The following is a 54,348-nucleotide window of genomic DNA, read 5'->3' as shown; positions in this document are numbered from 1 at the left end:
TCCTTTAATGTCCGGAGTGAAAGATGCCATTTCTCCACGACCACGAATGGCTGATGCAAGGTTTTTCGCACAAGTTTCACCTTGTTGCATAGCAATTTGCGCTGTTGGAGGATATGGACGATTAATTTCTTCATTAATGATTAACGAACAATCTCCAATAATGAATACATCATCATGTCCCGGTGCACGTAGTTGTGGATCAACTTTTACACGGCCACGCATGTTTTCAAATCCTGCTTCTTCCACAACACTGTTACCACGAACACCCGCTGCCCAAACAACAGTTCCAGCTTTAATTGTCTCTAGTTCTTCACCTTTTGCAACGATGATTCCTTCTTCGATACATTCTTTAATTGCTGTACCGATCATGAATTCTACGCCTTTTTTCTGTAAGTGATTTGTAGCATACTCAACTAACTCAGGATCAAATCCTGGTAATGCTGTTGGTGCTGCTTCCACACAGATAATACGTACTTTTTTAAAGTCAACATCATATTCTTTACAAAGCTCTGGAATTCTGTTTCCAAGCTCTCCTAAGAATTCAATCCCAGTGAAGCCAGCTCCACCGACAACAATTGTTAAACGCTCATCTTTCTTCTCTGCTTCCATGTTATAAGTAGCAAATTGATATTCAATATGCTCACGTAATTGTCTAGCAGAGTCAATGCTTGTGATTCCGAATGCATACTCTTTTAAACCTTGAATACCAAATGTTTCTGGGTGAGCACCTAATGAAATAACTAAATAGTCATATTCAACTTCACCATTTTCTAAAACGATTTTCTTCGCTTCTTTATCGATTGATACAACAGTATCTTGAACAAACTTCACACGATTTGTATCGATAATGTCTTTGATTTGGTAACGAGCACGGTCATGATGTAACGTACCAGCTGAAGCCTCATGTAACCATGTTGTTTCATAGTGATAATCATTTTTGTTCACTAATGTGATATCTGCTTCATCAACACTAATTAATTTTTGTAAACGTGTAACTGTAATTAACCCACCATAACCTGCACCTAATATAACGACTCTTGGTTTCTTCACCGAAATACATCCACCTTTTCTTTTTAAAATTGTTGTAAAGGATCGAATAATGTCTATTACTATATTCGACCTAAAACCACAATTTTATTTTTATTTAAGAGATAAAAACTTTGTGAAAACATTCACTTACCAATGCATACCTTGGTATCTGCTACGTATAATATATATAAATACACCTATAAATCATATTATCCATTCAACAATATTTTTTCAAGTTATTTTTTCTAACAAAAGACTATGTTTTTTTCTTCGTATAATTTACAATACATGGATTTTAGGTACTACATTTATCGAAAGTGTTTTCAAAACGTGAAAAAAGAAGAATTTTGTCTTATGGATTGTCATTCACTTCAAGTGAAAGTTTATGAATTAGCACACAATTAAATTTAGTAAAAGGAGGATGAGATATGAAAGAAGATACTAAAGTTTATGATATTACGATTATTGGTGGAGGTCCTGTTGGATTATTCACTGCATTCTATGGTGGAATGAGACAGGCAAGTGTAAAAATTATTGAGAGCCTTCCACAATTAGGTGGCCAGCTTTCTACATTATATCCTGAAAAATACATCTATGACGTTGCAGGCTTTCCAAAAATAAGAGCTCAAGAGCTTGTAGACAATTTGAAGGAGCAAATGGGTCAGTTTGAGCAAACAGTTGTTTTAGATCAAGCTGTTGAACAAGTTGAGAAACAAGCTGACGGAGTATTCATAATAACCACTAATAATGAAGTTCATTATACAAAGACAATCATTATTACAGCAGGTAATGGTGCTTTTAAGCCTCGCAAACTTGAGCTTGAGGAGTGCGAAAAATATGAGAATCAAAATTTACATTATTTCGTTGATGATTTAAATAAATTTGCAGGAAGAAACGTAGCTATTCTTGGTGGTGGAGACTCTGCTGTTGACTGGGCATTAATGCTCGAGCCTGTTGCAAAAAGTGTAAGTTTAATACATAGACGAGATAAATTCAGAGCACATGAACATAGTGTTGAATTATTGATGAAATCGAAGGTACAAGTTTTAACACCATTTGTTCCTGTCGAGCTAATTGGGGAACAGGCAATTTCTCAAGTAGTATTAGAAGAAGTGAAAGGTGATCGAAAAGAAGTTTTAGAAATTGATGATCATATCGTCAATTATGGATTTGTATCCTCACTTGGACCAATTAAAGATTGGGGTTTAACAATTGAGAAAAATTCAATTGTTGTTAACTCCAAAATGGAAACCAACATTGAAGGAATTTATGCAGCTGGAGATATTTGCACCTATGATGGCAAGGTAAAACTAATTGCAAGTGGATTTGGCGAGGCTCCAACAGCAGTAAACAATGCTAAGGCATTTATGGATCCAAAAGCACGTGTCCAGCCATTACACAGCACGAGTTTATTTAATTAATATAAAAAGCTGTTTACCAAAAAAGTAAACAGCTTTTTCTTATCACTCATGAAAGTCTAGCAATTTTCAGGCGTTCCTGTGTTTGTAGCTGTTCTAAACGAGGATCCGCACCCACAGCTTGCAATGGCATTTGGATTATCAATCGTAAATCCGCCGCCCATCATGGATTGCTTATAATCAATGATGGTTCCCTTTAAAATGGCCGCATCTTCTTTTTTAATAAGAATTGTCATATCGTGTTGTTCAAGGACTTGGTCTTCCTCTGTTATTTCATGCTCAAATCCCATTCCATATGAAAGGCCACTACAGCCTCCACCTTTAACACCAACACGAAGATAGGCATTTTCTTCTTCATGTTCTTTCATCATATCTTTTATCTGATAAGCAGCAGCTTCTGTAATTTTAACAATTTCACTCATTTGAATACCTCCTTGCTTTATGTGAAAGGATCATATTACTAGTATACAACTATTGTATGGACTCACTCAAATAATTGAAACGATGATTATTTTATATAATAGGTTCCAGTACAAATGACTTCTGCAGGACCTGTCATTAACACATTTCCTTCATTTGTCCAATTAATGATAAGATCTCCTCCAGCGAGATGCACAACAGTTTCTTCACCTTGATTAGTATGTTTGTTTAACACGGAAGACACAACTGCTGCACAAGCTCCCGTACCGCATGCCTGTGTAACACCAGAGCCTCTTTCCCAAACTCGAAAATGCAGTTCATTTTCTGACACAACTTCTACAAACTCTACATTAACTCCTTCAGGAAAACGAGGATCTTTCTCAACAATCGGTCCAAATGTTGTAACAGGTGCTTTGTTTATATCATCCACATAGAAAATAATATGAGGATTTCCCATTGAAACAGCTGTTACATCATATTGTTGCCCTGAGAATTCGATTGATTCTGATATGGTTTGTTCAGAACCTTCACCTTCCATTGGTATCTCTGCTTTTGATAAACGCGGTGATCCCATATCAACTGTTATGAGGTTTACTCGGTTTTCCTCAACATGAATAGTTGCTTCAACAAGACCTGACAATGTTTCAATTTTAAATGTTTTCTCTTTTACTAAATTATGCTCAAAGGCGTACTTAGCAACACATCTTAATCCATTTCCGCAATTTTTTCCTTCTGAGCCATCATTATTAAAAATTCTCATTTTAACTTCCGCTTTATCTGAAGGACATATTAAGATAAGACCATCAGAGCCAATCCCTGTATATACATTTGAGACCTGTCTGGCAATGTCTGATAATTGACCTTCTTCAAGTTGTTCCTCAAAAGTATTAACATATATATAGTTGTTTCCTAATCCGTGCATTTTTGTAAATTGAAATGAGTTCATTGTTATCCTCCAAATATCTTCATTTTTATTAGTATAAAATGTTGGAAATCTGAAAACAATATAATTATCCCCCGTTTTATAGAAATATAAGCTTCCTGTTATTCAGGGAGCTTTTATTTTTAACTGCTTCTTAAAATCTAAGCTTACTTTCAAAAAAATATTAGAGGGTATCCCTAAAAAATCCCATAATTTTAATAATAAATAGTCCTTTTTACATAGTTTTCTGATATAATTTAGTTAAATTAGTACTACATGTCCACTCTTGACGAGATAAAGGAGTGATTCTTTGTGAATAATGAACTACATCATTTGTATGATCGTAAAGTTAATTGCTTAATGTGTAAAACCAATTATACTACGAAAAAAGTACTTTCCAGATTTATTCGTTCACACCGGCACGATACAGACTTTTGTTCATATTACACTTCAACAGAAATCAATCCGCTTTTATATTATGTTTCTGTTTGTCCAAACTGCGGCTTTTCTTCCTCTGAGGAATGCTCGACTTATTTTCCTCCAAATGCAAAAGAAATGATTCAACAAAAAATTTGTGACAATTGGAGTGGAAGAAATTATTGTTTTGAGCGTACCGTTGATACAGCGATAGAATCTTACAAGTTAGCCATTTACTGCTCTAGTATAAAAAAAGAAAATCATGTTGCACTAGCTGGTCTTTATTTAAGATTATCGTGGTTATTTCGTACTGAGAAAATTAACCACGAGGAAGAACAACGCTTTTTAAGGCTAGCTCTTGAAGAATATGTTAACTCTTATATGGTTGATGACTATTCAGGAACCCAGCTTTCAGAAATTAAGCTTCTTTATCTGATCGGAGACTTAAGCAGAAGATTAGATCTAGTTAGCCAAGCAACACAGTATTTTTCAAAGGTAATAGAAAAACAAACGGACACTCTTGAAAAAGGTATTGTGCAAATGGCTAAAGATCGTTGGGCAGAAATGCGTGAAGTAAAATCAAGTTAATAAAAAGACTTTAAAAAGCTGACCATTTTTCGGTCAGCTTTTTCAGGTAATCATTCGCTATGTCAAACTCCTTCATGGCCTTTTAATCGCACTTTTCGACAAGTTTTAAAACATAGGATTTTCCTCTAAAAACGTATATATATTTTCAACTAACTCATCTGGGTCATCTCCAGTTACTACTTCTCCATTTACTAAAGCATATAACGAATGTCCACATTTGCCACAATAGCTTAAACATCCGTATTCAATAATATCTAAATTAGGGTCTTTTTCCAGCTTTTCTAACGCTGCCTGAGCCCCTTGTGCTAAATTACTTATACAAAATTCAATAATTGGCTTCATCTTAACACCTCTCTACTGCTTAATCCTAATAGGATTACAAATAAACGTCAAATTTTATTATACTCTATGGTATCTAGCAATAAATACTATATATAACATTTATGTGATGCTTTTTTGTCATTTTTTTAGTTAAAAAAACGAAATAGGATTGTAAACACTAAACAAATAATTCATAATTGTGTTGTACCATAAAGGAAAAAATTTTTAAAATAAAAAGAAAACGTTTTTTTGGAGTAATATTGTTGTAAAATGATTCATTCGTTATCCTTTTAAAATTTCATTTATAAAGATAGGACTAGCCTTAACTATACGTTTCCTTTTTAAAATTTATTTCCTTATTATTCATTTTTATTTGGTTAAAAGAATAGAACATATTGTGTGTATTATTCTTGGCCTTGCAATTATAGTTTATTAAAAACGTGGGGAAAAAGGAGTATCAAAAATGAAGAACCTAGTCATACTTGGCGGAGGATATGGCGGTATGCGCGTACTGCTTCGTTTACTTCCAAATCAATTGCCTGAAGATGTTCAAATTACTCTTATTGATAAAAATCCTTATCATTGTTTAAAAACAGAATACTATGCACTTGCGGCAGGTACTATTTCAGATCATCATATAAGGGTCTCTTTTCCGGAGCATCCTAGACTTCATTCCATTTTTGGAGAAGTAACGTCTGTTGATCTTGAAAACAAACAAGTACTATTAAATGATCACGAGCCTGTTCAATTTGATGACTTAATCATTGGTTTAGGTTGTGTAGATAAATATCATAACGTACCTGGAGCAGATGAATTCACTTATAGTATTCAAAGTATTGATCAGTCTCGTGAAACCTACCAGAAGCTTAATAATTTAAAAGCAGATGCAACTGTAGGAATTGTTGGCGCAGGTTTAAGTGGTGTTGAGCTTGCCAGCGAACTTCGAGAAAGTCGAAAAGATCTTAACATTAAGTTGTTTGATCGTAGCAAGCATATCCTCTCGAGCTTTCCTGAACGTTTAAGTAGTTATGTTGAAAAATGGTTCACAGAGCATGGTGTTGAAATTATTAGTGAAGCTAATATAACGAAGGTAGAACCAAACATTGTCTATAATCATGATCAACCTTTTGAGTGTGATGCGATCGTATGGACAGCTGGAATTCAGCCAAATAAAGTGGTTAGAGATCTTCCTGTTGAAAAGGATAATCAAGGAAGAGTTGTATTAACTGTTCAACATTTTATTCCAAATCACGAAGATGTGTTTGTTGTTGGAGACTGCGCAAGTCTTCCACATGCCCCTAGCGCTCAGCTGGCAGAAGCTCAAGCTGAACAAATTGTCCAAGTACTATTAAAGAAGTGGAACAACGAACCTCTTCCAGAATCATTCCCACCTTTTAAATTGAAAGGTGTACTAGGTTCTTTAGGGAAAAAGCAAGGCTTTGGACTTGTTAATGACAGACCTTTAATGGGCCGTGTACCACGACTATTAAAGTCCGGTGTTCTTTGGATGTATAAATATCATAACGGATAAGAGATCAAAACGGATCATAATACTAGTGAAACATTGATATATTAAGGTTTTTAAAAAACGACTCATTGCAACAAATTGAAATAGATCAAAAAACAGGCGGGGAACGGGCGGGTTTTCTGCCTGTTTTTTTATATGATTACAATCCCACCTAATACCATGACAAATCCTACTCCCCATGTAGCAATCTTACTATTGACCATATTAAGTAAACCCCAAACACCAATACTAACCCCCACCAAGAAAGGTACCGCCATAATATAATCCGCAGCCCAATGTTCAATCCCGCTACCAAGAAGTTTTTCACCTAAATACCCCCATATTGTTGGATAATCATTATTTGCTACTGATCCACGTTCTAAAAACTGACTCCATAAAGATTGATTAACTGTTTGATCAACTACTGGAGTCGGATCTATAAAATCTCCGTTCTCTTTCATTCCAAAATGCAAATGTGGTCCTGTTGAATGTCCAGTATTACCACTTAGGCCTATAACCTCACCTTTATGAATCAATTGACCTTCTTTGACTGAAATATTACTCATGTGACCGTATATCGCTTGCTTTCCATCTTCTAATTGAACGATTACTCCTTTTCCGATATTCTCGTTTCCAAGATCAACAACCCTCTGAACAATGCCATCAGAAACACTTCTAAGTGGTGTTCCTTCATTAAGTGCAATATCTACTCCTTTATGTCCAGTGGGATGTAATTGACTCACTTCACCGTATTTACTGGTGATACGAACAATCATTACTTACACCGCCTTCATAGCATCCACAAGAATGTTTAAGATCATCGGTGTCATATTCACCAGTACATAACCTAATCCAGCACTCATCATAAGAGAATAACCCTTTTCTTTCTGACCGATCATGACCATTATTGCACCACCTAAAACAACAACTGTAGCTATTGGATATGCTAAAGATTGAACTAATACAATTAAAGGATCAAATGCAGTGACCATCTTGTCATACATATCTGCATTGTTTGCCACAACGGTTACAGATTCAGTTCCATGTGCTGATGCAGTTTGTAATTTTGTAAAAGGTGCTATAGCTAATGGAAGAGTGGAAAGTCCAAACGCTAACCCTGCAGGCTTCGCCTTTTCATATGCCTCTAACTCACTTTCGTGAAGTCCTACTGTTTCTCTTCCACGATTCATGAATTCCTTAATGCTTCCTACAGTTTCAATACGTTGTTTAAACATGCTGATCACTCCTGTTAGTTAATGAAAATCTTTAACCGTAAAAACATGAACTTCTAATCCCTCACACAACTCCAGTAGCTGTTTTCTCCTTAATTCTGTTGTAGTTATCCAAATGAATTTAGGTGGACGTTCAAACAGTCCATATTCTATTAATTTTCTGTATTTCTCAACTTTAGTTCTGTTTTTAGTCATCTTTTGAGTGTGATCTACTTCAACAATGTGGAAGACTTTATCTTTCTGGAACAATGCATCACATACAACAGTAGCGTTTTTAATCTCTTTGAACCCCATTTTCACTTCGTTTTTCCAAGTTGAGGGATTACCATATCCGATATAAATTGAATTTCTCATAATGTAATGCCTGGCTTGAATAGTTTTCTTCAGTATTTTATTTGAATTAACTCTTTCTCTTCCTTCTTTATTAAGATAATAAATATTCTCCCCATCTCTAAAACTACTAACATACTGCTCTAAGTTTTTCATAACTTTAGAAGCATTTCTTGCGCTCCCTAAATCATGTAGAATCTGCAATTGTGAACGACTAAGATAACTCAGTTTCTTCAATGATAGGAGTATATTTTCTTCTCTCTGTTGTTTCTTTGCTATCTTCTGCACTTGATTCAACCCTTTCTTTTCGAGGTCTGATATTTATGTGTGGTTGAATGTTTTTTCTGATTTCCTCTTCTTTTATATAAGGCGTCTGTACAATATGCCTTTGATCTGTTATATATAAGGCACGACCTTTAATTCGAGGTAAATCCTCGGCTCCATTTTCATCTAATACAACATTTGACGCTGTAGCATTCCTAACTTTAAAACTTAATTTAGCATCACTATTTTGTTTGCATTGTCTAGGAATAACATCACCAGTAGGATATTGAGTAGCGAGAATCTGTCTAAACCCAAACCCAGCTCCTAACCTTGCAATTTTACTCATATATTGCTGGCACTCTTCTTTTATTGTTTTTTCGCTTTTATGAACAACAACACCATTTTCTCTTATGTCCTTTTTATCAACAGCCTCTTCAGGATTCAACTCTCCTACTTCATCAATGATGACGAAATGTCTTGTTTTTATATTGGTGTCTTGAATTTTCTTTTTCCCTAGCTTTTTAATCTTCTCTTGCATGATTCTCATTTCCTCATAGGCAGTTTTTAGTGTGTTGAGCGCTTCTTCTGGTTCGTATGCAATAGATACAGTCTGTTTGATGTTTTCATAGTCACAAAGCTCAATTCCACCTTTCAGGTCAATTAAATGAAATTTAACATGATCTGGATTGTTAATAATTAACGTTGTAATCATGGAATTAATAAAGTTGGATTTTCCGTATCGAGTAGCACCACCTAATGCTAAGTGAGGATACATTTCAAAATCATGCATTATTAATTCATTACTCCTGTTAACTCCAACTGGTATTTTCCATCCTTTTACTTTTTTTAGTAACTCTTCATCAAATGGGAAATCACTTGTTAACTCTTCATCAAACACTTTAAATTTCAACATGCCATCAAATTTTATTTCCACTTCTTTTTTTAGCTTCTTTTTCTTGTTAAGGATCTTCTTTACTTGCTTAACAACATCACCTTTCCAGTCAATCTCTTCGAAATCACTAAAATAAATATCTGGAACTGTTTTCTTTATATTTAAACCGTCGTTAAAGTTATCAATCTTAGATTGAAATTGATTTACAGATAACCCTTGAGGCATTTGATATACATACTCAGTGTAGTTTTTCTTTCTAGTTTTTCGAAAAATACGAATCTCTTTCCCTTCTTTATTTACCAATCCACAATTCCTTGAAATCCTGACTATTTTTTCGTGATCATTTGAACCCCCTCCTGTTTTTTTATAATAAGAAAAACCAACTAAGCCTCCTGCAAGCATTGATGTAGTTATCTCGAATATCATTAGCCACCACCACCTTTAGGTATACGTAGTATAGTCCCTACTAAAAAGAACTTTTTCTCCTCCACAAACAGTTGCTATAAAAGCCTTTATTAGTTCTAGTTAAAGTTCTAAGGTAGAAAACTAATAAGAACACTCGAAAAGAACACTAATTCGTATAATTAATCGTATTTAATCTAGTAATTTAAAAAGCTTTTTAATTGGTCCATTAATTCGTCTTTCAATTGGTATATTAAATAGTATGGGCAAAGGAAATAAAACTTGCCTGTCCATATACATTTTTGATAACTTTTTTTATCAAAATAGTTAACAGGAGTTATCATAATTGTGTTGAATGGTTATAACTTAAAGGGTGATAGAGTATGATTGTTAATAAAATTGGACGCTTGGCCAACGAAAAAGGAATTAAACATAAGTATTTAGCTAAAGAATGTGGAGTATCTATCCAAACATTTTCAAGGTGGGTTAATAACCATACTCAACCTGATTTGATACAATCGGTAGTGATTGCAAAGATTTTAGGTGTTCAAATCGAAGAATTAGTGGAAATTGAGGGGGAAACACAATGAAAAAGATACTAGTCTTATTGGCCTGCGTCTCTATAGTAGGTTGTAGTAATGATCAAGAAACACAATCTAACCTTGAAGAAACTGAGTTAATTGAAGAAGTGAGTACTGATCAAGTTAATGAGAAACCATCAACTGAAGTTGTTGAAGAAGAGATACCAGAAGAATCATATACTGAAGATGTCTCTATTGAAGAATCCACTTCCACTGAAACTGAAAGTGACATTCTATCAGCAGGAGAAGAAGGTATTATATTAAAAGATGTGTACCTGTCTCTCGGAGAAGATAAAACAAACCTTGATGTCTTTATGGATTACGTAACTGCGAAAGATGTTGAATCAGTTTACCAAATGGAGATAGATGGAAAGATTAAAGTTCTTACTGCAAATACTCCTATAACATTAATCGAGAACGATATACTATCAGTTAAAGTAAAAGTTAACAATACAGGAGACGTAGGTTGGTTGCCATATGAATACGTTGGTAAGAAAAATTAAAAAGGTGATGTTATGAAAGCACCAATACCAAAACACGAAGAAGATCTTATTCATGAGTACATTATGAGAACATATTTACTCGATATATTAGAGAGTGACAGACAAATAATTAAAGCAGCATCGTTTAAATTACATGAACCTTATCTTCATCTTGTTGAAGAAGTTTTAAAGAAAGTTCGCATTGATTTACGTGATATGAAAGCAGAAATGAACAAATTAAAGATTAAAGTAACAGATCAGAAAAGAGTAAACGAAGATTTTGTTCAGTACGATTACTTCGCACATGGTTATAGAGGGTATAACAGATACTGGGACGCTGCATTAAAAATGAAAGGAACAAGGTTATTAGAGAATTATTTCAATGGTTTTAGAACATAACTGTTCTAACTTCAACTTGTTTACATAGCCTTTATTAAAAGGAGGAGGCTTGCAAATGAGGGATGATGAAAAATTAGATGGTTTAATTAAATTGTGTGAGGACCTACAGTATAAAGTTAATTCCAATGATATTAATTGTAGCGAAGAATTTTCTTTAAGATTTTCTTGCGATTTGTTACTTAGAAACATGATAGCACTTTTAGAAATCGAAAAGGGAAACAAAAATTTCTCTCAACATCTTGGTTATTTAGAAAATAATATCCTTGGTACACATGCCCATTTAACTAACGAGGATTTAAAAACTACAAAAAAAAAATACAAAATAAAGATTTAAGCCCCTCCTATGAAGGGCTTTTTATTTTATATTACTTTTTAAATTGTGCAATTGTTATCTCTAATTCTCTAACACGTTTAGCCAATGGAATCATCGCACTCCATAAATAAAAACGGTCTACAGGTTCTAAAGGGTTCTTGCCATCTGTAATACCTAACTCCTTTGCTTCTGCTTGTATCTTTTTCTCCCTATCTGTTAACGGTCTATTTACCACTTGAACCACTCCTTTTGTAGGATTTAATATTTCAAGAATGTATTGCTTCAATTTACCTAAATCAAAGTTTTTACCAGGACATACAGTTGCATCATATTTCTTATGGGGATCAACATCGTTGATAGTTAGAGATTCCTCTTTTATAAGTTGTGCAATTAATTCTGCGCCTTTACGGTATTGCGCTTCAGTAGGATGCTCAATCTCAAAGTTTCCTTGAAAGCTTACTCCTAGAGATTTATCATTCATGCTATTACCTTTGCAATGAGCTCCTACGTTATGACCACGTCCTAATTGAGCCCTTCCATCTTTAGTTACAAAGTAGTTGTACCCAATTCCATTCCAACCCTTACCTTGATGTGATTTGTGAATATCATTAATGTCCCATGTTGGATGTGCTGGATGGTGAACAATAATCTTATTCACACGTTTTAAAGGAGTAAGTGCATATTTGAAATTTAAACCTAAATTTTCTATATACATTACTTTTCACCCCCCTTTTTACTATTAAAAAGAGCCAACCCTTTTTGGATCGGCTCTGGAATACTAATACCTAACTTTATACTGTTTTCTCCAAGTGAAGCAACTTCGTTTATGATAAAAAGAATAGCAACAGCGTTTGGGATAGCTATTCCAATATCTAATCCCTGAAAATCTAAAACAAGATAAATAAGGTTAGCAACTACTATCCATACCCACATCATTCCTTTCTTAACTATTCCCTCATAACCACGCTTACTTGAAATATTACCCCAATTAGCAGCCATTCCTGTAAGAAAATCAAATGTATTCAAAATAAATAATACAGTCAGTAAAATAGACCAACCACCAACTAACCATCCTATTACTCCTCCAACAGCTGCAACACTTTCTTGTAAATATCTCATTTTCTCAACCCTTTCAAGGCATTATAAATAGCCCTCATAAGAGGACTCATTGAACCAAGTATTTTTTGTGTGCTTGTCTTTTTCTCTCTTCTGAAAGTACTGCATATCCTTGGGTAGTTGAAGGGTCAGAATGACCTAGCAAATGTTGTACAGCAACAAGATCAGCACCATTATTAATTGTTAACGTTGCAAAGGTATGCCTCAATGTATGTGGACTTACCATTTTTTCTAGTTTTGCTTCTTTTGCAATGATTCCTATCTCACGTTGTATTCCTCTGTGAGAAAGCCTTCTAAAAGGTTTTCTTTCAGTGACAAACAATGCTTGTTCATCATCTAATCTGTTCATCAAGTATTTTCGTAGATGGTATATAGCCTTGAAAGAAAAATATACTTCACGCTCTTTATCACCTTTCCCGATTACTTTACATGATTGCGTATTAAAATCAATATCTCTTTGATTTAACTGTTGCACCTCGGATAATCGACATCCAGTAGCATACAAAACCTCAATCAATGCACGTTGTCTATTTGTCTTACATGCTTCACGTAACATTTCAAGTTCTTCGATATTAAGAGCTTTAGGTAGCCTCTTTTCCTTTTTTGGTGGTTTTAACTTAGCTGTTGGATCACGATCTAATAACTCTTCAAATGTTAACCATCCAAAGAAACTTTTAAGAACAGATAACTTTCTGCTAACGGAACTCATTTTCAAGTGTTCAAATGATCCCAAAAAGACTCGTATATCTGCTGTACTAATTTCATTTGTTCTTTTCTTGACTTGTTCAGAAAAAATTCTGAGTTCAAGTTTGTAACTATCTAAAGTGTTCTTACTTAACCCTTCAATCTTTTTAGACGAAAGAAATAACTTAATCTTTTCATGTAGATCAGGATGTACTTCATCATTTTCTACTAACTGAACATGGTAAGGAGATATGACTTGAGAAAGTTTGTTCTTGGTCTTTACCACATCAATAGGTACCAATTCAGAAATATAACCTACAATTTCAGAAATTAAATGTTCTCCTGCGTTATTCATATATCTCACTCCTCAAAAGTTATATAACCTATATAACTTAATATACAAACATCTATTCTCATTGTCAACTATAAGTTATATAACTTATAATACTTATAAGGAGTTGAGAAAATGGCAGTCGATAAAACTAAAAACACACAAATATTAGTAACATTTCCTAATGAGTTAGTTGAAGAAATCGAGAAATACTGGCATCTAAACAAATTTAAAAATAGAAATGAAGCTATTCGTAACCTTGTGCAAAAGGGTCTAAAGAAAGAGCAGTCGGAATAATCGAATGCTCTTTTTTATTTATCCTCTTGTTGCGCATAAATTCCCTATTGCTTGGCATTGACACAAATACTGATATATAAGGGTTTATAGCCATTTATAGAGAGTTATAGATAATGATGCGACATAAATTAATTACGTGCAATTGCTGCATTTGCCCACATCATAACTTCTTCTAGTTTAGTCATAGCTAATGATTTCTCGCGGCTATCTGGTAATAATGTGTCTAATGTGTTGGCTAGATGTCTACACTCGTTACGAACTCCCTCGTGTTTTGAAACCGTCTCTTGATCTTTAGGTGGATGATACTTAAAATTATTTTCAATTTGCTTATACATCTAACATTCTCCTTTTTTATCAAAATAAAAAGCACTCAATTATGAGCGCCTTTTTTGTTGCCGATATTCTTCTATCATTTTTTCTTCCTCAATGAATTCATCCATTTTAACTTGTACCCATGTAGAAAACTTGATTCCTTTCTTAGCTGCAAGCCGATAGAACTCATCGAGGGTTTCTGGATCTACTGTGATGTTCACTCTTTTAGTTGCCATCCAACATCACCTCACTTGGTAATTATTGTCTGACAACTTCGAATAAATATCAATACACATTAATACACACTATTGCACATCAATTCCCTGAAGCGCAAAATAAAAAAGCCTACACTGTGTACGCTTCTCCTGTAATTTCTTGATATTGTGTTTCTGTTATCTTGCCACTAGATACAAAGACCTTCACATCACCTTTAGTATAGTAACCTTTGTCATAATAACGTTTTGCAATAGTATAGTAATTCATTATAATACCCCCTTAACAATTAATTCTAATGTTAGATCAGCATTAGCTTGTTCGGCTGAGGCTGCTTGTTGAGTTGCAACGGTCGCTTGCTCTTGTGCTTTTAACATTTCTAGTACAAAGAACGAGTTTTCAGCTTCAAGTTGTGTGATTTTTTCTTCTGGTGATAAAGGACGGTCAATGTATTCATAGTAAAGTTGATTTGCTGAATCTACTTTTAAAATAGGCATTTTTCCTATTTGTTCTTCCATAGTAGGAAGTGACTCAACAAGAAAACCTTCTTTTAATAATTCCTCTTTTGTTTTTCCTAGTCCCTCTGTTTCATCAAACGGCATATGATGAATATAGGATAGTTCTCCATTTTCCACTTTATAAAAAATCATGAATATTCCTCCTTATAGTTTATCAATTCCATAAAACAATGCTTTTGTTCTTGATACTACTTGGTAAGATTCTGGATTCAAGTATGCATAAATCGCAAACGTATCTGTAAATGACGTCTCTGATTTATAAGCTCCCATTACATCATTTATAGGATCATATCGAAAAATGCATTGATACCCAACTAAAACAGGAACCTTTAACAGAGAATCATAATAGATTCCATAAGCTTGACTCGAAGTAGTTGCTAAACTTTTAATCACGACCAAATCACTTATTCTCGCAACTCTCATATGACCATTATCGGCAGCTCCAAGATAAATATATTCCTCGTCGTTACATACTCCTACTGAATAAGTGACGGAGCCTCTCGCTACAAATGGATTTTCTCCTGCGGCATGATTCTTTTTGTATTTGTAAAGCTCTCCTCCAGTATCCCCATTCTTAAATCCGATATAATCCTTTGTCTCCCACTTTTGACCGCTTGCATAAGAGGAAATTGCAGAAGCATCCATTGTGGCTTTTAATGTCTCAATTAAAATATAAGTAGACGGATTAAATGCATATATACATCCTGCGGCATTAATAAGGATTAATTGTCCTCTAGGGTTAATAAACATAACAATTCCCCAATAATTGCTATAAGTCCCGTATGTTCCCTTATTTATCACTTTGGTAAATGAACTGAAGTCACTTGATAATTTATAGATACTTCCTCCATGTGTTAGAAAGTATCCTCCATCTGGTGCAATACAAGGGTGACCCATAGGAGAGCTTTGCGTCATATCCCCGTCTAAATAGATAGTGAGGGTTTTCACGATATCCCCATTTTTATTTACAATCATCATGGAATAGCTTCCAGTTGATCCGTTATTCAAACAAACAAAACCATATCCATTTCCTAAGTATTTACATCCCCATGGGCTTACATTAGAAGTGATTGTTTTTACAACGTGAGGAGTATTAGTAGAAAGAATGGTTTTTGTTACGTGAATAGGGAGTGTTCCTAATCCACTTATCCCTGCTTCCAACTCCGCGAACGTACTCACACCGTCACCATCTCCGTCAAGAACTGTTCCACCTTTGCCAATAATAGCGTTCTTGACTGTAGTTTTCCCATTATTGACAGATGACTTTAAAGTATCTAACTCAGTTTGTACTGTTGTGCCTTGGTCAGTGGTAACGCTAGATGCAGTAAGGTCTATATTATCTAAATCAGTTTTTAATTCATTTAGAGCACCCTCAACATCTGTAGCAGTAAATACGGCATTTAAATCCTCAACAGCGATATTTTTAGCTTTATGTGCTCCCTGCGTTTCATCCGCCTTATGCGCAGTAAGATCACTGTCCTTTGCAGCTCCCGTATCAATCGTATCTAATATTTCATTAAACTTTGTCCGGTTAAAATATTCATTACCTAATGGTTTAGGAATACCTAACCTTGGTGTATTTGTTGGCACTTTACATCACCTCTAATTCATCCCATGTTTTATTTAAAGAATCAAACTCATCCCAAGTGTAATTAAAGGAATCAAAACGATCCCATGTTGTGTACAGGTAAATATAAGTGACACCCAAATGAGCCGGCTTAATTTGATTTATAATATTTTGTAAATCCTTCATATTAGGTGGTATTCCTCGCACACTATTAAACTTTACTTCAAACTCATATGTGGATGGTTTTTCTATAATACTTACATCACCATTTGTATAGGAGTCACAGATTGTTTTAATATGGTCTACATTAACTGTTCCATAACCTCTTAGCTTTGATTTAACCGTTGCTCTACGTTGTTCAATTGGAAGAGAAGACTTTGGAACTCCAACTTCCTTTTCCCATCTATCGATTGTTGCTTTAGCAGTATCTATAAAAAATTCATCAAAAGTATTTTGAATTGATTTTTCAAGATCTTGTATCTCTGTATCCTCAACTTCAAATAACTGAAGCATCATTCCACTTTCACTATAAAAAGAAGGCATTTTATCACGTAACATCGACTGTTCCCACCACCGCGACCTGTTCACTTCCAATTGTTACGTTTGAAGTACCAGTATTTAGTGTTAAATTTCTATAATCGATTACTCCATCCACATTTAAGATGGTTGACCCAACTAATGCATAAGACACGTAATCAGATTTAAAAGCTATGTCTTTAAAATGATTTGTTAAAGCATCTGAAATAGATGTTGTCACCGTTGTTAGGTCATATCCTGAATTCAAATCAACATCAACAGTTATGTTTATTGGTAGCTCTTCAGCACTTATAACAGTGACAGTAGGTCCAATTGGTTTATTATCGTCTATATTTGTAACAACAGCATTAAGTGTTGTTTGATCAACTGCACGTTTATTGCTATTAATTACTACACATTTTACTGTTCCATTTCCATTCCAAAGAGGAATTACTTTGGCATCACCTACACCAACTACCTCTTTACACCAATTAATGTAATCCTGAGGATTACCACTCGTTGCTGGAGTTTGAACCCTCTCAAAATACCTTTCTCTTAATTCTTCATCTGGTTCTTCGTCTGATCCATTAGTAACTGCATTTGGGTTTGTTACAGCATTTATACCGGAAATAGGTTCAAAGTTTACAATTGTGTGTGCTGGTACATTCCCCACTGAACCCTCTTGTTCACACTCGACTAATAAACTAGCCTTTCCACCACTAACGCTTTTACTTTCAATGGATACAAAGTAAATTGTATCTACAAAAAAACGAGCACCTATAGGAATAACTGTTCCTTCTGTACCCGTTGCTTCAATATAGGTTGTTGCCTTTGTTGCAGGCTTTCTAAATACACCAAGCTCAGCTGTAATCTTTTCTAAATACTCACTTGTAGCCGTTTCAGCGAACAAGTTATCAATCATAGAATCCATTTCAATGTATCCATCTTCTAATGCGATGGCCACACCAACAACTGCATCATAGATAATTGATCCTTCTGATTTATCATAGTTGTTAGGTATTGCACTAAACATCTTATTCATTATTTCTTCTTTAGTAGGCATTGGTTACCACCTCCGTACTACCGTATAAAGTGGATAAAGAATATGAAATAGATAAAGTATCATCTTCAAACACTACAGATAAAGAATCAATTCCCTCAATATAAGGATTATCTATTAAACATTCCTCAATCATACGCTTTGCTTCTAACTCTGCTGCTCCTTTTGTAAATCCAGAGCCAACTAAACTATTCAATTCTGATCCGTAATCCCAAGAATAAAAACTGTGTTTAAATCGATTTGTTTTTAGGGATTTGTAAACCCAAATCTTAACTGCATCGATCCCTTCCACAATATACGGCTTTCCATTCTGTAACTTAAAATCACCTTTTTCAATATCCCAAGCCCACTCCCGAGCCATCGGTATTGGTGTTTCTGCATTTGTTTGTTCATCGGAATTGATAAAAGGGAATATGCTCATTAAATCCCCTCCAATTTACAAGTAATAATAAAATACGAACCACTTCTCATTAGAAGTAGCTCGTCGGATATTTCCAAGGTTTCTTTTAACTTTTTACTCTCAATTACACCATCTGAAGAAGTAACCTGTGATAAATACGTCGCCACCTTTAATTGATCTGAATCTAAAATCACCCCATTGGTTTTCACCCTTATCGGATTTACAGATACGACCTCACCAATATATAGTGATTTATCATTAAAATGTTTACCCTCTTCTCTAACCATTTGAGTAAATTCAGCAAAACTCATAACTCATCATCTACCATATTCTTAAAGTTTAATTGAAGAGACATTGTATGCTGCCCTCGATTCCAATAGTGTGTATCTTCATCTATATAAAAAAGACCCTTTAGTTTAGTCGTAGGGTCCAATACAGTAACGGCCTTTCCAGATATACAGTTTATATTTCCAAGTGCTTCAACACTTGCTTCTAGATCCATACCATGCAACAGTGATTTCGCTTCTGTATTAGAGTTTTTTCCTTCTTCTTTTTGATATACACCTTGAAATGTTCCCCACTGAGATAACCCATCACCTTTAACCTCACCTACACGGTTACCCTTATCATCAACAATAAGAATCTTATTTTTCACATTTTCAATACTCTCACCAAATGAACTGTCGAGAAGATTTATTCCATTTTCTAACGAAAAATCACTTACAGTTTCACCTGCTTTTATAATGCTTAATTTCCCGCCATTAATAACAGGCATATAAACAATTTTAGTCTTATTTTTAACCTCACGGTAAGCTTGAAGAATCACTTCATATAGATTCATACTAATCATTGAATCGAGCTTAATTGACGTTTCTGAATCTGCAATACTACCAACAGGAACACCAACATCAGCTGCAACCTTTTTAATGACATTCCCAACTGTAGTTGTCTTGAAATTATAAGAACCTTCACTTTTAAGAAAATATATTAGTCTATCATAGGCTACTACATTCATTTCATGAGACTTATTTGAAATCTGTTTACTAAATACAATTCCCTCAAACAATGTTCGATTACCTTCATGCAGTGTTAAGATGCTACCAGGACTTATTGCATATCCAATCTTACTTGGATAAGTAAAAGAAACTTGTCTTGCAGCATTATATTTAGACCCACTCCAGGTTAGATCAAGAAACCTTATTTCTTGTTTATCAATAACTAACCTCATGGTAACCTTAACACCTTTCCGATTTGAAGCTTCCTAGGATCTTTTACATCGTTTGCCTTTGCGATTTCATCCCATTTATAAGGATCATTATAATAATTTCTTGCTATAGCCCATAAAGTATCACCCTTAACTACAGTATGCGTCTTAGGTTTACTTGGAGTTTTTTCAGATCTAGAGGATGTTGTAGTAGTGCCAGATGAGCTAGATTTCTTTTTAGGTATAGACCTATACTCAATAAGACTCAATTCAAACTCAACGTCTCGACTTCCTGCTCTTTCACCATACGAAAAATCCTCTATAAAAAATAATTTGTTAATGTTGGTTTCAGTAATTAATAATCTCATAGGTAAATCATTATGAACCCACACATTAATTATTTCTACGAATTCGTAAGGTTTCGGGAAATTTTTATATTGGCAGAAAGGATAATATACTGATGGAAAAAATGATTTTAAGGTGGTCCTGTCTAATTTAGCATCACCTTTTGTGGAATGCTCTCCTAGATCATTAATCTCCTGAATATAAACATCTTGTCCAGTTTCGTTTAGATAGTTTGGTGGAGGCACAGGAAGACGGAGTTTTTGTCTTCCATTTCCGTCAATAAGCCAAAATTCCATCACTGATGAACACCTCCTACATTTAAACGTTCCTTTTTCCATTCACGAACAAATTCTTTTGCGATCTTCTGAATATCTGCTTCTTCTCGAACAGTAAAGTAATTACCTGTAATTAAAACAGAAGGCTCTCCACCATTGATTTTATTTTGATTAGTTTCTTGTTTAGTTTTGACGCTTTCCCCTTCATGTAAAATTGTTGGGTAGTTGTCCCTTGGAACACGTTGAATACCAAAAGCATGCTTTTTATGTCCTGTTGCTCTAGGGAGGGTAACAGTAGGAGCATAACTTGGTTTTGGTGTTGAAGAAGATTTATTACTTGAAGATGACTTGTTACCACCTAACAAATTACTAACAACTTTTCCAGTCCATTTAACACCTTGGTCTACTATAAAATCATTTTTTCCGGAACTTGAACCAGAAAGGATCTGTAACATCCAAGAATCTTGGATAGCAGAATTAAATCCCGACAATACACCTTGACCAATTGAAATTCCAATTTTCGTAGCAATTGGAGTGATCAACTCAATTGAATTTTCGATTCCTTTAACAAGAGTCTGAATTAATTTATCTGCAGTTTGTTGTATTTTCTCGTTCCCACCGGAATTTAACCATTCATTAAAGCGTTGTGAGATATCCTCGAAAACAAATCCTACTTTAGCTTCTACACTAGTTAGCTTTTGAAACTTAGGATCATTCATTATGCCGTCTACCCAAGATCCTAAACCACGTGCACCATTTACAAATCCGGTTGCTATTCCTGAAGCCATTTGCTGTCCAAACTCAACATATTTATTCCCTTTACCTGATTGTAAAGCATTATTTATGTCATCTAAGAAAGGCTTAATAATTTTAACAGCTGGTTCCCCTATTTTCCTATTAGCAACATTTACAGTTTCAAGAATTTGATTCCATACCCCTAATGTGGTATCTCCCATTTCATCTACAAGGTGTTTTGTCATGCCCATCTTGTTAAACAACTTATCTAAAGCTTTAATCTGCTTATCTAATGGCATTTTAGCAATATCGTTCAGCTCTTTCTTAGGCATTTCAAAACGTCTAGCCATAGAAATGGCATCCCCAGAAAACAACTCTCTTAGTGCAAAAACAGATCCTTCGATTCCTTGAGTTGGATCAACTGCAAGTAACCTTTCTGATAGATCCCACATCTTTTCAAGTGTCTTTTGTTCCTTTGTTAACGCAATAAAAGATTTTGAATTCTGGAATATATCTTGTGAGTTGAATAATGGTGAATCTATTGCTACCTTTTCCATTGCACTCATATATTCCTGTGATTTCTTTTGATCATTAAACATTGCTTGTATTGTTTTTGCAGACATCTCAAATTTAGCAGCATTTAGAAATGTATTATCAAAAGCCTGTTTACCAAAATATGCGCCTGCAATCGCTCCACCCAATAGGGTTTGCCCACTTGGTACCATATTTGATGTTATATTTCCAACTTTCTCAATAGCCACCCTTGCTTTGCTAGCAGAACTTTGCAACAATTTAAATGCTCTTTCTAATCGGTTTGACTCCGAAACAGCTTTTGTAGTACTAAATTGAAAATCGTTTTTCTTCCTGGACTGTGCTCTTACTTTCTCCATTGAAGCTTTTAGCCTAAGTAACTCATTATTTTGCTTGTTCATGCTTTTTGTAATTTTATCAAACTGTTTACTGGCTTTGTCTTCAACTGAGACTATCGCTTTAAGTAATTCCTCTTTCTTAGCCATATTCTCACCCCCTAGGGAGTTGGTTTATTTCTTCAACTTCTAGTTCAAAAAACGCTCTTATTATAGTCAATTCGTTTTGACTCATCTCAGAAAAGAAAGAGGGACGCAAACGACCGTGCACCCAATAGTGATACATCATAGCTGTCATTCCGTCCCTCTTAACTAGTTTTTTATTTCTTCAATTGCATCATCTGCAAAACCGCTTAGATCTTGAATAGTCCCATAGATATATTGTCTTTCACCTGGTAAAAAGAGCTTATCAACTAAATCATAAGGAGTAGCAACACCAAAGTGTTTTAAATACTCTCCATTTCTTAGGTTAGGTTCAACTATACCGGATAAAATAGTTTCAACTTGAACTTCAGCTGAATTTATTTCTCCCTCTTTATTAGTGGCCATTTCTCTTATTTCTTCAAGTCTAGGATTATTCAAACCTTTAATAGTAAAAACCGCGTCTTCACCTAATCGTTTAATTTTAACTTGCTTAGTTGGAAGGTCGAATTTTTTTGGATCAATGTTTAATAAAAAGTTACTCATTTATTACACTCCAATCGCATCGATTAATACTGGCATATCACTAAAAGTAAATGGCTTTTCTTCTTGTAAAATCGTTTTCGACTCCCAATCAGCAAGTGTAATATCATCAAACGTACAATTAGGAATAGATACACGCTCTGCCCCTAAAGAAGCCGGATCTGCTAACTTTGAAACAATAGTTACCCTTAGCTCTTTACCTTCTTTTAATGCATCTAACTGTCTTTTTAAAATTTTAGAATTTATCTTATTAAACCTAAGGGAACCTTTACCTTCCCATCCCATCAACTTTTTACCTGTGCCGTTATTAGTTCCGCACATTGGCACATCTTCTTTTAATAAATCAATTTTTGCTTGTAGTCCGTATACTTCAGCAAATTTTTCACCATCAACCCAAGCTTCTCCATGAGTACCAGATATAGCATGATCAGGATTAAACATCTAACATTCCCCCTTATAAATAAGCTTTCACAGAGATATCCTCCATTGCGTCTAGAGGTTTAATTCTAGACTCGATAAAGACGTCATCACCTGTATTTGCAGTTTTAATTTCTTCATCAGTCATACTTGTTATATCAACACCGTTATTTGTTAAATACTCGCGATGAGCATCAAGATCTATTCCAACTACATTAACATTCACATCAAGCAGTTGATCAGCTTCTAACTGTCTGTGGTAAGCTTGAATCGCTGTAATTAAAAGAACCTTATTATCATAACTATTTGGATATTTACCAATATAGTTATCTGAAATAGTCTTAGTGATATCGGTATAATACAGATCTAGAATTTCCACTATTTTAATTTTCTTAAAGCTTTCACCCTTCGTTTGAGTAGTAGTAACAAAAGATGTAACACCACGGGCAACCTTTACTTTTTCACCATCGTGATAAATAACAAATTCTCCATTATCTATTGCAGTATCAAGTTGTGTTTTAGTGTAAGATTGGACTGAAGATATTTCAGGTAAAGGTTGAAACGTTGTAGCAATATTTAACGGTGTTCCTGCAATCAATCCAGCAATTCTAGAGCAAAATTGTGCGCTAGTGTATGTGTCTTCTCCTACTACAATTGAATCAGTTGTGAAATTAATAATGTATTCTTTATCAGCTGCATGATCTGGCAAAATAGCCTTAATCATTTTTCTATTGGTGCGCTGACTACCAACCCATGATGCTATTGTTGAAAGTTCTGCTGTTACAATTTCAGGAATAACAAGATAATCAAACTTAACTGTTTCCAACCAAGCTAATCCTAATGACCAATCTGTTTCTGTAACAGGATCACCAACACGTACAATAACTTTTAGTGGGGCATTTACTCCCCCGATTAAAGCTAATTTAATCTGCTTTTTGTTAGCATCAGATAAACCAGTAGGAATATCTGTATCCATAATAATTTCATGAGTGCCTTGTGCTGCTGCATCTTTTAGAAGCAAAGCTACAATTCCACGCTCACCACGCTGAATAGCACTTGCCGCCAATTGTTCAAATAATATATTTACTCGTGGAAGTCCCAAGTGAATACCTCCCTATTAAGGTTAATGTTTTTCATTAGTTCATGTTCATCAGTTTGTTTACCAATTAAAATGAAATCAATGTCAAAAAGGTAATGTAAAATACCATCGATGATTTCAAATCGTTCATTTGTAACTGATATTCTCTTACCACCAGTTCCAATAACATGTGTAAATAACTGCGAAATTTTTTCTGACATTTCTAGGTTCTTTAACTTTGTATCCTCTAAAGACATGTATTGGACGTCTACAATATAAGACTTCTCTTGCATATTCGGAGTGATTTTTTGAGCATCTATCGGTAAAATGTCCACAAAAAAACAAGGCCTTGTTAAGCCTTGGGTTTTCTTTTCACCATATATTTTATGATTTTGAAAATTAGTCTTTAGAGTTTTTATTATATTTTCACGAATATCCAAGATCATAGGCTTGCCACCAACTTATCAAATATCTTTCTTAACCTTCTTGGAATCTGTTTGTTAGTTGCTTTTATAGAGGTTGTTAACATGTAGTAGCCATCGGCCTTACCTACAACTTCACCACTTTTATTAACTACTTTGTGCCCAAATTCAACAAAAGGAGCCAAAGGAACTTGCCTACCTTCATATTCAGTCGTGGCATCATTAAAAATTGTGATATAAATTGAATCACCGGATCTTGTAACGCTGCTTATCTTCCAACTATTTTTCAATTCACCCGTCAGTACAGGGGTACGTTTTAAAACAGAACGATTAAGTGATTTTGCAACATCTAAAAGAAACTGTTCAAGTTCTTCAGGGAAGTTTTTTTGTAGTTCCTGAAGATGTTCCTCAAACTTTTTAAAGTTCTTAAACTGCATTTTTATCATTATGCTTCACCTTCAAGTTCTATCGTTACAACCTGATGTGTATGTGATTTAAAATAATCTCTCACTTCCACATTATAAAGGTCACCTTTGTGAGCAACCTCTAATTTATCCCCAATTTTTATATCTGTTTCATTCTCAACGTATAGTTCATACCTATGGTTCATATCAGTTTGTTGCTCAGTTTCATTAGTTGTGGCAGTTTCCAACCTTACTAATTCACAAGCTACATTTGTATAAACAGGTAGAAAATTAGATATTGTTTCACCACTAACTGATTCACTTTCTACATATCTTTTTATAGTACATGTATCATAAAAAGTATGAATCTTTGCTTTCTCACACTTTAATACCATGTAACCTTTTTCTTTTTCATAATTATCAACTGTGAGTACGAGGTATTTTACACCGTCCGAGGTAAAAGTTAAATACGAATCAATTTCATTATTCTTTCGAATAATAAACTCATACTCTTCCTCATTTTGTTCGTTCTCACTTCTCTTTGATTTAACTATTCTTTTAGCCCAAATTGACCCAAAAGAAAAAGATAAACGTTTATCAAGAAGCCCTGGATTCATTTAGATCACCCCTTATAAAAGATTGATGGAGTGCATATCCAGAATTGATTTAATTACCACGTTTACTTTGTTATCTTGAACCGTAAATACTCTATTTTCATACATTTCGTTAGCCAAAACCATTAGAGCAATGGTTAAATCCTCTTTAACATCCATCTGTTCAACAGTAAGACCAGTATAACTTTTTATATACGCTTTTGAAGCAAGCAAAATAGTACCGAATGTTTTTGTTACTTCTGGATCTGCAGTTTCTCGAGCATATTCGATCAGGTCATTTGTGGTTACTTCACTAATTTTCATTAGCTTTCACCCTTCTTTTTGACTGATTTTTAGGTTTTTCTTCAACTTTTTCAACAGTCTCAGGTACTTTTTCTTCATTTTCAACAGTATTAGCATCTGCTTTTAACCCAGATATAACTACTTCTGGTTGTTTAATTTCTTCAACATAACCAACACGAATAAGACTTTCACGTACGTCATTATCCTTAATTTCTCTGACTTCATTTTTTCCCATTGTAACTATACCTGCGAAACTAACCAAAGCTTTTACTTTCATTTGTTTCACCTCCTAAAAAAGAAGGTGGAATTAACCACCTTCGAATTATGCAGCAGCCATTTTCAATAAAGCAAGTTTTTGTGGTTCAACAATCTTAGAGTCTACTTCCACATATCCTACAACTCCGATAGCGTGTTGAGTTGCATATTTTTCATTAAGAACTTGAAGTTCAACATTTTGAGCAAGCTTAACATATAAACCACTGAAATCACCGTAAGCAATAACTTTTGCACTTAATGCAATCTCAGGCATACTTTCAGTAATATGAACAGGTTTTCCGAGTAATGTCCAACCAAATCCATTTGTCGCATCTTTATTTAACAGATAATTACCATCACCATCTTTTAACTTACGGATTGCTTTGAATGTGGACTTGTTTAATATCCAAGATGCGTTACCTTGGTAAACTTCTGGAACTGTCATTTGTAAATCAATTAGTTCGTCCGCAACAATTGCAGCACCACTTGCAGTAGTTACCACATTTGTGGATGATAAAACACCTGTCATTTTAGTTGCAGTACCCACAATTAATTCCTTCTCTAAGAACTCTGCAATAGCCTTTGCAACTTTTGTGATTACAAATGAAAGCAAATCAAAATCTGTACGGTTCATTAGAGATTTTGAAATTTTAGCTAAGCAACCAACAATAAAGTTTTGAAGTTTAACTGTTGTGAATTTACCAGTACCTTCAGTAAGTTCCGTTAGATCATCAACATATGTTGCGCTAATTGATGATGTCTCCTCATCGTACACAGGGAATACTAAATCCCCACCTACATTGTAGATAGTTGCCATGGAATAGATTGGAGATAATTCTTTTACTTTTTCAATGATCTTGTTAGCAATATGAGTAGGAATTACTCCACCATTAGAGGCAACATCCAATGCACGTTCTTCACCTCGTACAAATTTAAGAAAGTTTGCTTCATCAAGCGCACGTTGTTCTTCTTCCCCAGAAGTTTTTTTAACTTCTTTTTTCTCAAATGAACGAGCTTCTTCTTCGGCAGCTAAAGTTTTATCAATCTTTGCAACTTCACTTTTGATATCATCAAAACGTTTTGTTTCCTCTTCAGAAAATGCTCTTGTTTCCTCTTTCGCTTTTTTCAGTAACCCATCCATCTCATCTAATAGATTATTACGTTGTTCCAAAAGGGATGGCATTGAACGATATTCGATCACTGGTTTTGCTAATACATTTTTAAATGTCATTATTAATTTCCACCTTTCAATTTAAGGAATTCTAATTCTTTATCATAAAGTGAATAGTCTAAATCCCTTTGCTCATTCTTTTCTGGACTTAGATCTTCAATTTCCGCTTTAAAATCATCACTTCTTTGTTCAGATACAACACTGTCTTCTCCACGAGCTTCAATTGACGTTGCAATATAAGCAGGGGTCTTGTCCAAGATGGATACTTCTAAAAGGTCAATATCTTCTAAAAATCTCTTCTGTACACCATCTTCTCCATCAATCCAATTAGGTTTATTGTCAATAAAACCAAAGGACCAACCTTTTAACTCACCATTTTTCGCTTTTTGAATCACTTCATCGTCTGTAACTGTAGCAATTGCCCTTAATCCAATGTTGTCTTCACGTAGCTCCAAATTGCCTTCTTTAGTCGATCCTAGCTTGCGATTCTTATCATGATTAAAACGTAGCTCTACATCTTCCGCCTTTAATAAAGCTTTTTCAAACGTCTTTGGAACAATTTGTTCTCTGAATCTACCTCTAGGTGAAGGTAAAATTCTACTTTCACGCCCAACAGCATTCACATAGCCATCAAGCAAAACTTGATTCCCTCGAATCTCGATTCTCACTACTCTTCACCTCCTCCCAAGTGGTTTGTGGGATTGTCTATATTTGTTGATTTGTTCGTATTAGGTGTATAAATTTCTTTAGTTTTCGGATTATATAGAACGTCTTGTAAACCTAACTTGATGAAGTCTAATCCTAAAGGTGGTAAGTCTTCTTTATATCTGATTTCATCAATCTGAAAAATTCCGTTTTTGGCTGCTATCTCATAAGCTTTAAATCTCTTCTCCATATCACCTTTTAAAAGCTCTTTAGTGTCAAAGGCAAAATAAAAAGAACCTTTTTCACTTGGTAGTAAAAGGTCCTTATTTAAAGCTGTTTGAATTGCAGCCAATATTGGTAAAATACATACCTTTATCCAGTTGTTATATACTTCATCACTTGCCGACCCATCCAAGATTGATGGTGGAACAATAAACAACTTACATATTTCAATAGAATTTGTTTTCTTATTTTCATTCAATTGCATTTCTACAGATGTATTTGAAGCTTCTTGAAAATCCAACCCATTATTTAAGATAACAACATTCTCAGTGTTATTTTTATAAAGATTGTTCCAAGCCGTTTTCAATTCCTTAATTGCATCAGGGGATAATCGTCCCTGACTTTTTAAAAATCCTTTTTTATTCCCACCTGTTTTAACAAGTAGTTCCTCAAAAACTAAAGAATTATAAGCAACTGATAACATTTTATTGTTTTCATCAATAATTCCTTTACCAGTTACACCATCCTTTGATTTCCTAGTAAGCTTAATGAATTCAAATTCTCTATAATTTGCACCGTTCACTAGAATATCGTACTTCTTAAAGATTGGATCAGCATTAATGTTTACCGAGAGGTTTACATTGTCCACATAATGTAGACTTTTTACATTGTTTCTTTCGCGATTAATGAACGCATATCCGGCACCGCATAGTAAGTAATCCTCAACTAGAGCTTTTTTGAATTGGAACCCATCGAGTGTATCATTTGTATCATCATTTAGAAGGTTTGTTCTTTCATCTTCATCTATTTCACTTACTTGGCCGCCATCCTCTTTGTAGAGAACAATAGGTAACGATGCGACAGTATCAGAAATGACTCCTAAACAAGCACTTACGGCAGGAATGTTTAGAGCTTGCTCTTTAGATATTACTCCAGTCGTTATTCCAACACTTAAAAGTAATTCTTCCATAGTCATACTTTCTCTATTTTCCTGATACTGTCTAAATTCTTTCCATTGCTTAATCAAACCCATCATTTCACCTCCCTCTAGATAACCTGTGCTCCCCAATTCGAGTCGGGATTAAAAAACACATCTTGTTGTAGTAAGTAGATTGCATTAATTAAACTAACAACCATGTCTACTTTTCCATTTGATTTTTTCTTGTTTACATATTTATTTTTATTGTTGTCTTCTGTAACTTTGGCGTTTTGAAAGTTAATTTCCAATAGCTTGTTTTCAGTATAATGAAATTCTCTGTTTAGAATTTTTTCTTGAAGTAACTTAGTTGCTGGATGAAGAACACTTGAATGTTGCTTTACTTCCACCGTTTTATATCCTTCACGCTCTAACCTTTGGGCAGTTGATAAGCAGTTATACCGGTCATAGGCAATTCCCATAACGATTACTTGATGTTTTTCTTCTATAGCCAGAATAATTTCCTCGATAAATCCATAGTCAACCGTCATATCGCCACATGAAAAACAAACACCTTCTTTTATGAAATCGTAGTAATTTATTTTTTCAAACTTGTTTTTCTCAGGTATCCTTTCGGTTGGTACAAACGCAAAAGATTCACCGTAGATCTCTGCATCTTCCTCTGTAACCATAGAGTATGAGCAATTGTCATTGGTCATTGCTAAATCCAGACCTATCCATACTTGCCTTCCCGACCAATCAAAGCTATCAATCTTACATTTTTGTAAATCATCTATATTGATGAAAGCCTCACCACTATAGGAAGGTAAAAAGTGATTCATGTGTTTACAAAGATATTCTTCACGTTCTGCTGGTTTTTCTAAAGCTGTTTTACGACTGTCCCTAATCTCATTATAGTTTGCTTCAATTCGTAAAGGATTCGCTTGATATAAGCCTATATCATCCCATAAATGTTCTTCTTCTGCATAATACAAAAGTGCGAACATACGATCATCTTCAATAAGCCCACTATATACTTTCTTTATGTAGGCCAATTCTTCTAACATAATAGATTTGTCTTCTGCGTAAGCAGTAGTTAGTTTAAAACGCAAAGGATTTTTTACGTTTAATTGTCCTGATTTCATTGCATTAATATTTCCATAATCCTTAAAAGCTCCAACTTCATCAGCAATAAAAGCACTAGGACGTATAGAGTTGTTTTTATTCGCTTCAGCTGTACGTGCCTGAAAAAAACTATTGGTTAATTTACACTTAACTCTGCCATTAAGTGTCTTAGGTATAATAAAATACTTACTAATGTTTGGACTTGCTTCAATTATCTGAGTCATGGCTTTTTTTACTTCCCCAGCTAATTCACGGTCCAAACAAATAGAATAAAATTCCGAGAAGTTATCTTCAGTAAGCATTAATATTATTAAAATAAGAGCACAAATAAATGTCTTTGCATTTTTACGTGGAATAAATAAAGTAACATCTCGATAACGGTATTTTTCACTGTCTTCTTTAAATCTCCAACCGAATATATTTACAATAAAAAATGCTTGGAAACCTTCCATACCATTTAAAATCGATTTCCCTATAACCCCAAGCCCCGTCGCAAAGTTTACCAATTGAAGTATTCCTTCAATCCTTAAAACCTCATCCAAGTCAAAGTAATATTTAAAATCTTCATCATTTTGTCTTTCTCGGTCATTCATAAACCATTCACATTGTTTTTTAACTTCCTTAGTGGTAATTTCTTTGCCACTCAGTACATCTTCTGCATACTGAACTGCTTTTTCTATTATCATTTTTTACCACCAGACAAAACCTTGAGTAATGGATCTTCCTCCTGTTGTTTTGCTTGAAGATTTAAATTGCCAAGCTTAGCTCTACTTTGAGGTGAAAGGCTTAGTTCGTTACAACATCTGAAGAAATCCTTTGTATATTTATCTTTCGCACTCATTAGGTTCTTATCAAATAAATTATTAATATCTTTATTTATCATCTTTTCAATTTGTTGAAGTCGATCTATTGAAATTGCACATGTTCCTAAAATATAAATATCTAAATTACCTAAAATCCCACTAGAACTTAACTCTTCTACAATGTAATGGAATATTTTCTTTTGTCTAGCATTTAATGGTGTCGGTGGGGAAATTTTATCGGCTGTTCCTTTTAACTTATCTTCCGTTTGTGAACGAACCTGAATTTCTTCTTTTGTAAGATTCTTACTCATTGTCTTCACACTTTTAGTTGGTCTAGCCATTTCCTCACCTCCTTTATTTTTTCCATTTCGGGAATTTTTTTTGACCGTAGGGGGCAGCGTGGTGTAGGAAAAATCGAAAAAAAGCCTAAAAGACCCCCGGGGGGACCTAAAATGCATGTTTCATCTCTTGAACCTTAACGATCTCCAACAATTCTTCTCTACTTATCTCTCCACTCTCAGCCATCTCATGATGATACTTGCACAAACAAATTAAATTATTATCTTTTAATCTTTTGTTCCAGTCTTCCACAATCGGTACGATGTGATGGACTTCTATGTTAGTAAAGTTATATCTTTGTTGAGTGTTATACAATTCTCTAATGCAGACCTGACACAAGTATTTATCTCGTTCATTAATGTGTTTCCGTTTCTTTTGCCATGCAGCAGTCCATCTAAATTTATCAACGTGTGTAACTTTGTAGTTTGTTCTTTTTGGTTTACTTGGACACTGGAATGATCTTTCATGGATCCTTCCACAATGCTTACAACTCTTTAGCATTACTTCCTCCTTATTGCTCCTCGGTTACGTTTGTAAGTATCACGATTCATACCCATAATATCTACCCAATCAACACGTTCTTCTATTTTCTTTTTCTTAGGTGATTGTTTCTTCTTGGATGATTCTTGTTTATTTAACTGATTAAGTTTTTTCTTCTGTTCTTTATTTAAATGATCAGCAATCTTCACCCAATCACCTTCCATGTCTCTTTATATATTGGTGGCATTTGGTTGACGAAAAACAACATCCGCTTCTAGAACAATGAAAAACCTCAACTACATAAGCAGAAGAGGCTTTCTCTAATTCTTTGACTTATTTTCTTTTCCGATCTTTTGATATTTGTCTTAACAGTACTAACTGATACACCTAAATAATTCGCTATATCTTTATATCTAATACAATAACCGCGTGACATTAAGTAAATTTCTCTTTCTTTTTTAGTGAGAACTGATAAAGCATCTTCTATCCGCTCCTGTTCCCAAACACTTATTAATTGTTCTTTATCAGATTTATCCCATTCATAATCTAAATCATCCGCACTTCTAAAATACTTTTGCATAACTAATGGATCAAAAGCTCTTTCTCTCTGATAAGCGGCTCTTCGCTCTATACCTCTTTTATTACCTGGACGTCTTCCCGTTTCCATCCATTCAATTGCATATTCTATATCGGTGATCATATCCTTGATGATTTCTTTATCTGAACGGGTTTCACTATCCTGTTTATCATCGGAAGCTAATTCATAACGTCTTTTGGCATCTTCTAAGGCAATCTTGTAGTCTAGTACCATTTCATCTATTTCTTTAAAGGTTAAACCAGTCTGCAACCAGATCACCACCATATGTTATAATGTATTAAACCTTTTCTTTTTAAAAGCTGGGAGTGATCCTGGCTTATTTTTATTTTTTCTTATTTTTATTAGGTACACTTGAATCTTTTTCATTTTTCAGGTATTTAATAGGATGCTTCTTTATATAATCAAGACGTTCTTCCTCAGTCATTTTCCAAGTATGAACCTTACTTATCATTAAGAATCTCCTCCTTTAGAATTCCTTTCTTTACGAATATATTTCTCCAGTTGCTCTCAACTCTCTGTTTATCCGCTTCTTTAATTCTTTTGTTTATTAACTTACCCAATCGTTTTTTGTGCTTTCTTTTATTAGCTACCAATTCACTCCACCCCTAATTCAATCATTCAAGAGCACTTGCTTTTCTTCATCTGTAAATTTGTTATAAGCACAGCAGTTTGAACAATAAAATCCTTTTACTCCATAAGAGATAAAATATTTCTTAATCACATAGTTTGTTATTCTTTGAGGCAGTCCACAATTCTGACAAAAGAAAATGTAATCTTTGTTCATTTGGTCCGCTCCTCTTATGTGAATATATGATTATATACACAGTTATTAAGTTTATTAACAGTAAGTTGTGGATAACAACGCTTATTTGTTACTTATTGATTCACAAATTCGTTTCTTAGCTGCGTGTATTTCTTTAACTAATTCTGAAAGGTTTTCGGCATCACCTATTTTTATATCTCTATCTAGAAGAAAGTTACAAGCTTGTACTAAATTACCGAAATGTCCGATTGGTTTGAAGTCAATTTCTCCTGTAGGTTCTTTCTCATCATTTAATTTTTCGTAGCTTTCATTTACCGTTATATTTAGTTTATCCGATGTGATTTTATATTTATCTCCAACAAGGATATTCATATGTTACCTCCTCTTACGATTGGTTTACACCTCTATATTGCAAATGTGATAAGGCATGCAGCAATAGAAGCAAATACAATAGATGTTAAGTTTGTTCTAGCCTCTTTATCCTTCTCTGCGACTGCACCAAGAGCGGTTATCAAAATAACTGCCATTAACAGGATTTGAAACATTACAATCATTGAATTGACTCCCTTCTTATTACTGCGCTAAATCCTTGGATTGCGTATTACTTACCTCTTAAATCGTAGATAAACGACTCCATCTTTTTCTTGTTAAACTGGTACAACCTATTACTTTCTAAAGATGGTCTTTCAATTAATAACCCATTATTTTTAATTCTAAGATAACCGTTATTATCAAGTTCTCTGTCATAATACTCGTAGTAATCAGATCCTAAGCTATCAGCTTCTTTAGGTTGTAAGTTAACCCAGGATTCATTTGCAATTTTCTCGATGTATTTTATAAAATCAATAAAGCCATCTGGAGTAAACGCAAACCAATACTGATAATGCTTATTTGCTTGTTCTTCTTCAATCTCGAAAATAACAGCAGATTTTCTATTCTTAATGGTTAGCTTATAGTTATTGGTGGTTTCAAAAGTCCTTGATTTCATATCTCCACCCCTCCTTTGATTGCGTATTAAACACTTACCGCATACCTTGAATTACTTGAACACAATTCAGGTAAATTCGCTCTTACTAATGCATCGGCAAAAGGTGGAGGAACACTGTTACCCACTCTTCTAATTTGATCTGATTTTGTACCAGTTCGAATATAGTTACTTGGAAATCCTTGACCAGCAAATAATTCATGCGGTTGTAGCATCCTAAGACCAATATCAGTTACCTGGTACCCATTAGTTTTAACTGCTGTAAGTGCAAAACGATCTTTTGTTGTTATAGTGTGTAAAGGCTCTGTTAATCCTTGTGCTGTACTTTGACCGTAATACTTAGTGAGAAATGCAGTAACTAAACCGAAACGATTTCCACCTGCAGTAATCGTGTGTAATGGTGTATTCAAAGATAACCCTCTTACTTCTTTTTCTGATTGCTCAGTATAATAACTAATTAAGAAAGCAGCTTTGTGTTCATCCGGTACCATAAAAGGCTTATCATTATTAATCACAAACCGTTCCAAGCCTTTTTGTATTCGATTAAGAGTGTTTTTTACCAATGGTTTCTTTCGATTGAATATTGATGGTGCACCAATACTCCAATCAATAATTTCCGAAGATGTTCTCCAAGGCTTTAACTTTCCTAATTGGACTGCAGGGCTTTGCGGATCACCATGAGTTGGTTTCGGCCATATGATCTTTTTCCCATCACATCTTGCAATCATGAAGAATCGTTTTCTTATTGTAGGAGCTCCGTAATCACATGCTTGTAACTCCTTAAATTCCACTTCATAACCTATGGATTTCAATGATTTTATGAAACTATTGAAAGTAGCACCTTTCAATTCTTTAACTGGTTTTCCATCCTCAATAGGTCCCCAATCTTTAAATTCCTCAACATTTTCAAGCATAATTACCCGAGGTTTTACAGCTAATGCCCATTTGACTGCTATCCATGCTAATCCTCGTATTTCCTGTTTAACAGGCTTACCGCCTTTAGCTTTACTGTGGTGAGTACAATCGGGACTAAACCAAGCAAGCCCAACTCTTCTACCTCTGCATGCTTCTTTTGGATCAACATCCCAAACACTCTCACAATAATGTTCTGTATCTGGATGATTTAGCTTGTGCATTTCAATAGCTGCAGGATCATGATTAATTGCAATATCTACTGATAACCCTGTAGCCATTTCAATTCCAGTAGAAGCACCGCCACCACCTGCGAAGTTATCAACTATAATTTCTCTGAATAAATCAAGTTGCACAGAATGTCCTCCTTCCTACAGTTTTTCAGCGAACTGTGCATTAAGCTATTTCAATAATTCAGCCGATTCACGAATAAATCTCATAGCATTTTTTATATAATGTTCTCTATTTGAATCATCACCAGTAGTTGAAGCATATTGCAGTTCGTCATCTGCTGTGTCCAATAAATTGATTACCTTTTCTTTATCTTCGATAGACTTTTTAGCAGATAGATGAGCGTACTTATAGAGCTTGTCTACATCTGCTTTGAACTTTGTATATTCTTTATTTAGATTGTCATATCGCTCATTTAACATTTGGTAATCTTCTGTCATACCTTCTGTAACTCTTCCGAATGACTCGATTAGCTTTCTCTGAACTTCAATAAACGAAAACAACCATTCATAGTCAGTGTCGATAAGCTCATAGTAATAACCCTCTCTATCCCCTTCGCTACCGATAGTGCAATTCATTCTATGGACATTGTTTTTGATTTCCTCAATACGTTCTTTCCAGTTATCGAAGTTCACTCTTCGTCCCTCCGCAACAATTGAATTTCATGAACATTTCCTACGACCTCTATTTTTGCTGACATACTACTTAACGGTATTGGTGAATGCCATTCCATATCCATGACATAGAAGCCACAAGCAAACCATCTGACAACACCCTTATCTGTATCTTTAAGCCATTTCACTTCAACAATGTCGCCTTCATATACTTCATGCTCATTAATATCTTTAAAGCCTGTATATTGCATTAAATCAACTTCATCAAACGTATAATCTGCATAGTCACCTTCACCTGATAAATCAACTTCTACAAATCCATTGTCTTTATCAAAGTCTATTGTGATAACTGGAAGTAGCCATTTAATATTTTTAATAAATGCTCTGAATTTAATCTCTCTCATTCGACTTAACCACCTAAACTCATAATAATTAAAGTAAATAATACACCACTTACAAAACCTAAAACCCAACCGATAGTTGCTTTCATTTCTCTATCTCCTTTACTGCACATTTTAGGTCTGATATTCACTAAGCGGAGTGTTCCTTTTCATTTCTTCTACAAGTGCAACTTGCTTATAAGTCCAGTCAAGATTGCAATGATCTAAAGCAAAATATAAACCTCGCATTTTTAACCGCTCCGCTGGTCCTTATAATTCCTAATACGATTAAATAATTTTGTTTTTTCATCTTCAAAGGCTTGAAGTTCTTCTGGAGAATGCTCTTTACTAGGTTCCTTAGGTTTCTCTTCGTCATCTAACCATGATGGAGTTTTCTCTGTTCGAATAGCTTTACCTGTGCTTTTTCGGTTGATATTTCTATTTTCAAATTCTTTATCAGAGGCTAAGATGTCTTTCATAGTGCGTAAATTCTTGTTAGCCCAATCTTTAAGTATCCCCTCTGCGTAAGCCCATTTCTTTTGTTGCTTTAAAGCTCTTTTCATAGCCTCAATAACAAGCTCAACTCCTAAGTCTTGTTCCCAGTAAAAAATCGTTTCTCCAATAAAGGCATTAAGAACACCAAAATTTTCTTGGTAGAAATTAGCTGCATTAGGAGGAGTTTTTTGTTCTTCTCCTTCTCCTTCTTCTTCTTTTTCTTTTTCTTCTTCTTCTTTTTCTTCTTCTTCTTTTTCTTCTTCTTGTCCACCTATCGGTAACGTATCGTGGTACGTATCGTATAAACCGTTGTTGTCATTGAATTCTTCAATATTTTCACTCGTAACGTAGTACGACTCGTATAAATTTCTAATATCATCCTTTTCGACTCGTTCACCAACAAATTGAATTAATGATATATCCTTAACAGATTTCAATTCCGATTTGACGCAATCTAAAACAGGTTTACCGCCTCTATTGAAGTTGTACCTACCCCAGTTTTTAACTGCTAGCTCTCTTGTTTCACTGTTATAAGAAATAATTCCATGATGTTTAATGAATCGGTCTAATAAGGCATTTACACTTTCAATTGAATATCCCATGTCAAATGCAATCTGCTTTTTAGTTATCTGATAAATACCTATTTGTGTAGTATTAGAGTTTGTTAAAAGATAGAGGAAAAAGTACTTATCTTCTGGTGTCATTTCCTCGACAACCTTTGGATCGTCCCAAAACTCTGTATGAACCATCCTAAATTTAGCCATCTGTTTTCATCCTCTCGCATATAGCCTTCATCTTTTCTATCCTGATTAATTTAAGGTCAGGATCGTGTAGCTGCACATATCCCTTTACATACTCATTAAATAATTCTGCTCGTTTATCTCTGTCCCGAATGTACTCAGTCATCCATAAATAGCAATGAGGTATAGTAACTTCAACTATTTCCACGACAATCATTCCTTTCTTGGAATACTTGTCCTACTAACTGCATATATTTAAGTAAAAGGAAGGATTCAACTCCCCTTTACTTGATAAAAAAAATAATTAGTGTTATTGTTTAATCAAATTTTAATGTTTCGTCCTAAAAAGCAGGTGTTCGCAGCACGTGCTTTTTTTACTCCATTAAACCCAATTTGTATGCAATAGTTAGTGACATGCATATTGAGACCAAAAGTATTACAAAGAAACATAAGTAACCCATGAAATACATCCTCTCTATCTGTTAATAGCTCCAATTGAAAGCTCCTTAACAATTGTCGTATAGATTTCTTTGAGTCTAGGATCCGCTTCTATAACATCTAACTTGTTCGTTTGTTTGATCTTTGTTTTAGTCGCGCCACTTTCAACTAACCGACTTTTCAGATTTTCTAAACGTACGCTTAATTTATAATGGCCACGTTCCTCTAATATTTGATAACTTCTAGTTCGAAGTTCCTTAAAGTCACCATTTAGCTTTCTTGCAGCACTATTCAACAATTGGTTAATTGACTTTCTCCAGTCTTCATCCTTATGTAAGAAAGTTTCTGTGATAGTAGAGACTGTATTTTTCACTTCTAGTATTTCTTGTTTCGTTTCAGCACTTTGTAATTCCATTTGAGCAACGGTATTAAATATTTGGTTGAACATCTGTAGCTCAGGGCTTAATCGAGAAATATCTGGTGTTGAATCCCTTTTTGTAAAGTAGTTGTCGATAATTTCGTCATATGTTTCCCAAGCTAAATCATCATCAAATATTTTCAAAAGCTTTGAGTACCCTCGTTCAGATAGTAAGAAGATATTCTCTGAACGATTAATGCTATTTTGGGTATAAATTCCGTTATGCATTAAATGCATCACGAAACTCGTACCTTTTAAATCAACAACATCGATGCCATCTTTAAATCTTTTTCTATTCATGTTTATTGCTCGATTTACAGCAGAAATATCTTTAGCATGAATTTCACCTATTTGTTTAGCTAACAAGGCTTTTTTACCGTCTCCAAATCCGCCTTCGATGTTCGGAACCTCTATTCCACAAACGATTGTTTTTCCAATTATTTTTATGTTCATAATTCCTCTCCCCTCTGTGGAATAACTTGTCCACTTATAAAACCCCAGCAGGAGCTTTACTTGAACATAATCTGAGATTTCATGATTTCAATTTGTTCTAGAACATAGTTAGGCAAATCCTTATATCTAATAGATTGTTTTTTGCCATTAGGCTTGAGCTTCCAATAATCCACTAGTGGTCCTGGATCACCTTCAAAGTGACGAACCAATACACGATATTTTCCATTATCTGAATTCCAAATTAATCTTTTCATTTCAATCCCACCTTAATGTGTTGGTTGCTCTTTCAACCATAGAAGTAAGAAAAGTTCACACTCCTTAGCCGGAAAATACCATTTACCACCGATTTTATGTTTAGGAAAACGAGGATCATAAAAGAATTTTTCTTTAATGCTGTTTTCACTCATGTTTGTCTGACGACAGAGTTCTTTCATATCCCAAAAAGTATGCTTGTGTTCAATTTGATCTAAGCGCCTCCTCATTTCTTGTAGGAAGCGCTCTTCAAGCATTTTTTCGTTAACCTGAAAATCAATCATTAAGTCTACCCTCCTTTATGCCGATTTCTTTTTCCGAAAAAATTCGGATTCAGGACCAAAAAAAATATTTTCTACCGGGATAGCATAAATCTCTTCAATTTTAATGAAGATCGAGCGAGGCACGTTAGTTGAATCATGTTCATACTTAGAAAGTGTATCTTTATTGATACCAAAGAGTTTTGAAGCTTCAACTAACCTTAGACCTGCATTAACTCGTGCTGCACGGAGAGTAATTTTTATCATAGTGTCACCTCCTTGCCGTCTCGGTGTAGTTATAGATTATCCGAATTATTTCGGAATGTCAACCGGATATTCTCGGATTTTCCAAATATTTATTTTCGAGTTTTTTCGGAATATTTCTGTACATTCCGTAAAATATCGGATATAATTGTTTTATAAATCAAATGGACAGGTGATAAAAGATGTTTGATCGTGACTTACCATTAAAAAAAGAAATCTCTGAAAATATAAAACGTTTAATGAAAGAAAGAGGTTGGACACAGATTAAACTTAGTGAACAATCTGGCATTTCTAAAAGTACTCTTTCTGACTACATAAATCATAAGACATTAATTAACCCTGGGAACGTACAAAAACTTTCCGATACATTTAAAGTACATAAATCTGAAATAGATCCTAGTTTCAAGAGCAATATTGCGGAAGAATTAAGTCCGTATCTCTCTCCAAAAGAATCCGTAGTAGAACTTCCTATAGTAGGAAGCATTAGTTGCGGGAATGGCGTCTTAGCTTACGAAGAAATAGAAGGTCATGAAGAAACACCAAAAGCTTGGCTAAATGGTGGAGAATACTTCTATTTAAGAGCTAAAGGAGACAGTATGATAAATGCAAGAATCCACAATGGAGATTTACTTCTAATAAGAGCTCAAGATGAAGTTGAGAACGGAGAAATAGCAGCTGTTTTAATCGATGGTGAAGCGGTTCTTAAAAGAGTTCATAAGACTGATGACTCATTAGTCCTTCAAAGTGAAAACTCTAAATATCCACCAATTATTGTAGGGAAAAATAGTGATATTAAAATTATTGGAAAATTAAAAAGGACTGTGATTGTTTTCTAGGAGGCATATTTTATGTATTGTCGAAAAGTTGATACTAAAAAGGGCAAAGTTTGGGAGTGTACTGAAGAAATACCAAAAGATCCTGTTACTGGAAAGCGTAAACGTGTATCAGCTCGAGGGAAAACTAAACCAGAAGCGAAAATTAAATTAGAAAGAAAAATAGATGAGATTGTTGAATACGGCTTGACGACAGATCCACAACAAAGTCAAATAACTTTTGAAAAGTTAGCCAATGAATGGCTTGAAACACATAAACGTAATACAAAGAATAGTGCTTTTCGTTCAAATCAATATCATATTAAACGATTCGGAAAATATATAGCGAAAATTCCCGTTAGAAACATTACTAAAAAAGCGTATCAAAATGTAATAGATCAAATGTCTAACGATGGATATTCTTATAATACAATTTATAGTGCCCATAGTGTTGCTAAGAAGATATTTAAACAGGCAATTGCATGGGATATTATTAAAAGTTCTCCCGCTGACATGGTAGTGCTCCCTAAACAAACCTTAACTATAGAAGAGATCGAATCTGATCAAACAGCGGAACAATATCTCGAGCGTGAAGAGTTAAAATCTTTTTTAAATATTGTGGACAAGCATGGTCTTCCTAGTGACGATGCCATTTTTACAATTCTGGCCTTTACAGGGATGCGAATAGGAGAATTACTCGCATTGAAGTGGAAAGACATTGATTTTAATTCCAAAGAAATTAATGTTACAAAAACTATTTATAACATCGATGGAAAAAAAGACGAATACCAGTTACTTCCCCCTAAAACTAAGAAATCAATTAGGAAAATCTCAATTGATGATCATTTAATAAAGCTTTTGAATCGTCAAAAGAATCTTATTAATGAACAAAAAATGAGAGTTCGAAATTCTTGGCATGATGAAGACTTTGTTATAACGAGAGAAGATGGATATCCTATGAGTCCACGTTTTGTTCACTACCGTATAAAAAGGATAGAAAAATTTTTAAAGGCTGAAACTAATTGTAAAAAGAAATTACATCCGCACATCCTACGACACACACACACTTCCATGTTAACGGAAGCTGGTGCAGATCTTCGGGCGATCATGCAACGTTTAGGACATACGGATGCAAAAACAACTCTTTCAGTATATACACATGTTACTGAGAAAATGAAAATTGATACTTCAGACAAACTTGCAAAAGCATTCGGTGATTTAATCAACCGTTAAAATAGATCAAAGTTTTTTCTTAAAAGGGCAGGGTTTAGGCGGGTTTTATTGGACAACCTCACCAAAACCCTTAATTTATAAGTACTTTTGAATAGATTAACCAGTACAAATATCATAATGGTTAATAACAAAAGCGGAAGCGCCTCGTTCAGCCCCGACCAGCATAAGACGATTTAGAATAGAAGGCGTACTTTGCCTTATATTCTAAATTGGCTTATGACCTCGAGGGGCTAGGTGCTGGAGCTGGATGTCGAAGCGTTATCCAAAATTATACGCTAAACGATAAAAAACACTCAAGTCAATGGACTTGAGTGTTTTTATTTAGTTACTTACATATCCATGCTCTTCCATTTCTTCACAAATTACCTTTAGACGGGGACTTCCCTCACCTACCACCTTGCCCTCGATGACAACAAGTGGATAAAAGTACTCATCATTAAGAATCTTTTGGGCAAACTCCTGCTTATCAGGCTCTTCTTGTGGCTGATCAATATCAATATATACGATTTTAAACAGTTGATCTTTATATTTTCGACTTAATGCAGCTTCTAACCACTCATACGTTTCTTTAGCTGATGGTAAATTCACACAGCTTGGACAAAGAACCTCTGCACCATATACACTAATTTCAACAGGCTTCATTTTCCTTCACCTACCGTCTTTTTCTCCATTGTAGTCGATATATTATCATCTTTCCATCCTTAACATTATATAAGAACTGTTAAACATCTTGAGGCTAGCTAGAATTCTTTGAGATTAGAGCTATTTTCATGACAGCATTTGGGTATACTTACTAATGAAAACAGGTTCCTTTCCCTTACCTTTAGAAAGATTATATGGTAATATTGGGTTTATTAAGCCTTAGAAAATTCAATCTTACGATTAGATTTTTTTCTTCATTTCAAATATAATATAGATAAGGAAAGGAGTCGATTATAATGACAACTGAAACAGCTATGCTTGAACAAGTACAAGAAGTATTAGATAAACTTCGTCCATTCTTGCTTCGTGATGGAGGAGATTGTGAATTAGTAGATATAGAAGATGGTATTGTTAAACTTCGCCTTTTAGGTGCTTGTGGAAGCTGCCCAAGCTCAACAATCACTTTAAAAGCTGGTATAGAGCGTGCGTTATTAGAAGAAGTACCAGGTGTTGTAGAAGTAGAACAAGTATTCTAATACAAAAAGACTGACATATAGGTGTCAGTCTTTTTTATTCCATCCCACTCTTGTATATAAAAAACTCGCCAATTGGCGAGTTTTTTATATACTCTTTATTTCCTGTACCTGCTCTACTCTACAGCCAACTAGATCAATATCTAGGCACTCTACATCACAATTTTTAAAATCATGAGAAAGCTTTTCTGCCAATTCATTTCCTTTGCCTTTTTCAATAAAGCAAATAACAGTAGGGCCTGCACCACTTAATGCTGAGCCATAGGCTCCAAGTGCTTCGACCTTTTCTTGAACAGCTTGAATTTCAGGAATTAATTTCCCTCTATATGGCTGATGAAAAAGATCCTTGCTCATCATATTACCTACTAAATGCCAATCATTCGTAAGAAGTCCTGCAATAAGCATATTACTGATTGCACTTGCTTCAACTGCTGTTTTATAAGCCAACTCTTGAGGTAATACATTTCTAGCATCGCTTGTAAATACCTCATATTTTGGTACAACGACTACTGCGTCAACATTCACTTCTTTAACGCAAACCAGTTCTGTTTTGTCTTCTTGATGAAGCCCAACGACAAGGCCACCATACAGAGAAGCTCCAACATTATCTGGGTGTCCTTCTTCAAGGCTTGCAATCCGTAATTTTTCTTCATCTGTTAATTGAAGATCACAAAGCTGATTTGAAAGCTCAATACCAGCAATTATGGCAGCAGCACTGCTTCCAATTCCTCTTGCCATTGGAATGTCACTCCAAACCTTTACTTCACATGCTGGTAATGTTTGATTATATTTTTCTGCTACCTTAATCGCCACTTTGGCAATTAAGTTTTGATCATTTGTAGGGATATCTCTTACATGGTCTGTCATCGGTAAGAAAATACGCTCTTCTGCTTTTTTTACCTCAAGCGTTAAGTATTTACCTAACGCTAAACCAACCGAATCAAATCCAGGACCTAAATTAGCTGTACTTCCCGGAACTGTAATTTTTAACATGTCTCCTTCAATCATTGTACTGTAACTCCACTTAATTGCTGTAGGAATGTCTCTTCGTCATTTGGAAGAACAATCGGTTTAATTTCAGAAACATCAATAGCTGTGTTTGGATCTTTTAATCCGTTTCCAGTTAGTACAGCAACAACTTTACTGCCTTCTGCAATTAAGCCTAATTTACGATGTTTAATTAAACCTGCGATAGATGCACAAGAACCAGGTTCCGCAAAAACACCTTCTTCACGTGCAATTAGTTGATAGGCTTCTAAAATCTCTTCATCTGTCACAGAATCAATACGTCCTTCTGACTCTTCTTTCGCTTTAACCGCCGTTTCCCAGCTTGCCGGGTTACCGATACGAATAGCCGTAGCAACAGTTTCCGGATTTGCAATTGGCTCACCACGAACAATTGCGGCTGCTCCTTCTGCCTGGAATCCGTGAATTTTTGGAAGGCCTGTTTGTTTCTTTTCGTTATACTCTTTGAAGCCTTTCCAATATGCAGTAATGTTTCCAGCGTTTCCGACAGGGATTGCTAAATAGTCCGGCGCACTGCCTAGCTGCTCACACACTTCGAATGCAGCTGTTTTTTGTCCTTCGATACGATATGGATTAACAGAGTTAACTAATGTTATCGGTAATTTTTCACTAATGTTTCGAACCATTGTTAATGCATGGTCAAAATTTCCTTGAATAGCATAAATATCCGCTCCATACATAACTGCTTGTGCTAATTTACCAAAAGCAATTTTCCCATCAGGAATAAGAACAATACACTTCATATTTGCTCTTGCTGCGTACGCAGCTGCAGCAGCAGATGTATTACCGGTAGAAGCACAGATAACAGTGTCACTGCCTTCTTCCTTAGCCTTAGCAACAGCCATAACCATACCACGATCTTTAAAAGAACCAGTTGGATTTGTTCCCTCTGTTTTTACGTAAAGCTCAACACCTAGCTTTTCAGATAGCTTAGGTAGATGAATAAGAGGAGTATTCCCCTCCTGTAAAGTAAGTTTTGGTGTATTTTCAGTTACAGGTAAAAATTCTGCAAATTCTTGGATAAGGCCTTTCCACATCATATTGATCCGTTCCCTTCTACACGATACGTGCTTTTAACTTCTTCGACTACTTCCAAGTCATTTAATTGCTGTAAAATATCTTCAAAATCACTTTGAGCTGCTTTATGTGTAACAATGACGATTTCTGCTAGGTTACTATTTTTAATAGGTAATTGAAGGATTTTTTCAAAGCTCACTCCTCTTTCAGAGAAAAGAGATGTAATATTTGAGAATGCTCCAACCTGATCTTTCGCGCTAATTCTTAAGAAGTGCTGAGCGTAAATATGCTCTGGACTTTTTAATTGTTTATCAAATTGAGGGTCAACAGCACTGCGGCCATTCACATTCAATCTCATATTTTTCATGACTCCGACTAAATCGGAAACTACTGATGTTGCCGTAGGAAGACTTCCGGCACCAGGACCGTAGAACATTGTCTCACCAACAGCTTCACCATATACATAAACTGCGTTGTACTCATCGTTTACTGCTGCAAGTGGATGTGTTTCTGGTAATAATGTTGGCTCAACAGACACTTCAATCTTTCCATTTTCACGTTCTGCAATACCAATTAGCTTCATTGTATAACCTAGTCGCTTGCTGTAGCTGATGTCATCATCAGATACACTAGAAATACCTTTTGTATTTACATCATCTAAATCAACATGCATTGAGAATCCCAGTCTTGCAAGGATTGCCATTTTTCTTGCTGCATCCAATCCTTCTACATCTGAAGTTGGATCTGCTTCTGCAAAGCCTAAGTCTTGTGCTTCTTTTAGTACCTCATCATAGGCACTACCTTGCTTTGTCATTTTTGTTAAGATAAAGTTTGTTGTACCGTTAACGATTCCCATCATCTTCGTAATACGATCTGAAGCTAAGCCCTCAGCTAGTGTACGTAGAATTGGAATACCACCAGCTACACTTGCCTCATAAAATAGATCACAGCCGTTATCAGTTGCAATCGAAAGCAATTCTGTTCCGTACACAGCCATTAAATCCTTGTTCGCCGTTACAACATGCTTTTTAGCCTTCAGTGCTTCAATTAGGTGTTTACGAGTTTCTTCAACCCCACCCATTACCTCAATAACAACATCTATGTCAGGATTTTTAATCACATCGTCCACGTTTGTTGTAAGCATTTCTTTATCAATATGAACTTGTCTTTCTTTTTCTAACGTTTTTACGACAACCTTTTTAACCTTAACAGGGCAGCCTACTTGGTGCATAAGTTTATCTTGATGGTCTTCTATAATCTTTACAACACCACTACCAACCGTACCAAGACCTAAAAGTCCAACATGAATTGCCTCCACAATATCCCACTCCTTTTTGTTTATCTATAAAGTACAATTGTACTCTCATAAAAGACACAATGAATATACTTGTCATTATAAAATGTAAAGAACTGTTTTACAAGGGTGAATTTTCAGTTTTTATAATAAAAACGTTTTCAAGTGAAAAATACGGTCATAATTAACCCTTACTTCAAACATCATCAAATCGTTACTTTTGTTTTAGGTTCTTCTCCGCTTAGAACAGCTTTAATATTCATTGCACAAAGATTCATCATTGAATATCTCGTTTCAAGACTAGCACTGCCGATATGTGGAAATGCCACAACATTGTTCAATCCCACTAAAGGATGATCAGCTTGTATTGGTTCATGTAAAAACACATCAAGACCTGCTGCCGCAATTTCTTTATTTACTAAAGCATGATAAAGGTCCCCTTCATTTACAACCGCACCTCTACTTGCATTAATAAAAATTCCTGTATTTTTCATTTTCTTAAATGCCTCTAAATCAAATAGATTCTTTGTTTCATTTGTAAGTGGTGCAAGGCATACAACGAAATCAGAGGAATTTAACAGCTCATCAAAACGACAAAACTTTGCTCCTAATGTTGTTTCAGCTTCTTCATTTCTAGTTCGATTATGATAAAGAATCTTCATGTCAAAACCAGTTGCCCGCTTCGCAACAGCTTGTCCTATTTTCCCCATTCCAACAATGCCGATCGTTTTATGATGAACATCGTGACCAGCTAAAAGAAGAGGAGCCCAGCTTTTCCATTGATTATCTTTGACATAATCCGCTGCCTCTATTAATCTTCGTGCTGATGTAAGTAATAACCCAAACGTTAAATCAGCAGTTGTATCTGTAAGGATATCAGGAGTATTACATACAACTACCCCTTTTTCATTTGCATATTGTACATTAATATTATCAAAACCAACCGCTAAATTGGCTACAACTTTAAGCTGAGCTCCTTTGTCTAGTAACTCCTGATCAATTGAATCAGAAAGCATTGTTAACAAAGCGTCTGCATTTGTTACTTTTTCAAGCAACACCTCTCTAGGGCATGGCTTCTCTTCCTCAGCCCACATTTCAACATCAGCTATTTCGTAAAGTGGCTGCAGCTGTTCTTCTGAGCATTTTCTTGTTACATATATGTAAGGCCTTTTCATTTTCTCACCTCTTACGTTAGTTTAAGACAATATATATTTTACCATAATTTTCAATGACTGCTTACTAGGGGAGTAACCAATAGTTTAATAAACGGAGTTTTTCCGGTTATCCTGAAGAATGGAACTCGGTTGGTGGATATTAGCGGAATTCTTCCGGTTAAGCAAAGGAAAATGGTCGATTTTCATCTTTTTTGATTAAATAGGCGGAATCTTTCCGTCTATTTAATCTATTTTTTGTGCTATTTCCCTCATTAAGAGGAATTTCTCCGCTTATTTCCTGAGGGTTCTTGTAGATTTGACAATCGCTTAAATGGGTGCTTATTTTGATATAAAAAATGCTTGGAGCATATATGTCTCCAAGCATTTTCCTTTGCTGAACTACATGCTAAATTTAATTCTAGTGTTAACTACTATATGAAAAGCTATATTTATACGTATTTTGTACTTCAAAACCGAACCCTTTAGGAAAATCAGGGCTGGTTCAAACCTACCTTATCGCAAGCCAATCAATTGCAGGGACAGAAATCCTTCTTGTTCTTATCGTTAACATACTTGAGTAAGCTTTTAAAAATTCTTCATACTGTCCTGATCTTTTTAAGATTACTTTCATTCGGTCTTCAAATCTCGGTTGTTGGTCTTCTGGTGATAAATAGTATTCTTCTACACACTCAAAATAATGAATTGGAAATAGCAGCCTGCTGTATATTAGTCTCCAGGAAAAGGGAGAAAGAGGAGTGGTACGATCATACTCTTCGAGGAATTTAAATCCCTCTGATCTAAGCTCTTCAGGTTTTTCCAAGAAATACTGCCTCATATATTCCGCTAAATCCCGACTACTATGATCAAACACCCAATCTGTTGGAGACTTTATACACATGCTAGGATTCCATGTGTATTCATGAAACCGCTGGTGACAAATTGTCCCTGAATCAATCGGCTGTGGTTCTTCATCCAATTCTGTGTCAACTATATATTGAATAGCATTTTCTGATAATCCTACATAATATGGAAAAGATTCAACAAACAACTTTTCAAATGCAGAAAGTGGTTGACTTTGAACTTTCCCCCTCCAGAACATCTCCAATTGATCCAGTCTTTTTTCCCAAAGAATTTTCCACTGACCGATCCGCTGCGTTTTCGATACTTGATATGGATAAGCCCTTGCCTTTGAATGAAAACGAGCTAAATCCCTTCCTAATAGGTTAAACCTGCTTTGTGTATAGGATGAACATTTTAGTACAGCATATCTAACTGAATCTTGCTCAAAAAACAAGTGATTTTGTTTCGTTAAGACCATAGTGGCTAAATGAGGTTCCCCTTTTTCAAGCATATATTGACTTAATTGATACAATTCATATAGCTCTTCCTCTTCAATATGCGATACAGGAACAATAATAAATTGATTATTATGCAGGCTAAACGAGTCATAATTCCCTAATTTACTTATTTCTCTTACCTTTATCCCATACTCTTCATAAATTGTTTGTTTCATTTCCTTATCCTCCCAGCAATAACCCCATACTAATCATAATCATTTATTCTTATCTTTATGATTAGACTAAAAAGAAAATAAGTTATTAGAAGGAAATCACCCTTCTATAAAGAATTTTATCTTTATTCATGTTATTAGAGAGTAAAACAAGGGAATGATTAGAAATGAACTGATTCATAAAATACGATAAGATACGTTTTTTATTCGTATATATCAGTGATTCATTTCATACAATGAATAAATACACAAAAAGTCTCGTCTACTGACGAGCCTTAAAAGGAAAGACAGAGGTATTGGCACTTATCTAATATTAAAAATAACTTCTGTGACATTACTTTCATAACGTACAAAAAAAGAATTGGGTGATAAGAATGAAAAGTGAAGAGAAAATGGACATTGTTGAAAAAACAGCAAGAGATTGGCTAGTGAAACGAGGCGTAAAGCTGGAGGATATCGCAGACCTTGTATACTTCCTACAAGAAAAATATCATCCTGATCTCAAAATGGACGATTGCTTGGATAATGTAGATCGTGTCCTTACAAAAAGAGAAGTACAAAACGCTATTCTTACAGGAATTCAGTTTGATATTCTCGCTGAAAAAGGACAACTAGAGGAGCCTCTTCAATCTATTATCGGCACTGATGAAAGTCTTTATGGAGTAGATGAGATTTTAGCATTTTCGATTGTTAACATATATGGCTCCATCGGCTTTACTAACTATGGATATATTGACAAAATGAAGCCAGGTATCCTTCAATATCTTAATGATAAATCGGGTGGAAAATGTCATACATTCTTAGATGACATTGTTGGCGCAATTGCAGCAGCAGCTTCAAGCAGACTTGCTCATCGTGCCAGAGATGTAGAATAAATAAGGTTTTAAAAAGCTACTTCCATTTTGAAAGTAGCTTTTTTACATTGCGTTTCAATTTATATTTTTCAAGTAATCACTCAATGAATCTACTGTATAAGTTGGTTGACTATTGTATTGCTTTAGTAGCTCCTTCGTCGTTACACCAGTATGGACAAGCAGAGTATCAATTCCACAATTCATGCCTGCCATTATATCTGTATCGTAATTATCTCCAACCATTAATGTATCTTCTTTTGCTACTCCCAATACCTCTAGTGCTTGTTCAACAATAATTTTCTCCGGCTTACCAATAAATATAGGTGCTGTATTAGTTGATACAGCTATGACGGATGTTAATGCACCATTTCCAGGTAATAACCCTCTTTCAGTAGGAATTGCGATATCTGCGTTTGTGGAAATGAAGTCTGCACCGTTTCGTACTGCAATGCAGGCTTTTGCATATTTTTCATAAGATATGTCTCGGTCAATTCCCACAACAACATAATCTGGATTTTCATCAACTAAATGAAGTCCACTTGTTTGGATAGCCTCCCTTAAGCCCGCTTCCCCTATCATATAAACAGTTGCCTGCTCCTTTTTTTGTGCGATATAATTCGCTGTTGCCTGACTTGTCGTAAATACCCGATCCTCTGAAGCTTTTATTTGAAATTCATTTAGTTTCTTGGCAACTTGTTTAGGTGTTTGAGAAGAGTTGTTCGTCACAAACAGATATGGAATCTCATTTTTAACTAAATAGTCAACAAAATGACTAGCTTCCTCAATTCGCTCAGTTCCTTTATACATCGTTCCATCTAAGTCGATTAAATACCCTTTGTATTTTTTCAAAAGTAATCCTCCCCTGGTTGTTTAACCTTTATTAAAAGACTGGTAATAAAAACAAAGAGGATGACAAGTATTCGTCATCCTAATGGTTTAAATGCAGAGACCGGGCCCAATTCATTTTCTATGTAGCTTCGAACTTGAGCTGGGAATGAAGTAATTCCTGCTTTATGGGAAGTAACAACCTGCTGTAGCTCCTCATGGTTAATTTCTAAATAATCCTGAACAAGTTGTTTTCTAAGAAGGATGACTTGTTTTAAGTCATTTGCCTGTTCTTGAGTAACTACTTTTTCATCTAAAAGTATGTCGATAATGTCTTCGTAACTACCAGGATCTCTCATAATGAATCCATCAATCATCGAATTTCCCACATCTATGACCGTTTCAATGAACATATGACAAATTCTTTCTAGTCCTGCCTTCTCTATTTCTTGATTCCAAGATGTTTGGTTATTAAAGAGTTTTATCTGTCCTTCTAGAAATTTCAGTTTAGCTTCTATTTGTTCTCGATCTACAAAATACAAGTAATCACCTTCCTATACTAAAGCAACACGTTCCTTCTGTAATTGTCCAGGCTTTGCATAAAAGTATCCTTGTGCTAAATCAACCTGGTTTCTTTTGAGAACCTCTGCTTCTTCTTTCTTTTCGATACCTTCAGCTACTACTAAGGAGCCTGTTTCTCTTGCAATTAAAATAAGTCCTTTTAGCATTGATTCCTTTACCTTGCTCGTGTCAATATCTTGAATGACAGATCGATCTATTTTTATAATGTCCGGAAGAAGCTCACTTATTGTATGTAAACTCGAATATCCTGCTCCTGTATCATCAACAGCTATTCTAAAGCCCTTTTGACGTAATTGTTTTATATTATCATGGAAAAATTTTAAGCCTTCAATTGAATCTCGTTCAGTTACTTCAAAAATCATCCTTCTAGGCTCGATATCAGGGTACCTCGTTAACAGTTTTTCTAGTCCAGGAATAAACCGTTTATTCCCAAGTGTAATTGGAGTGAAGTTTAAAAATACATCATCCATACAACCTACTGAATTGATCAAATGAAATGCTTTCTCAAGGACTAAAAGTTCAAGATCATAAATTAAATTGGATTGCCTCGCTAATGAAAATAATTGTAAAGGACTCTCAAATGCAGTATCTTTAGGTCCCCTTGTCAAAAACTCCCATGCTTTAATTTGATTTGTTGATAGGTCTATGATTGGTTGAGCTAACAGACTAACATCCTGTTTTTGAATAATATCACGCATTTCTAATAACGTTTCTATATATCGTGACTGAATTCGCTTTTCAGCCATTGCCACTGCTTGTTGTTGTGCTGTATATAGCGCATCCTGGATCGTTGAGTGCTCTCTTTCAATGAACATATAACCAATTTCAAAAGATTGGTTAAAATAAGGATACTTTGTAAACATCCATCTTTCTAACCTTGGCACTAGTGTTCGGATAAGATTCTCAATATACACAACACTTTGCTTATCATCATTTATTTTAAAGAAGATGGTTAATCCTTCACTGTAATAATCGTGAACAACAAGTAAGTCTGAGTTGTATGGGGAATCTTCAACAATGCTTTTGAATCCTGTTCTTAGATCTGTTTTATATTCCTCTAATTGTACCGGTTCCAATTGTTGAGAAAATTCACGAAGATTTGAAATAGTCATGACTACTACAGCAACCTGATGTCCGCTTAACATCGCTTGATGGACACCTTCTAAAATCGGGTCTCGAAGTACAAATTTAGGTGGATAGAACTTTAATTTGCTTTTATGTAAAAATAGTTTACTCCATTTTCTTAAACGCCTATAATGTTTTTCACAAAGCCCACTTATCATATTATGTACTCAACCCTTCTGACATTAACTATACGTAGTAACATTTTAACATATTTTTCTGTTTTTCGACTTTTTTTTGAAAAAATTATTTTCATTTTGTTCCATTTATGATTGAGGTTTTTTCAGGACTTAATTCTTCTGATATGATAAGGTATGGATGAAATTTGGGTAAATAAGGAGAGATATAATGTCTGAACGATTTTTTTTATATGATGATACCGTTGATACAAAAACAAGGTTTGTAAGCTTTGTGGGGGAAAATCAGCGATTCGACCTGGCCATTGTTCAAAGCGACCGTTATTATGGTAAGCATCTTGTTTTGGATATACAAAGTAATCGCTTTGCCATTATTGGTGAGGATGATTTAAAGGAACCAGGATACATAGAATATGCTTATCAGCTAAATGAGGAAGATGCAGCAGAGCTCCGTGATTTTTTATATGAATTAATGTGATGTATGTTAAGGTGATTTTCCGTAGAAACTACCGATTAAAAGGTAGGTGACCTATGATGGATGATAAAGAAAAAGAAACGTATGCCGATTTTTCAAATGTAGAAACACAACGTAACTTTTTAATTCCTGAACAACTTCCAGAGGGTCCTTATGGCTCACCGCGAAATAAAGACGAGCCTGTTACTAATAAAAGTACACCTTGGCAGGAAGGACAACGTTATTATAGTGCCTTTAATTACGAGAATAAATCACTTCATCAAAATTTGGAGCGACATGATATGCCGGCTCATCCAACCCATGATGACCCCAGCAAAAATGAAGAACCACCTTATACGTCAAAATAAGATGGTTAACTAGGTAACGTGACTACTTTTTGTCACGTTATTTTTTTTTTCTTTTTAAAACAAAGTACGCACAGCCGAAATTACAGTATTCAAATATGTACTCATCAAGGGTACTAATTTTTGTGTCATATGTTGCTTTTTGATTTTGATCATCAAAAAAACCACGAAGTCTTAGCTGACTATAGCCCCAATCTCCAACAATAAAATCGTATTTATTTAAAATTTCGCTGTATCTTTCCTTAAAAGCCTCTTCGTTAAAACCGTCTTTTTCTTCTTTTACTAATTCAAAATGCTGGTTTTGAACACTTATCATGATTTCACCTCATCCATATTCCTTATTCTTATCATAATCTAAACATCTTCAACCATCAATTGCTAAGAAAATTTCATGACAATTTGGTAACTATAAAAGAAGAGGAGGTGCTAATATTGATAAAAACCAAATTAGCGGTTAGTATTGTAGGTTTATCTTTATTAACAGCATGTCAGTACGGTGCAGAAGAAGATACTTCTTTTATGCATGAAAGTGGAAATACAATAAATGTAAGTGATCGTACTGATTTGTACAACGAAGAAGGTTCGCCAAATGCAAATGATAAAGGAGCAAACTTCGGATTTGTTCGACATCAAAAAAGCGGCATTCCTCAAGATATAGCCTATACTCCTACACCTGGAATGGACCGAGAAGCTGTTGCCAATTCGATTAGCAGCTTAAGTGTTCAGCTTCCTAACGTAAATGATGTAGCAACATTAGTTACAGATGAAGAAGTGTTAGTCGCTTACGAAACAGATTCAGATAATCGTTTTGAAACAGCCGATCAAGTAAAGAAAACAGCCTTATCAGTTATTCCACGTTATTATCACGTGTACGTTTCTGATAATCCAAATATGATTCAGCAAATTCAAGCCTATAGCCCACTTGATTCAACAAGTCGGGATATTGATGAAATCTTAACAGATACAATTAACAAAATGCTTGAGTCTCCTCAAGGCCGTGCTTTGAATAATGGCGAAAATGCTAATGGCGAAGGCTATGGAGAAATGAATGAGGATATCGATGATGATATGAAGGACGATTATGAAAAATCCCGCTACGAGAAGGAAAAAATGCAATAAAATTAAATGGAACTGTCATTTGACAGTTCCATTTCAGACTGTCGACAAAAAGG

At 34.8% G+C, this 54,348-nt stretch carries 79 protein-coding genes (1 of these 79 only partly in view); 15 read left to right on the top strand and 64 right to left on the bottom strand.

From position 1 onward, the window contains the following. Positions 1–1,050, bottom strand: partial view of an NAD(P)/FAD-dependent oxidoreductase gene (locus tag COD11_RS04400; protein ID WP_098795542.1) — the 5' portion only. 165 nt of this gene lie to the left of the window's left edge; 1,050 of the gene's 1,215 nt are visible here — the first part of the coding sequence; it begins with the start codon at positions 1,048–1,050; the stop codon falls past the left edge of the window. A 407-nt stretch (positions 1,051–1,457) separates the two neighbouring features. Here COD11_RS04400 and yumC point away from each other — a divergent pair, with 407 nt between their 5' ends. Beyond that, complete coding sequence (gene yumC / locus COD11_RS04395) at positions 1,458–2,450, top strand: ferredoxin--NADP reductase 2 (protein ID WP_098795541.1); 993 nt, start codon at positions 1,458–1,460, stop codon at positions 2,448–2,450. Between the two features lie 56 nt (positions 2,451–2,506). Here the strand turns inward: yumC and COD11_RS04390 are convergent, their stop codons facing one another. Both COD11_RS04390 and dapF read right to left on the bottom strand, forming a co-directional pair. Further along, a complete protein-coding gene (locus COD11_RS04390; protein ID WP_098795540.1) occupies positions 2,507–2,869 on the bottom strand; it encodes a HesB/IscA family protein in 363 nt (120 codons plus the stop codon). 86 nt (positions 2,870–2,955) lie between these two features. Then, positions 2,956–3,813, bottom strand: coding sequence for a diaminopimelate epimerase (gene dapF, locus COD11_RS04385; protein ID WP_098795539.1), 858 nt, complete (start codon positions 3,811–3,813; stop codon positions 2,956–2,958). Between the two features lie 288 nt (positions 3,814–4,101). On the opposite strand from dapF, the gene COD11_RS04380 reads away from it, so the two are divergent. Then, a complete protein-coding gene (locus COD11_RS04380; protein WP_255301532.1) occupies positions 4,102–4,794 on the top strand; it encodes a DUF2225 domain-containing protein in 693 nt (230 codons plus the stop codon). A 105-nt stretch (positions 4,795–4,899) separates the two neighbouring features. On the opposite strand, the gene COD11_RS04375 is transcribed toward COD11_RS04380, so the two are convergent. Then, the gene (locus tag COD11_RS04375; RefSeq protein ID WP_098795538.1) at positions 4,900–5,136 is read right to left on the bottom strand and encodes a YuzB family protein; all 237 of its coding nucleotides are present in this window, start codon (positions 5,134–5,136) and stop codon (positions 4,900–4,902) included. A 442-nt stretch (positions 5,137–5,578) separates the two neighbouring features. On the opposite strand from COD11_RS04375, the gene COD11_RS04370 reads away from it, so the two are divergent. Further along, the gene (locus tag COD11_RS04370; protein WP_098795537.1) at positions 5,579–6,646 is read left to right on the top strand and encodes an NAD(P)/FAD-dependent oxidoreductase; all 1,068 of its coding nucleotides are present in this window, start codon (positions 5,579–5,581) and stop codon (positions 6,644–6,646) included. Positions 6,647–6,774: 128 nt separating this feature from the next. Here COD11_RS04370 and COD11_RS04365 read toward each other — a convergent pair whose 3' ends face one another. From COD11_RS04365 to COD11_RS04350, 4 genes are read right to left on the bottom strand one after another with little or no spacing between them, the layout of a single operon-like run. Beyond that, positions 6,775–7,398 carry a M23 family metallopeptidase gene (locus tag COD11_RS04365; RefSeq protein ID WP_098795536.1) on the bottom strand — a complete coding sequence of 208 codons (624 nt, stop codon included), beginning with the start codon at positions 7,396–7,398 and terminating at the stop codon, positions 6,775–6,777. 3 nt (positions 7,399–7,401) lie between these two features. Further along, complete coding sequence (locus COD11_RS04360) at positions 7,402–7,857, bottom strand: hypothetical protein (protein ID WP_098795535.1); 456 nt, start codon at positions 7,855–7,857, stop codon at positions 7,402–7,404. 18 nt (positions 7,858–7,875) lie between these two features. Then, the gene (locus tag COD11_RS04355) at positions 7,876–8,382 is read right to left on the bottom strand and encodes a replication-relaxation family protein (RefSeq protein WP_255301534.1); all 507 of its coding nucleotides are present in this window, start codon (positions 8,380–8,382) and stop codon (positions 7,876–7,878) included. 16 nt (positions 8,383–8,398) lie between these two features. Then, positions 8,399–9,766, bottom strand: a complete 1,368-nt coding sequence (locus COD11_RS04350; RefSeq protein WP_098795533.1) for an FtsK/SpoIIIE domain-containing protein — start codon at positions 9,764–9,766, stop codon at positions 8,399–8,401. Between the two features lie 359 nt (positions 9,767–10,125). Here COD11_RS04350 and COD11_RS04345 point away from each other — a divergent pair, with 359 nt between their 5' ends. The 4 genes from COD11_RS04345 to COD11_RS04330 are packed head-to-tail and all read left to right on the top strand — an operon-like array spanning position 10,126 to position 11,538. Then, complete coding sequence (locus COD11_RS04345) at positions 10,126–10,332, top strand: helix-turn-helix transcriptional regulator (RefSeq protein WP_098795532.1); 207 nt, start codon at positions 10,126–10,128, stop codon at positions 10,330–10,332. Continuing rightward, on the top strand, positions 10,329–10,826 hold the full coding sequence (locus COD11_RS04340; protein ID WP_098795531.1) for a hypothetical protein: 498 nt from the start codon (positions 10,329–10,331) through the stop codon (positions 10,824–10,826). Before COD11_RS04345 ends, COD11_RS04340 begins: the two co-directional genes overlap by 4 nt. Before the next feature lie 12 nt (positions 10,827–10,838). Next, positions 10,839–11,204 (top strand): YhjD family protein, encoded by a 366-nt coding sequence (locus COD11_RS04335; RefSeq protein WP_098795530.1) that lies wholly within the window; start codon positions 10,839–10,841, stop codon positions 11,202–11,204. A 55-nt stretch (positions 11,205–11,259) separates the two neighbouring features. Continuing rightward, positions 11,260–11,538, top strand: a complete 279-nt coding sequence (locus COD11_RS04330) for a hypothetical protein (RefSeq protein ID WP_098795529.1) — start codon at positions 11,260–11,262, stop codon at positions 11,536–11,538. Positions 11,539–11,569: 31 nt separating this feature from the next. On the opposite strand, the gene COD11_RS04325 is transcribed toward COD11_RS04330, so the two are convergent. Genes COD11_RS04325 through xerA form a run of 3 tightly spaced genes read right to left on the bottom strand, consistent with a single transcriptional unit; the run spans position 11,570 to position 13,672 of the window. After that, the gene (locus COD11_RS04325) at positions 11,570–12,232 is read right to left on the bottom strand and encodes a peptidoglycan recognition protein family protein (RefSeq protein ID WP_098795528.1); all 663 of its coding nucleotides are present in this window, start codon (positions 12,230–12,232) and stop codon (positions 11,570–11,572) included. Further along, a complete protein-coding gene (locus COD11_RS04320) occupies positions 12,232–12,636 on the bottom strand; it encodes a phage holin family protein (protein WP_098795527.1) in 405 nt (134 codons plus the stop codon). Before COD11_RS04320 ends, COD11_RS04325 begins: the two co-directional genes overlap by 1 nt. Before the next feature lie 46 nt (positions 12,637–12,682). Beyond that, positions 12,683–13,672 (bottom strand): site-specific tyrosine recombinase/integron integrase, encoded by a 990-nt coding sequence (xerA, locus tag COD11_RS04315; protein WP_098795526.1) that lies wholly within the window; start codon positions 13,670–13,672, stop codon positions 12,683–12,685. Between the two features lie 111 nt (positions 13,673–13,783). Here xerA and COD11_RS26680 point away from each other — a divergent pair, with 111 nt between their 5' ends. Next, positions 13,784–13,945: a ribbon-helix-helix domain-containing protein gene (locus tag COD11_RS26680; protein ID WP_176550972.1), complete on the top strand. Its 162-nt coding sequence runs from the start codon at positions 13,784–13,786 to the stop codon at positions 13,943–13,945. A gap of 128 nt (positions 13,946–14,073) precedes the next feature. On the opposite strand, the gene COD11_RS04310 is transcribed toward COD11_RS26680, so the two are convergent. The 43 genes from COD11_RS04310 to COD11_RS04115 all read right to left on the bottom strand — a co-directional run bounded on the left by COD11_RS04310 (position 14,074) and on the right by COD11_RS04115 (position 39,619). Next, on the bottom strand, positions 14,074–14,280 hold the full coding sequence (locus COD11_RS04310) for an Acb2/Tad1 domain-containing protein (RefSeq protein ID WP_098795525.1): 207 nt from the start codon (positions 14,278–14,280) through the stop codon (positions 14,074–14,076). 39 nt (positions 14,281–14,319) lie between these two features. Then, complete coding sequence (locus tag COD11_RS26675) at positions 14,320–14,493, bottom strand: hypothetical protein (protein WP_098795524.1); 174 nt, start codon at positions 14,491–14,493, stop codon at positions 14,320–14,322. Positions 14,494–14,602: 109 nt separating this feature from the next. Beyond that, positions 14,603–14,740 carry an XkdX family protein gene (locus COD11_RS04300; protein ID WP_098795523.1) on the bottom strand — a complete coding sequence of 46 codons (138 nt, stop codon included), beginning with the start codon at positions 14,738–14,740 and terminating at the stop codon, positions 14,603–14,605. Further along, positions 14,740–15,120, bottom strand: coding sequence for a hypothetical protein (locus tag COD11_RS04295; RefSeq protein ID WP_098795522.1), 381 nt, complete (start codon positions 15,118–15,120; stop codon positions 14,740–14,742). The genes COD11_RS04300 and COD11_RS04295 overlap by 1 nt, the downstream gene beginning before the upstream one ends. Before the next feature lie 12 nt (positions 15,121–15,132). Continuing rightward, the gene (locus COD11_RS04290; protein ID WP_098795521.1) at positions 15,133–16,578 is read right to left on the bottom strand and encodes a hypothetical protein; all 1,446 of its coding nucleotides are present in this window, start codon (positions 16,576–16,578) and stop codon (positions 15,133–15,135) included. A 1-nt stretch (position 16,579) separates the two neighbouring features. Beyond that, on the bottom strand, positions 16,580–17,113 hold the full coding sequence (locus tag COD11_RS04285; protein WP_098795520.1) for a putative phage tail protein: 534 nt from the start codon (positions 17,111–17,113) through the stop codon (positions 16,580–16,582). Next, positions 17,103–18,134 carry a baseplate J/gp47 family protein gene (locus COD11_RS04280; RefSeq protein WP_098795519.1) on the bottom strand — a complete coding sequence of 344 codons (1,032 nt, stop codon included), beginning with the start codon at positions 18,132–18,134 and terminating at the stop codon, positions 17,103–17,105. Before COD11_RS04280 ends, COD11_RS04285 begins: the two co-directional genes overlap by 11 nt. Next, positions 18,124–18,552, bottom strand: coding sequence for a DUF2634 domain-containing protein (locus COD11_RS04275; RefSeq protein WP_098795518.1), 429 nt, complete (start codon positions 18,550–18,552; stop codon positions 18,124–18,126). Before COD11_RS04275 ends, COD11_RS04280 begins: the two co-directional genes overlap by 11 nt. Further along, a complete protein-coding gene (locus tag COD11_RS04270; RefSeq protein WP_098795517.1) occupies positions 18,552–18,842 on the bottom strand; it encodes a DUF2577 family protein in 291 nt (96 codons plus the stop codon). The genes COD11_RS04275 and COD11_RS04270 overlap by 1 nt, the downstream gene beginning before the upstream one ends. Then, positions 18,839–19,759, bottom strand: a complete 921-nt coding sequence (locus COD11_RS04265; RefSeq protein WP_098795516.1) for an XkdQ/YqbQ family protein — start codon at positions 19,757–19,759, stop codon at positions 18,839–18,841. Before COD11_RS04265 ends, COD11_RS04270 begins: the two co-directional genes overlap by 4 nt. Then, the gene (locus tag COD11_RS04260) at positions 19,756–20,379 is read right to left on the bottom strand and encodes a LysM peptidoglycan-binding domain-containing protein (RefSeq protein WP_176550971.1); all 624 of its coding nucleotides are present in this window, start codon (positions 20,377–20,379) and stop codon (positions 19,756–19,758) included. The genes COD11_RS04265 and COD11_RS04260 overlap by 4 nt, the downstream gene beginning before the upstream one ends. Next, complete coding sequence (locus COD11_RS04255) at positions 20,376–22,106, bottom strand: hypothetical protein (protein ID WP_098795514.1); 1,731 nt, start codon at positions 22,104–22,106, stop codon at positions 20,376–20,378. Before COD11_RS04255 ends, COD11_RS04260 begins: the two co-directional genes overlap by 4 nt. Before the next feature lie 162 nt (positions 22,107–22,268). Then, positions 22,269–22,643: a phage tail assembly chaperone gene (locus COD11_RS04245; RefSeq protein WP_098795513.1), complete on the bottom strand. Its 375-nt coding sequence runs from the start codon at positions 22,641–22,643 to the stop codon at positions 22,269–22,271. Between the two features lie 3 nt (positions 22,644–22,646). Then, a complete protein-coding gene (locus tag COD11_RS04240; RefSeq protein WP_098795512.1) occupies positions 22,647–23,081 on the bottom strand; it encodes a phage tail tube protein in 435 nt (144 codons plus the stop codon). A gap of 13 nt (positions 23,082–23,094) precedes the next feature. Then, the gene (locus COD11_RS04235; protein WP_098795511.1) at positions 23,095–24,159 is read right to left on the bottom strand and encodes a phage tail sheath subtilisin-like domain-containing protein; all 1,065 of its coding nucleotides are present in this window, start codon (positions 24,157–24,159) and stop codon (positions 23,095–23,097) included. Then, positions 24,141–24,581, bottom strand: coding sequence for a phage tail terminator family protein (locus tag COD11_RS04230; protein ID WP_098795510.1), 441 nt, complete (start codon positions 24,579–24,581; stop codon positions 24,141–24,143). The genes COD11_RS04235 and COD11_RS04230 overlap by 19 nt, the downstream gene beginning before the upstream one ends. Continuing rightward, complete coding sequence (locus COD11_RS04225; protein WP_098795509.1) at positions 24,578–25,003, bottom strand: HK97 gp10 family phage protein; 426 nt, start codon at positions 25,001–25,003, stop codon at positions 24,578–24,580. Before COD11_RS04225 ends, COD11_RS04230 begins: the two co-directional genes overlap by 4 nt. After that, positions 25,003–25,578: a phage head closure protein gene (locus COD11_RS04220; RefSeq protein WP_098795508.1), complete on the bottom strand. Its 576-nt coding sequence runs from the start codon at positions 25,576–25,578 to the stop codon at positions 25,003–25,005. The genes COD11_RS04225 and COD11_RS04220 overlap by 1 nt, the downstream gene beginning before the upstream one ends. A gap of 12 nt (positions 25,579–25,590) precedes the next feature. After that, positions 25,591–25,878 (bottom strand): head-tail connector protein, encoded by a 288-nt coding sequence (locus tag COD11_RS04215; protein WP_098795507.1) that lies wholly within the window; start codon positions 25,876–25,878, stop codon positions 25,591–25,593. Next, positions 25,868–26,134 (bottom strand): hypothetical protein, encoded by a 267-nt coding sequence (locus COD11_RS04210; protein ID WP_098795506.1) that lies wholly within the window; start codon positions 26,132–26,134, stop codon positions 25,868–25,870. Before COD11_RS04210 ends, COD11_RS04215 begins: the two co-directional genes overlap by 11 nt. Before the next feature lie 45 nt (positions 26,135–26,179). Further along, positions 26,180–27,343 carry a phage major capsid protein gene (locus tag COD11_RS04205; RefSeq protein WP_255301531.1) on the bottom strand — a complete coding sequence of 388 codons (1,164 nt, stop codon included), beginning with the start codon at positions 27,341–27,343 and terminating at the stop codon, positions 26,180–26,182. Between the two features lie 2 nt (positions 27,344–27,345). Then, the gene (locus tag COD11_RS04200) at positions 27,346–27,951 is read right to left on the bottom strand and encodes an HK97 family phage prohead protease (protein ID WP_098795505.1); all 606 of its coding nucleotides are present in this window, start codon (positions 27,949–27,951) and stop codon (positions 27,346–27,348) included. Further along, complete coding sequence (locus COD11_RS04195) at positions 27,951–29,183, bottom strand: phage portal protein (RefSeq protein ID WP_098795504.1); 1,233 nt, start codon at positions 29,181–29,183, stop codon at positions 27,951–27,953. The genes COD11_RS04200 and COD11_RS04195 overlap by 1 nt, the downstream gene beginning before the upstream one ends. Before the next feature lie 14 nt (positions 29,184–29,197). Next, positions 29,198–30,877 carry a terminase large subunit gene (locus tag COD11_RS04190; protein ID WP_098795503.1) on the bottom strand — a complete coding sequence of 560 codons (1,680 nt, stop codon included), beginning with the start codon at positions 30,875–30,877 and terminating at the stop codon, positions 29,198–29,200. Beyond that, positions 30,874–31,335: a P27 family phage terminase small subunit gene (locus COD11_RS04185; protein WP_098795502.1), complete on the bottom strand. Its 462-nt coding sequence runs from the start codon at positions 31,333–31,335 to the stop codon at positions 30,874–30,876. Before COD11_RS04185 ends, COD11_RS04190 begins: the two co-directional genes overlap by 4 nt. A 106-nt stretch (positions 31,336–31,441) precedes the next feature. Then, the gene (locus COD11_RS04180; protein WP_098795501.1) at positions 31,442–31,834 is read right to left on the bottom strand and encodes an HNH endonuclease; all 393 of its coding nucleotides are present in this window, start codon (positions 31,832–31,834) and stop codon (positions 31,442–31,444) included. Beyond that, a complete protein-coding gene (locus tag COD11_RS04175; protein ID WP_098795500.1) occupies positions 31,834–32,022 on the bottom strand; it encodes a hypothetical protein in 189 nt (62 codons plus the stop codon). Before COD11_RS04175 ends, COD11_RS04180 begins: the two co-directional genes overlap by 1 nt. 83 nt (positions 32,023–32,105) lie before the next feature. Continuing rightward, positions 32,106–32,633 carry a sigma factor-like helix-turn-helix DNA-binding protein gene (locus tag COD11_RS04170; RefSeq protein ID WP_098795594.1) on the bottom strand — a complete coding sequence of 176 codons (528 nt, stop codon included), beginning with the start codon at positions 32,631–32,633 and terminating at the stop codon, positions 32,106–32,108. Positions 32,634–32,733: 100 nt separating this feature from the next. Continuing rightward, positions 32,734–32,862: a hypothetical protein gene (locus COD11_RS27355; protein WP_255301529.1), complete on the bottom strand. Its 129-nt coding sequence runs from the start codon at positions 32,860–32,862 to the stop codon at positions 32,734–32,736. Next, complete coding sequence (locus COD11_RS26440; protein ID WP_141549643.1) at positions 32,852–33,004, bottom strand: DUF3983 domain-containing protein; 153 nt, start codon at positions 33,002–33,004, stop codon at positions 32,852–32,854. The genes COD11_RS27355 and COD11_RS26440 overlap by 11 nt, the downstream gene beginning before the upstream one ends. A gap of 17 nt (positions 33,005–33,021) precedes the next feature. Then, complete coding sequence (locus COD11_RS26670; protein ID WP_176550970.1) at positions 33,022–33,195, bottom strand: hypothetical protein; 174 nt, start codon at positions 33,193–33,195, stop codon at positions 33,022–33,024. 81 nt (positions 33,196–33,276) lie between these two features. After that, entirely contained in the window at positions 33,277–33,546 is a 270-nt protein-coding gene (locus tag COD11_RS04165; protein WP_098795499.1) for a hypothetical protein, read from the bottom strand. Positions 33,547–33,578: 32 nt separating this feature from the next. Then, entirely contained in the window at positions 33,579–33,728 is a 150-nt protein-coding gene (locus tag COD11_RS26665) for a hypothetical protein (RefSeq protein WP_176550969.1), read from the bottom strand. Positions 33,729–33,775: 47 nt separating this feature from the next. Next, positions 33,776–34,162, bottom strand: coding sequence for a hypothetical protein (locus tag COD11_RS04160; RefSeq protein WP_098795498.1), 387 nt, complete (start codon positions 34,160–34,162; stop codon positions 33,776–33,778). 26 nt (positions 34,163–34,188) lie between these two features. Further along, entirely contained in the window at positions 34,189–35,427 is a 1,239-nt protein-coding gene (locus COD11_RS04155) for a DNA cytosine methyltransferase (RefSeq protein WP_098795497.1), read from the bottom strand. A 45-nt stretch (positions 35,428–35,472) separates the two neighbouring features. Next, positions 35,473–35,937, bottom strand: a complete 465-nt coding sequence (locus COD11_RS04150) for a quinolinate synthase NadA (RefSeq protein ID WP_098795496.1) — start codon at positions 35,935–35,937, stop codon at positions 35,473–35,475. Then, the gene (locus COD11_RS04145) at positions 35,934–36,320 is read right to left on the bottom strand and encodes a YopX family protein (RefSeq protein ID WP_098795495.1); all 387 of its coding nucleotides are present in this window, start codon (positions 36,318–36,320) and stop codon (positions 35,934–35,936) included. The genes COD11_RS04150 and COD11_RS04145 overlap by 4 nt, the downstream gene beginning before the upstream one ends. Before the next feature lie 227 nt (positions 36,321–36,547). Next, positions 36,548–37,555, bottom strand: a complete 1,008-nt coding sequence (locus tag COD11_RS04140; protein ID WP_098795494.1) for a DnaD domain-containing protein — start codon at positions 37,553–37,555, stop codon at positions 36,548–36,550. Then, complete coding sequence (locus tag COD11_RS04135; protein ID WP_255301528.1) at positions 37,548–37,739, bottom strand: hypothetical protein; 192 nt, start codon at positions 37,737–37,739, stop codon at positions 37,548–37,550. The genes COD11_RS04140 and COD11_RS04135 overlap by 8 nt, the downstream gene beginning before the upstream one ends. 267 nt (positions 37,740–38,006) lie before the next feature. After that, positions 38,007–38,840, bottom strand: coding sequence for an ORF6N domain-containing protein (locus tag COD11_RS04130; RefSeq protein ID WP_098795493.1), 834 nt, complete (start codon positions 38,838–38,840; stop codon positions 38,007–38,009). Positions 38,841–38,896: 56 nt separating this feature from the next. After that, entirely contained in the window at positions 38,897–39,094 is a 198-nt protein-coding gene (locus tag COD11_RS04125) for a hypothetical protein (RefSeq protein WP_098795492.1), read from the bottom strand. A 12-nt stretch (positions 39,095–39,106) separates the two neighbouring features. Beyond that, on the bottom strand, positions 39,107–39,376 hold the full coding sequence (locus tag COD11_RS04120; protein WP_098795491.1) for a hypothetical protein: 270 nt from the start codon (positions 39,374–39,376) through the stop codon (positions 39,107–39,109). A 15-nt stretch (positions 39,377–39,391) separates the two neighbouring features. After that, positions 39,392–39,619 (bottom strand): helix-turn-helix domain-containing protein, encoded by a 228-nt coding sequence (locus tag COD11_RS04115; RefSeq protein WP_098795490.1) that lies wholly within the window; start codon positions 39,617–39,619, stop codon positions 39,392–39,394. 179 nt (positions 39,620–39,798) lie between these two features. Here COD11_RS04115 and COD11_RS04110 point away from each other — a divergent pair, with 179 nt between their 5' ends. Together COD11_RS04110 and COD11_RS04105 are read left to right on the top strand one after the other, a co-directional pair. Beyond that, the gene (locus COD11_RS04110; protein ID WP_098795489.1) at positions 39,799–40,452 is read left to right on the top strand and encodes a LexA family protein; all 654 of its coding nucleotides are present in this window, start codon (positions 39,799–39,801) and stop codon (positions 40,450–40,452) included. Positions 40,453–40,464: 12 nt separating this feature from the next. Further along, positions 40,465–41,661, top strand: coding sequence for a tyrosine-type recombinase/integrase (locus tag COD11_RS04105; protein WP_098795488.1), 1,197 nt, complete (start codon positions 40,465–40,467; stop codon positions 41,659–41,661). Between the two features lie 321 nt (positions 41,662–41,982). Here the strand turns inward: COD11_RS04105 and COD11_RS04100 are convergent, their stop codons facing one another. Then, on the bottom strand, positions 41,983–42,303 hold the full coding sequence (locus COD11_RS04100; protein ID WP_098795487.1) for a YuzD family protein: 321 nt from the start codon (positions 42,301–42,303) through the stop codon (positions 41,983–41,985). A 296-nt stretch (positions 42,304–42,599) separates the two neighbouring features. Between COD11_RS04100 and COD11_RS04095 the strand changes: the two genes are divergently transcribed. Further along, the gene (locus COD11_RS04095; protein ID WP_176550968.1) at positions 42,600–42,839 is read left to right on the top strand and encodes a NifU family protein; all 240 of its coding nucleotides are present in this window, start codon (positions 42,600–42,602) and stop codon (positions 42,837–42,839) included. Positions 42,840–42,923: 84 nt separating this feature from the next. Here the strand turns inward: COD11_RS04095 and thrB are convergent, their stop codons facing one another. The 5 genes from thrB to yutH form a co-directional block, all read right to left on the bottom strand. After that, the gene (thrB, locus tag COD11_RS04090) at positions 42,924–43,844 is read right to left on the bottom strand and encodes a homoserine kinase (protein WP_098795486.1); all 921 of its coding nucleotides are present in this window, start codon (positions 43,842–43,844) and stop codon (positions 42,924–42,926) included. Next, positions 43,841–44,899, bottom strand: a complete 1,059-nt coding sequence (gene thrC / locus COD11_RS04085) for a threonine synthase (RefSeq protein ID WP_098795591.1) — start codon at positions 44,897–44,899, stop codon at positions 43,841–43,843. The genes thrB and thrC overlap by 4 nt, the downstream gene beginning before the upstream one ends. Continuing rightward, on the bottom strand, positions 44,899–46,197 hold the full coding sequence (locus COD11_RS04080; RefSeq protein WP_098795485.1) for a homoserine dehydrogenase: 1,299 nt from the start codon (positions 46,195–46,197) through the stop codon (positions 44,899–44,901). The genes thrC and COD11_RS04080 overlap by 1 nt, the downstream gene beginning before the upstream one ends. Positions 46,198–46,379: 182 nt before the next feature. Continuing rightward, the gene (locus tag COD11_RS04075) at positions 46,380–47,348 is read right to left on the bottom strand and encodes a 2-hydroxyacid dehydrogenase (protein ID WP_098795484.1); all 969 of its coding nucleotides are present in this window, start codon (positions 47,346–47,348) and stop codon (positions 46,380–46,382) included. A gap of 487 nt (positions 47,349–47,835) precedes the next feature. Beyond that, positions 47,836–48,840 (bottom strand): spore coat putative kinase YutH, encoded by a 1,005-nt coding sequence (gene yutH / locus COD11_RS04070; RefSeq protein ID WP_098795483.1) that lies wholly within the window; start codon positions 48,838–48,840, stop codon positions 47,836–47,838. 371 nt (positions 48,841–49,211) lie between these two features. Here yutH and COD11_RS04065 point away from each other — a divergent pair, with 371 nt between their 5' ends. Beyond that, complete coding sequence (locus COD11_RS04065; protein ID WP_098795482.1) at positions 49,212–49,712, top strand: phosphatidylglycerophosphatase A family protein; 501 nt, start codon at positions 49,212–49,214, stop codon at positions 49,710–49,712. A gap of 54 nt (positions 49,713–49,766) precedes the next feature. Here COD11_RS04065 and COD11_RS04060 read toward each other — a convergent pair whose 3' ends face one another. The 3 genes from COD11_RS04060 to COD11_RS04050 form a co-directional block, all read right to left on the bottom strand. After that, positions 49,767–50,540: a TIGR01457 family HAD-type hydrolase gene (locus COD11_RS04060; protein WP_098795481.1), complete on the bottom strand. Its 774-nt coding sequence runs from the start codon at positions 50,538–50,540 to the stop codon at positions 49,767–49,769. Between the two features lie 74 nt (positions 50,541–50,614). After that, positions 50,615–51,058: a DUF86 domain-containing protein gene (locus tag COD11_RS04055; RefSeq protein WP_098795480.1), complete on the bottom strand. Its 444-nt coding sequence runs from the start codon at positions 51,056–51,058 to the stop codon at positions 50,615–50,617. A 12-nt stretch (positions 51,059–51,070) separates the two neighbouring features. Continuing rightward, the gene (locus COD11_RS04050; protein WP_098795479.1) at positions 51,071–52,381 is read right to left on the bottom strand and encodes an EAL domain-containing protein; all 1,311 of its coding nucleotides are present in this window, start codon (positions 52,379–52,381) and stop codon (positions 51,071–51,073) included. Between the two features lie 187 nt (positions 52,382–52,568). Here COD11_RS04050 and COD11_RS04045 point away from each other — a divergent pair, with 187 nt between their 5' ends. Both COD11_RS04045 and COD11_RS04040 read left to right on the top strand, forming a co-directional pair. Further along, on the top strand, positions 52,569–52,835 hold the full coding sequence (locus COD11_RS04045; RefSeq protein ID WP_098795478.1) for a DUF3055 domain-containing protein: 267 nt from the start codon (positions 52,569–52,571) through the stop codon (positions 52,833–52,835). Positions 52,836–52,891: 56 nt separating this feature from the next. Next, on the top strand, positions 52,892–53,179 hold the full coding sequence (locus tag COD11_RS04040) for a cytosolic protein (RefSeq protein WP_098795477.1): 288 nt from the start codon (positions 52,892–52,894) through the stop codon (positions 53,177–53,179). A gap of 37 nt (positions 53,180–53,216) precedes the next feature. On the opposite strand, the gene COD11_RS04035 is transcribed toward COD11_RS04040, so the two are convergent. After that, positions 53,217–53,492 carry a YutD family protein gene (locus COD11_RS04035; RefSeq protein ID WP_098795476.1) on the bottom strand — a complete coding sequence of 92 codons (276 nt, stop codon included), beginning with the start codon at positions 53,490–53,492 and terminating at the stop codon, positions 53,217–53,219. Positions 53,493–53,608: 116 nt separating this feature from the next. Between COD11_RS04035 and COD11_RS04030 the strand changes: the two genes are divergently transcribed. Then, entirely contained in the window at positions 53,609–54,295 is a 687-nt protein-coding gene (locus COD11_RS04030) for a YhcN/YlaJ family sporulation lipoprotein (RefSeq protein WP_231308196.1), read from the top strand. Positions 54,296–54,348 lie beyond the last annotated feature (53 nt).

The sequence above is a fragment of the Bacillus sp. AFS040349 genome, assembly GCF_002577655.1.
Classification (GTDB): domain Bacteria; phylum Bacillota; class Bacilli; order Bacillales; family Bacillaceae; genus Metabacillus.
This window is presented reverse-complemented; position numbering and strand designations above follow the sequence as displayed.

Excerpts from the sequence above, each read along its gene's own strand:
- yumC (WP_098795541.1), top strand. The coding sequence starts at position 1,458 with ATGAAAGAAGATACTAAAGTTTATGATATTACGATTATTGGTGGAGGT.
- COD11_RS04390 (WP_098795540.1), bottom strand. The coding sequence starts at position 2,869 with ATGAGTGAAATTGTTAAAATTACAGAAGCTGCTGCTTATCAGATAAAA.
- dapF (WP_098795539.1), bottom strand. The coding sequence starts at position 3,813 with ATGAACTCATTTCAATTTACAAAAATGCACGGATTAGGAAACAACTAT.
- COD11_RS04375 (WP_098795538.1), bottom strand. The coding sequence starts at position 5,136 with ATGAAGCCAATTATTGAATTTTGTATAAGTAATTTAGCACAAGGGGCT.
- COD11_RS04370 (WP_098795537.1), top strand. The coding sequence starts at position 5,579 with ATGAAGAACCTAGTCATACTTGGCGGAGGATATGGCGGTATGCGCGTA.
- COD11_RS04365 (WP_098795536.1), bottom strand. The coding sequence starts at position 7,398 with ATGATTGTTCGTATCACCAGTAAATACGGTGAAGTGAGTCAATTACAT.
- COD11_RS04360 (WP_098795535.1), bottom strand. The coding sequence starts at position 7,857 with ATGTTTAAACAACGTATTGAAACTGTAGGAAGCATTAAGGAATTCATG.
- COD11_RS04350 (WP_098795533.1), bottom strand. The coding sequence starts at position 9,766 with ATGATATTCGAGATAACTACATCAATGCTTGCAGGAGGCTTAGTTGGT.
- COD11_RS04345 (WP_098795532.1), top strand. The coding sequence starts at position 10,126 with ATGATTGTTAATAAAATTGGACGCTTGGCCAACGAAAAAGGAATTAAA.
- COD11_RS04340 (WP_098795531.1), top strand. The coding sequence starts at position 10,329 with ATGAAAAAGATACTAGTCTTATTGGCCTGCGTCTCTATAGTAGGTTGT.
- COD11_RS04335 (WP_098795530.1), top strand. The coding sequence starts at position 10,839 with ATGAAAGCACCAATACCAAAACACGAAGAAGATCTTATTCATGAGTAC.
- COD11_RS04330 (WP_098795529.1), top strand. The coding sequence starts at position 11,260 with ATGAGGGATGATGAAAAATTAGATGGTTTAATTAAATTGTGTGAGGAC.
- COD11_RS04325 (WP_098795528.1), bottom strand. The coding sequence starts at position 12,232 with ATGTATATAGAAAATTTAGGTTTAAATTTCAAATATGCACTTACTCCT.
- COD11_RS04320 (WP_098795527.1), bottom strand. The coding sequence starts at position 12,636 with ATGAGATATTTACAAGAAAGTGTTGCAGCTGTTGGAGGAGTAATAGGA.
- xerA (WP_098795526.1), bottom strand. The coding sequence starts at position 13,672 with ATGAATAACGCAGGAGAACATTTAATTTCTGAAATTGTAGGTTATATT.
- COD11_RS26680 (WP_176550972.1), top strand. The coding sequence starts at position 13,784 with ATGGCAGTCGATAAAACTAAAAACACACAAATATTAGTAACATTTCCT.
- COD11_RS04310 (WP_098795525.1), bottom strand. The coding sequence starts at position 14,280 with ATGTATAAGCAAATTGAAAATAATTTTAAGTATCATCCACCTAAAGAT.
- COD11_RS26675 (WP_098795524.1), bottom strand. The coding sequence starts at position 14,493 with ATGGCAACTAAAAGAGTGAACATCACAGTAGATCCAGAAACCCTCGAT.
- COD11_RS04300 (WP_098795523.1), bottom strand. The coding sequence starts at position 14,740 with ATGAATTACTATACTATTGCAAAACGTTATTATGACAAAGGTTACTAT.
- COD11_RS04295 (WP_098795522.1), bottom strand. The coding sequence starts at position 15,120 with ATGATTTTTTATAAAGTGGAAAATGGAGAACTATCCTATATTCATCAT.
- COD11_RS04285 (WP_098795520.1), bottom strand. The coding sequence starts at position 17,113 with ATGTTACGTGATAAAATGCCTTCTTTTTATAGTGAAAGTGGAATGATG.
- COD11_RS04280 (WP_098795519.1), bottom strand. The coding sequence starts at position 18,134 with ATGCCTACTAAAGAAGAAATAATGAATAAGATGTTTAGTGCAATACCT.
- COD11_RS04275 (WP_098795518.1), bottom strand. The coding sequence starts at position 18,552 with ATGAGCATATTCCCTTTTATCAATTCCGATGAACAAACAAATGCAGAA.
- COD11_RS04270 (WP_098795517.1), bottom strand. The coding sequence starts at position 18,842 with ATGAGTTTTGCTGAATTTACTCAAATGGTTAGAGAAGAGGGTAAACAT.
- COD11_RS04265 (WP_098795516.1), bottom strand. The coding sequence starts at position 19,759 with ATGAGGTTAGTTATTGATAAACAAGAAATAAGGTTTCTTGATCTAACC.
- COD11_RS04255 (WP_098795514.1), bottom strand. The coding sequence starts at position 22,106 with ATGGCTAAGAAAGAGGAATTACTTAAAGCGATAGTCTCAGTTGAAGAC.
- COD11_RS04245 (WP_098795513.1), bottom strand. The coding sequence starts at position 22,643 with ATGAGTAACTTTTTATTAAACATTGATCCAAAAAAATTCGACCTTCCA.
- COD11_RS04240 (WP_098795512.1), bottom strand. The coding sequence starts at position 23,081 with ATGTTTAATCCTGATCATGCTATATCTGGTACTCATGGAGAAGCTTGG.
- COD11_RS04230 (WP_098795510.1), bottom strand. The coding sequence starts at position 24,581 with ATGATCTTGGATATTCGTGAAAATATAATAAAAACTCTAAAGACTAAT.
- COD11_RS04225 (WP_098795509.1), bottom strand. The coding sequence starts at position 25,003 with ATGATAAAAATGCAGTTTAAGAACTTTAAAAAGTTTGAGGAACATCTT.
- COD11_RS04220 (WP_098795508.1), bottom strand. The coding sequence starts at position 25,578 with ATGAATCCAGGGCTTCTTGATAAACGTTTATCTTTTTCTTTTGGGTCA.
- COD11_RS04215 (WP_098795507.1), bottom strand. The coding sequence starts at position 25,878 with ATGAAAATTAGTGAAGTAACCACAAATGACCTGATCGAATATGCTCGA.
- COD11_RS04210 (WP_098795506.1), bottom strand. The coding sequence starts at position 26,134 with ATGAAAGTAAAAGCTTTGGTTAGTTTCGCAGGTATAGTTACAATGGGA.
- COD11_RS04205 (WP_255301531.1), bottom strand. The coding sequence starts at position 27,343 with ATGACATTTAAAAATGTATTAGCAAAACCAGTGATCGAATATCGTTCA.
- COD11_RS04195 (WP_098795504.1), bottom strand. The coding sequence starts at position 29,183 with ATGGGTTTGATTAAGCAATGGAAAGAATTTAGACAGTATCAGGAAAAT.
- COD11_RS04190 (WP_098795503.1), bottom strand. The coding sequence starts at position 30,877 with ATGATAATAGAAAAAGCAGTTCAGTATGCAGAAGATGTACTGAGTGGC.
- COD11_RS04185 (WP_098795502.1), bottom strand. The coding sequence starts at position 31,335 with ATGGCTAGACCAACTAAAAGTGTGAAGACAATGAGTAAGAATCTTACA.
- COD11_RS04180 (WP_098795501.1), bottom strand. The coding sequence starts at position 31,834 with ATGCTAAAGAGTTGTAAGCATTGTGGAAGGATCCATGAAAGATCATTC.
- COD11_RS27355 (WP_255301529.1), bottom strand. The coding sequence starts at position 32,862 with ATGATAAGTAAGGTTCATACTTGGAAAATGACTGAGGAAGAACGTCTT.
- COD11_RS26670 (WP_176550970.1), bottom strand. The coding sequence starts at position 33,195 with ATGAACAAAGATTACATTTTCTTTTGTCAGAATTGTGGACTGCCTCAA.
- COD11_RS04165 (WP_098795499.1), bottom strand. The coding sequence starts at position 33,546 with ATGAATATCCTTGTTGGAGATAAATATAAAATCACATCGGATAAACTA.
- COD11_RS26665 (WP_176550969.1), bottom strand. The coding sequence starts at position 33,728 with ATGATTGTAATGTTTCAAATCCTGTTAATGGCAGTTATTTTGATAACC.
- COD11_RS04160 (WP_098795498.1), bottom strand. The coding sequence starts at position 34,162 with ATGAAATCAAGGACTTTTGAAACCACCAATAACTATAAGCTAACCATT.
- COD11_RS04145 (WP_098795495.1), bottom strand. The coding sequence starts at position 36,320 with ATGAGAGAGATTAAATTCAGAGCATTTATTAAAAATATTAAATGGCTA.
- COD11_RS04140 (WP_098795494.1), bottom strand. The coding sequence starts at position 37,555 with ATGGCTAAATTTAGGATGGTTCATACAGAGTTTTGGGACGATCCAAAG.
- COD11_RS04130 (WP_098795493.1), bottom strand. The coding sequence starts at position 38,840 with ATGAACATAAAAATAATTGGAAAAACAATCGTTTGTGGAATAGAGGTT.
- COD11_RS04125 (WP_098795492.1), bottom strand. The coding sequence starts at position 39,094 with ATGAAAAGATTAATTTGGAATTCAGATAATGGAAAATATCGTGTATTG.
- COD11_RS04120 (WP_098795491.1), bottom strand. The coding sequence starts at position 39,376 with ATGATTGATTTTCAGGTTAACGAAAAAATGCTTGAAGAGCGCTTCCTA.
- COD11_RS04115 (WP_098795490.1), bottom strand. The coding sequence starts at position 39,619 with ATGATAAAAATTACTCTCCGTGCAGCACGAGTTAATGCAGGTCTAAGG.
- COD11_RS04110 (WP_098795489.1), top strand. The coding sequence starts at position 39,799 with ATGTTTGATCGTGACTTACCATTAAAAAAAGAAATCTCTGAAAATATA.
- COD11_RS04105 (WP_098795488.1), top strand. The coding sequence starts at position 40,465 with ATGTATTGTCGAAAAGTTGATACTAAAAAGGGCAAAGTTTGGGAGTGT.
- COD11_RS04100 (WP_098795487.1), bottom strand. The coding sequence starts at position 42,303 with ATGAAGCCTGTTGAAATTAGTGTATATGGTGCAGAGGTTCTTTGTCCA.
- COD11_RS04095 (WP_176550968.1), top strand. The coding sequence starts at position 42,600 with ATGACAACTGAAACAGCTATGCTTGAACAAGTACAAGAAGTATTAGAT.
- thrB (WP_098795486.1), bottom strand. The coding sequence starts at position 43,844 with ATGATTGAAGGAGACATGTTAAAAATTACAGTTCCGGGAAGTACAGCT.
- thrC (WP_098795591.1), bottom strand. The coding sequence starts at position 44,899 with ATGTGGAAAGGCCTTATCCAAGAATTTGCAGAATTTTTACCTGTAACT.
- COD11_RS04075 (WP_098795484.1), bottom strand. The coding sequence starts at position 47,348 with ATGAAAAGGCCTTACATATATGTAACAAGAAAATGCTCAGAAGAACAG.
- yutH (WP_098795483.1), bottom strand. The coding sequence starts at position 48,840 with ATGAAACAAACAATTTATGAAGAGTATGGGATAAAGGTAAGAGAAATA.
- COD11_RS04065 (WP_098795482.1), top strand. The coding sequence starts at position 49,212 with ATGAAAAGTGAAGAGAAAATGGACATTGTTGAAAAAACAGCAAGAGAT.
- COD11_RS04050 (WP_098795479.1), bottom strand. The coding sequence starts at position 52,381 with ATGATAAGTGGGCTTTGTGAAAAACATTATAGGCGTTTAAGAAAATGG.
- COD11_RS04045 (WP_098795478.1), top strand. The coding sequence starts at position 52,569 with ATGTCTGAACGATTTTTTTTATATGATGATACCGTTGATACAAAAACA.
- COD11_RS04040 (WP_098795477.1), top strand. The coding sequence starts at position 52,892 with ATGGATGATAAAGAAAAAGAAACGTATGCCGATTTTTCAAATGTAGAA.
- COD11_RS04035 (WP_098795476.1), bottom strand. The coding sequence starts at position 53,492 with ATGATAAGTGTTCAAAACCAGCATTTTGAATTAGTAAAAGAAGAAAAA.